The sequence below is a fragment of the Kosakonia sp. H02 genome, assembly GCA_030704225.1.
GTDB lineage: Bacteria > Pseudomonadota > Gammaproteobacteria > Enterobacterales > Enterobacteriaceae > Kosakonia.
Window position 1 is genome coordinate 2,590,171 of the sequence record CP131915.1, and the last position, 57,671, is coordinate 2,647,841.

Below are 57,671 nucleotides of genomic sequence, written 5' to 3' on the forward strand. Positions count from 1 at the left end.
CATCGACAAGCTGATGGCGCAGCGTGAAGCTGACGCGAAGAAAGCCCGCCAGGTGAAAAAGAAGCAGGCTTATAAACCAGATGAAAACGCAACATTTTCATGGTCGAGTAACACGCAGACGCGCGGGCGGCGTTAATTAACGCCCTTTCTTTTTCCTTCCCGGTTGGGCAAAGCGTTTACCTGCGGGCTTTGCCCGGCTTTTCTCTTCCGGCTTCGCCACTTTTACCCCTGGCTTCTTCGCCGCTTGTGGTTTGGCTTTGGCTTTCGGTTTAGCTTCTGATGATGAATTTTCAATCAGTTTAAACAGCGCAATCAGTTCATCGTCGGTAAGATCCCGCCATTCACCGGGCGGTAAACCAGTCAGGCTGATATTCATAATGCGCGTGCGCTCGAGCTTAGTGACGTCATAACCAAAGTGTTCGCACATACGGCGGATTTGACGGTTAAGCCCCTGCACAAGGGTAATGCGGAAGGTAAACGGCGCTTCTTTCTTGACCTTGCACTTTTTGGTCACCGTACCGAGAATCAGCACGCCCGCGCCCATTCCGCGCACGAATTCGTCCGTCACCGGTTTATTGACCGTGACCAGATACTCTTTTTCGTGATCGTTCCCCGCACGCAGGATTTTATTCACTAAGTCGCCGTGATTAGTGAGAAAAATCAGCCCCTGTGAATCTTTGTCCAGCCGCCCGATCGGGAAAATACGGCTGCTGTGATTGACGAAATCAACAATATTGTCTTTTTCACCGTCTTCGGTCGTACTCACAATGCCAACGGGTTTATTCAGCGCGATAAACACCAGATCTTCTTCGTTTCGCGGTTCGATAAGTTGACCGTTTACTTTCACAACATCCCCGGCAACAACCTGATCGCCAATACCGGCGCGTTTGCCATTAATAAAGACATTGCCCTGTTCGATGTAACGGTCAGCCTCGCGGCGTGAGCAGATTCCGCTTTCGCTAATATATTTGTTTAAACGTGTTGATTGGGTTGGCAGCATAAATTCTCCTGTAAAAGCGGAATATACTTGGCTTGTGGAGAAGAGAAAAATGGATTTTTGCATCGCATAAAGAGAAATGTGCGCTAACTCGATGAAAAGCTTGCTAACGGGGCAACAGAACGAATAAGCATGCGAGCCTGTTTCCATTCAGGCAGATTGCCCCCTCCTCTCTCTGCTCTCATATGTAATGCTTCCTTGCTTGAAACTCACACAAGTAGTTTATAAACTACAAGGAAAGTTATGAGAGAACTATTACAGACTGATGTGTTTAGACGCTGGGAGACAAAACTCACTGACTCAAAATTGAGATCAATTATTGCAGCGCGCCTTTTTCGGCTGGCAAATGGGCTGGGAGGAGACGTTAAACCCGTAGGTGAAGGGGTAAGCGAACTGCGTATACATTATGGTGCGGGTTACCGTATCTATTTCCACCAGCACGGTAACGCCCTCATCGTGCTGTTGTGCGGAGGTGACAAAAGCACGCAACAAAAAGACATATTCTATGCCAAGTGGTTGGCAAAACTCCCTGAAAATCAAAAGGCAAACCGCTATGAGTAAATTAACACCCTATGATCCTGCTGTGGCTCTGATAAATGATGAGGCAATCTCGGTTTTTATGGCGGACGCGCTGGAAACGGGCGATGCGGCTTACATAGCCAGGGCATTAGGCGTAGTGGCGCGAGCAAAAGGTATGGCGCAAGTTGCTACAGAAACCGGATTATCTCGCGAACAGCTGTATCGCTCTTTCAGTGAAAAAGGTAACCCAACGCTGAAAACAACCCTGGCCGTAATGAAAGCTCTGGGTATTGGCCTGACGGTAAAACGTTAACCACCGTGCCCGCAGGCACGGCGGGGATGACTATGTGTTGCGGGCTTCATCTTCGTCCGGCTGTTCCAGCACGCTGTACGCCACAGAACAGAAGAGCGAGTTAAGGCGTTTCATATCGCCCAGTAAACCGAGGTGCAGCGAGCTGGTTTCAATACTTTGCACGTTTTGTTGATGCAGCCTGTCAACATGCGCATGCGCGTAGCGGCGGTTCATTATGCGAAAACGATGCTTGCTGCGACGCAGACGGCGAGCGCTAGTGACATCGCCGGAAAAGAAGACCGACATGGCCAGTTTTAAATTGCTGAGCAGCTGTTCATGCAGCGCATCCAGCTCTTTCAGCCCCTCGACAGAGAAAGCGCGCCGCGCCGCCAGCGACTTGTCGGCGATCTCGCTGCCCATCCGCTCGATGATATCGGACGCCTGCTCAAGGTTGAGGGACATTTCGATAATCTCCGCCCAGCGTTTGGACTCCTCTTCCGCCAGTTCGTCTTTAGGCATCCGCGCGAGATAGAGTTTGATTGCCGTATAGAGCACGTTGATGTCATCAGCCTGTTTGCGTAGCTCTTTTTCCTGACGCGGCTCGCCGTGCATAACTTTATGCAGCCCTTCGAGCATCAGCTCCATCGCATCACCTATGCGCAACGTTTCCCGCGCGGCATTTGCCAGCGCCAGCGTCGGTGTATCAAGTGCGGAACTGTCGAGATGCTTCGGTTTAAGACGCGTGTCCAGCTCCGGTACTTCGCGAATAATGCGCTTACAGAACTTCGCCATCGAGCCGGCAAACGGCACCATCATCAGGCAGCGGATCAGGTTGTAAAAGACGTGAAAATAGATAACCAACTCCGCTTCCGGCAGCGGTAATTTCTGCATTGCGCTCGCCAGAACGTGGACAAACGGCAGGATAATCAGGCTGCCCACCAGCTTAAACAGTAAGCTGCCGAGTGCCACGCGGCGGGCGGCAGCATTTGCGCCGCTGTTATTGAGCATTGCCAACAGGCCCGAACCGAGGTTGGCGCCAATCACCAGACACAGCGCCACCGGGAACGAGATAATGCCCGCCGTGGTCAAGGTTGCCGTCAACAATACGGCCGCCAGGCTGGAATAACTGATAATGGCGAATACCGCGCCAATTAACGCATCCAGCATAATATCGCCGGTCAGCGAGGCAAAAATAACCTGTACGCCATTCGCCTGGGTGATGGGCGTCACCGCCTGCACTATCAACTCCAGCGCCAGCAGAATCAGCCCGAGACCGATGCTCACACGCCCAAGCTGGCCTTCACGGGTTTGCTTGCGCCCGAGGAAGAAAATCACACCAACAAAAATCAGCAGCGGCGAAAGCCAGGAGAGATCGAAGGTCAACACGCGCGCCATTAACGCGGTCCCCACATCGGCACCCAGCACAATCACCAGCGCTGGCGTCAGCGCCACCAGATCCTGAGCGACAAACGAGGTGACCAGCATGGTAGTGGCATTACTGCTTTGCACCAGCGCGGTCACACCAATGCCCGCGCAGAAGGCGAGCGGTTTTTTTTCAACACTCCGACTCAGGACAGTGCGTAAGCGCGCGCCAAAGACGCGCATAACGCCAGTACGCACAATGTGCGTTCCCCACACCAGCAAAGCCACGGCAGAAAGAAGATGAAGCAAAGTCAGCACAGAATCAGTTCCTCCTTATCGTTATGCGTTGTCCGTTATCTATTGCGATAACATCAACATTATTAAGCAAGTATAAGGCGTTAAACCGGAGAGGGGCGCAGGACGTATGTTAAGCGCCCTGCGAGTTGTAAGAAAAAATGACGGTTTTGTGACAGATCAGCGATTTAATGATGCGCAGTGATGGCGGCATCGGTATGGGGATTGCCGTTGCATTTCGCCCACACCACCGAGGCGATTTTTAACGCTTCTGACAGTATAAACAGCACGATGGCTCCCCACGCCGAGCTAAAGCCAGTGAAATGCATCATCAGCGGGATCAACGCGACAGAGCATTTCAGGGAAAACAGACGGGCAATTTCCTGCACAATAAAAAATGCAGTATTAATTTTCTTTTTCGCAATAAACGACCACGCAGAGAAAATCAACGACACAATTAACGCGATATTGATAAAAAACATTATTTGAATTAAGCCACCCGCAAAGCCGCTTACGCCTAACTGTGGGTAATGAGTATAGAAATTACTTATATCAGAATAAAAAGGGACGCCGCCGTTTTGCAGGGAAAAGAAAACATAACCCGCCAACGCCAATACATCCATGAGGCCCCAAAATACGAATAGCTTATTTCTTAAATTCATAATCTTCATCCCTTACGCCTGGAATCCATTGCCATGATTTACCCGACTGCGTCCAGGCATCATCACCTTCAAGGTATTTCTGATAAACAGACCGCTTTTCACCATAGCGCCTGATCACCGAACGATTATAGAGGATTTCCCGCGTATCCGACGTCACGCTTGTCGGAATGGGTGTCCAGAGCTGAATTTTGTCCCGCGAGGTATTCATATAATCTTTACCGTCAGAACCGAATACGCGTCCCTCTTCCCCCATGTTGGTCGCCCGGTTGATAAGCATTACCGCTGCGTTTTTCGCGCCGTGGAAGTCCGTCTCGCTGGTTTTCCAGTAGCCGGGGCCATACTCCGGCGTGACCGGCACAAAGCTGCTGCGGGTCGGGGCTGGCCGCCCATGCATCGCCACGCTGTCCTTAAACCCGTTCAATATGGTTCTGATAAAAACGGCGTTAAATGACAGGCCCTGTACGCAAAACAGCTCTGCGCTCTCGGAAATAAAGAATGGGTAATAGAAGCGATTGCGGGTGCTGACATTCGGGCGAACCACCACCACGATGCCTTTATCGACCAGGCTATCAATATATTTTTCTTTTTGATGGCCCAGCGGATCGTGCGGTAAACCATATTTAAAACCGTGGTGCTGCTTAATGCTGTAGCCATCAATACTGCCCAACACATTATTCGGGCTGCTTTCGATGAAATACTCTTTTCTGATTATGTTTTTGGCGATATCTGGAGCCAGAATATTTTCATAATCTTTCGGCAGTAGATTTCGTTTTCTAATATCATAAATATCCATTTTATAATACCTACATTCAATAGATGACAGCTAAATGAACCGCAAAAGAGTAAGCAACCTTGCTTTCAAACTTGCCCATCATACGCATGAAGAGGAACAAGGGTCTAAGAAAACATTTTATTTTAAGAATGTTCTTAGTTTCAATTTATATTATGTTTGCTTCAAGCCTGTTTCGTGGAAATTAAATAATAAAGAAACGGGGCACATAAAATGCCCCGTGAAATTTAATCCGCATCGTAGCCTAAATTCGACGCCAGCCAGCGCTCAACTTCCGCAACCGGCATCCCTTTACGCCGGGCATAATCTTCCACCTGATCGCGCTGGATTTGCGCCACCGCGAAGTATTTGCTGTCCGGGTGGCTGAAATACCAGCCGGAAACGGACGCGCCCGGCCACATGGCGAAGGACTCCGTCAGTTTCATCCCGGTGTGTTTTTCAACATCCAGCAACTGCCAGATAGTGCCTTTTTCGGTGTGCTCCGGGCAAGCCGGGTAACCCGGTGCCGGGCGGATGCCCTGATAATTTTCACGGATCAGCTCGTCATTGCTGAGGTTTTCGTTCGGTGCATAGCCCCAGTACACTTTGCGAACCCGCTCATGCAGGTATTCCGCGAAGGCCTCTGCCAGACGGTCAGCCACCGCTTTAACCATGATTTTGTTGTAGTCATCGTGGGCTGCATCCCAGGCTTCTGCCAGCGCGTCCTCTTCGAGGCCACCGGTCACGGCGAACGCGCCAATGTAATCTGCTTTGCCGCTCAGTTTCGGCGCGACAAAATCCGCCAGGCAGTAGTTGGCAAAACCGACTTTCTCGGTCTGCTGGCGCAGATGGCAGGCCCGCGTCAGCACGTGCGTGCGGGTTTCGTCGCGATAGATTTCAATGTCATCACCGACGCGGTTCGCCGGGAACAGTCCGACCACACCGCGCGGGTTGAGCCGTTTTTCAGCGCTGAGCATATCGAGCATTTCGTTGGCGTCGGCAAACAACCGCTTCGCCTCTTCGCCCACCACTTCATCTTCCAGAATGCGGGGATATTTGCCCGCCAGCGACCAGGTCATAAAGAACGGCGTCCAGTCGATGTAATTACGCAGCGTTTCAATGCCCGCAGTGACTTCCTGTACGCCCAGGCGATGCGCAACGGGCGGCGTGTAACTTGCCCAGTCGAAGGCGAGATCGTTATCGCGCGCCGCCTGTAATGTCACCGGCGGGGTACGCGGTTTTTTACGTGCATGCTGAATGCGCACGGTTTCATACTCTTTACGGGTGCGGGCGACAAAGTCGTCATGCTGGGTAGCAGAAAGCAGCGATGACACCACGCCCACGGTGCGCGAGGCGTTTTGCACATACACCGTTGGCCCGCTGTAGTTCTGTTCGATTTTCACCGCCGTGTGCGCTTTCGAGGTGGTCGCCCCACCAATCAACAGTGGAATGGTAAAACCCTGGCGCTCCATCTCTTTCGCCACGTTGACCATCTCGTCCAGCGACGGCGTGATCAACCCCGACAGACCGATCAGGTCGGCATTCACTTCACGGGCAGTTTTGAGGATTTTATCGGCGGGTACCATCACGCCGAGATCGATAATCTCGTAGTTGTTGCACTGCAACACCACGCCGACGATGTTTTTGCCGATATCATGCACATCGCCTTTTACCGTGGCGATCACCATCTTGCCGTTGCTGCTGCCCTTCTCTTTACTGGCTTCGATATACGGTTCCAGGTAGGCCACGGCTTGTTTCATCACACGCGCGGATTTGACCACCTGCGGCAGGAACATTTTGCCCTCGCCAAACAGATCGCCCACCACGTTCATGCCGTCCATCAGCGGCCCTTCGATCACTTCGATCGGGCGCGCGGCCTGCTGGCGGGCTTCTTCGGTGTCCTGCTCGATAAATTCGGTAATGCCTTTCACCAGCGAATATTCGAGGCGTTTTTTAACATCCCAACTGCGCCACTCGGCTTGCTGAGCATTGGCGCCGTCGTCGGCGGCTTTGCTGCCGCGATATTTCTCCGCCAGATCCAGCATACGTTCGGTGGCGTCGTCGCGGCGATTGAGGATCACATCTTCTACTGCGTCGCGCAGCTCGGCGGGCAGATCGTCGTAAATCGCCAGTTGCCCGGCGTTGACGATGCCCATGTCCATGCCGTTGCGAATGGCGTAATAAAGGAATACGGCGTGGATCGCTTCGCGGACCGGGTCGTTACCGCGAAAAGAGAACGACACGTTCGACACGCCGCCGGAGATCAGCGCATGGGGCAACTCGCGTTTGATGTCTTCACACGCGCCGATAAAGTCCTGCGCGTAGTTATTGTGCTCGTCGATACCGGTCGCCACGGCAAAGATGTTCGGGTCGAAAATGATGTCTTCCGGCGGGAAGCCCACCTCTTCGGTCAAAATTTTATACGCGCGGCGGCAAATCTCGATTTTGCGCGCGCGGGTATCCGCCTGGCCCGCTTCGTCAAAGGCCATCACCACGACCGCAGCGCCGTAGCGGCGCACCAGCTTCGCATGGTGGATAAACGGCTCAACCCCTTCTTTCATCGAGATAGAGTTAACAATGCCTTTGCCCTGGATGCACTTCAGGCCTTTTTCGATCACGTCCCATTTTGAAGAGTCGATCATGATCGGTACGCGGGCGATATCCGGTTCACCGGCAATCAGATTGAGGAAACGCACCATCGCCGCTTCGGCGTCGAGCATCCCTTCATCCATATTGATGTCGATGATTTGCGCACCGTTTTCCACCTGCTGGCGCGCCACATCCAGCGCTTCGCTGTATTTCTCTTCTTTAATAAGACGTTTGAATTTGGCCGATCCGGTGACGTTGGTGCGTTCGCCCACGTTAACAAACAGGCTCTCACTGCCAATGTTCAGCGGCTCAAGGCCCGCCAGACGGCAGGCAACGGGAACGTCCGGCAGTTTACGCGGCGGCAAACCCGCGACCACGCGGCTCATGGCGGCGATATGCTCAGGCGTTGTACCGCAGCAGCCACCGACAATATTCAGAAAGCCCGCCTCTGCCCATTCGCGGATCTGCGTCGCCATCGTGTCGGCATCAAGATCGTATTCGCCAAAAGCGTTCGGCAGACCAGCGTTCGGGTGGGCGGTGACATAGCACTCGGCAATGCGTGACAATTCCTGCACATATTGGCGCAGCTCATCCGGCCCCAGTGCGCAGTTCAGGCCGAAGGTGAGCGCATCGGCGTGGCGCAAAGCGTTATAAAATGCTTCTGTCGTTTGCCCGGAGAGCGTGCGCCCGGAAGCGTCGGTAATGGTGCCGGAGATCATGATGGGAAGCTCAACGCCCAGCGCGTCAAACTCCTCTTTCACCGCGAAGATTGCTGCTTTGGCGTTGAGCGTATCAAACACCGTTTCGATCAGGATCAGATCTGCACCGCCTTCCACCAGCGCTTTGGTCGACTCGCGATACGCGCTAACCAGCTGATCGAAGGAGATATTACGAAACGCGGGATCGTTTACGTCCGGCGAAATAGAGGCGGTACGGTTGGTCGGGCCAAGCACACCGGCAACGTAGCGCGGTTTGTCCGGCGTTTGCGCCGTCCACTTGTCGGCACAGGCGCGCGCCAGCCTGGCGGCGGCAAAGTTGATTTCCGCCGACAGGGATTCCATCTGGTAATCCGCCATGGCGATGGTCGTGGAGTTAAAGGTGTTGGTTTCGATGATGTCCGCGCCCGCCGCAAAATAGGCGTCATGGATGGCGGAAATCACCTCCGGCTTGCTGAGAACCAGCAGGTCGTTGTTACCTTTTAGATCGCAGGGCCAGTCGGCGAAGCGCTCGCCGCGAAAATCCTGCTCACTCAGACGATAGCTCTGGATCATGGTGCCCATGCCCCCATCCAGAACCAGAATGCGTTCACTTAACTGCTGCTTCAGTTGCTCAACTTTGCTGCTCACACTTACTCCCGACGAGGCTCAAACAGGCCAAAAGGCCAGCAGGACATACTGGCATAAAGTGACAGAGCGGAAAAGCGACACGGGGTTAACATGAGAGAAGTTCAGCATCACTCATCCGATCAGTCGTCTTCAGAGTTACGTTATACTCTGGCAAAACGAAAACTATTTCCACGATACAGAAAAGGAGCCGCTATGGTCGCATCCGTTCCCGCTAAACGAGGCAGAAAAGCCACCGCGCCCGCAACGCCCGCTGGCGGGCAAGTTCAGTCGTTAACGCGTGGCCTGAAATTACTGGAATGGATCGCCGAATCACACGGCAGTGTCGCGCTGACGGAGCTGGCGCAGCAAGCGGGTTTACCTAATTCAACCACCCATCGTCTGCTAACCACCATGCAACAGTTGGGGTTCGTCCGCCAGGTGGGTGAGCTGGGTCACTGGTCGGTGGGCGCGCATGCGTTTGTCGTCGGCAGCAGTTTTCTGCAAAGCCGCAACCTGATGGCGATTGTCCACCCGATTCTGCGCAAATTGATGGAAGAGTCCGGGGAGACGGTCAACCTGGCGGTGCTCGATAAGAGCGATCATCAGGCCATTATTATCGATCAGGTGCAGTGTACCCAGTTGATGCGCATGTCCGCGCCGATTGGCGGTAAACTGCCGATGCACGCTTCCGGCGCGGGAAAAGCGTTTTTATCGCGGCTGGATGATGAACACGTTGCCAGCCTGCTGCACCGCCAGGGGCTGCATGCTTATACCCCTGCGACGCTGGTGTCGCCGCTGCATCTGAAAGAGGATCTTGCCCAGACGCGCAAGCGGGGTTATTCGTTTGATGATGAAGAGCATGCGCTGGGTCTGCGCTGTGTGGCGGCCTGCATCTTTGATGAGCACGGCGAGCCGTTCGCCGCGATCTCCATTTCCGGGCCGATTTCACGCATTACCGACGATCGCGTGACAGAACTGGGCGCCATGGTGATCCGCGCAGCGAAAGAGGTGACGCTGGCTTACGGCGGAATGCGCTAACGCGCAAAGAGTTCTCTTAATCGTTGCGAGCACTCTCGCAGGTTACGCAAGGGATCTCTCATTGTTGTCCCCCTCAGGCGGTGGCAAGTTGGCGGCACTGCCATTCCTGAGGTTCTTATGATTAAGCGTAACGCCCGTATTATTGCCGCCATGCTGTTGGGGCTGCCCATTTCTGCCCTGGCACATGTTAAATGGTTCGTGAATTATGACGCCAGTATACCGCCTGAATCCCTGACGTTTATTGCCAGTTCACTGAGTTTCTGGGCCTTGCTGGCTTTCGCGACCGTCGTGATTTTTGCCACCTCCGTGGCTGACCGCAAAATCCCTTCGCTTCCCGAGCGCCCTCGTTTTCAACCGCTGATCGCACAGGCCCATCTTTCGGTTCCTGCCATTATGCGCTGGGGGACGGGTGCGTTTTTCCTGGTGCTGGGCGTGTTTTACCCGGATGTAATCCTGACGCCTGAGCTTATCGTCGCGAATCCGTGGCTGACGTATCTTCATCTCGCCATTGCGCTAACCGCCGTGACCCGAAAAACTAGTTTTATCGCCGGGATGCTGATCCTTTTTCTCTATAGCTACGCAGTTCAGCTGTATGGCGCGTTTCATATGCTGGATTACCTGCTATTTGTTGCGATTTCCATCTACCTGATTACCCAGACTTTCTTGTCAGCGACAGACGATGGCTGGGTGCTACCTTTCCTGCGTCTGATCCTGTGTTACTCGTTTCTGTGGGGCGGCATTGAAAAGTTTATGCAGCCCAATTTGTATTATCAGTTGCTTGTCGATCATCCGTATCTGGCGATGGGACTGGACTGGGCGTTTTTTGTGCGCGGCTGCGGTTTTGTTGAGCTATGCCTGATTTGGCATATTTACAGCGGGAAACTGGCAAGCTATGCGAGCATCGTGCTTTTCGCCCTGATTGCCGTGCTGGCGTTTATTCCGTTTGGTTTAACGGATGTGGTCGGTCATTTCGCCTTTATCGTCCCGTTAGTGGCGATTTTGCTCACGCCACGAGAAACGGTGCTGTTTCGTAGCGCAACCGCCAATACCGCCGCGTTTTTAGTGATGCTGCTGACCTTGCTGCTGATGGCTTCCCTGAGCTACTCGGTGTTGCAATTTAATACGCAAATGCATTAACACCGGTTTACCCCACCTGCCGCAGCGCATCGTTGCCGAAGCGAATACTAAAACGCTGGCGCTTGCGGTAGGCGTAGACATCTTCCACATGACCCTGACGAATGCGCGCCTGCAAGCCACGCCAGTAGTCGGCGCGCAATAAATCCGCATGCATCTCTTCGAAGAGCGGACCAATGGCCGGGTCGGCGCAGAGCCAGTGGCGAAACTCCTGCGGAAAAACATCGCCCGGCGAGACGCTGTACCACGGCTCGGCGCTGAGTTCATCTTCCGGGTAACGCGGCGCGGGAATATCGCGGAAATTCACTTCAGTCATGTAGCAGATTTCGTCGTAGTCATAAAACACCACCCGCCCGTGACGCGTAACGCCGAAGTTTTTGAACAGCATGTCGCCGGGAAAAATATTGGCCGCGGCCAGTTGGCGAATCGCGTTGCCGTACTCTTCCACCGCATCGCGCAATTGCTGGCCTTTCACCTGCTCGAACCAAATATTGAGCGGTACCATCCGGCGCTCAATATAGAGATGGCTGATGGCGATACGATCGCCAAGATCGGTGATTTTGCCCGGCGCTTGCTCCAGCAGCAGCGCCATTAGCGCCGGAGCAATCTGCCGTTTTTCCAGTACGAAGTTTTCGAACTCCTGCGTGTCGGCCATACGCCCAACGCGATCGTGCTCTTTCACCAGCTGGTAGCAGGCACGGACATGCGCGGCGGTCATCTCTTTTTGCGGCGGGAATACGTCTTTGATGACCTTAAATACCCGGTCGAACCCCGGCAGCGTAAACACCAGCATCACCATGCCGCGAATGCCCGGCGCTTCAATAAATTGCTCATCGCTGTTGGCAACAAAGTTCAGATATTCGCGGTAACTCTCTGTTTTAGCGTGCTTCTGGCAACCAATCGCCATATAGAGTTCGGCGGTGGTTTTTCCCGGCAGGATTTCGCGCAGCCACTCAACGGTGGCAGCGGGCAATGGCGCATAAACCATAAAATAGGAACGGGCGAAACCAAATACGATGCTGGCTTCCGCATGGGTGGTCAGGCAGGTATCGACAAACAGTTCACCCTCATCCGTGCGGTGGATCGGCAGCAGAAAAGGCAGCGTTGCCACTGGCGTGATGAGCTTACCCACCAGCCAGGCGGCTTTATTGCGATAAAACAGTTCATTCGCCACTTGCAGATGAGACTGGCTGAGGATCTCTGCGCCAAAAGCATCGAGTAAATGCGCGGTGATATAGCTGACATCCCGCGCTTTATCCTGCCACGGCAGACGCAGGGGCAAATCGGACAAGACTTTAGCAAGCAGCGTTTCCCAGCCGCGCTCCGGCCAGAAGGCTTTCGACAGCGGGCGCGGAATGGTGCGAAAACGCCGTTCGGGCTGGGAGCTGAAGATAAAGAGCCGCTCGGGCGTCAGTGAGCGGTGATCGAACAGGCGACAATAGACAGAGTTAAAGAAGCTTTCGGCAATTTCAAAACGTGGGTAATCAGGCAGCAACTGCGTGTAGTGTTCTTTCACCCGCAACAGAAACTCCGCGTCCGGGCTTTGGCTGTCGGTGATACAGCGCAGTTGCTCCACTACCAGGCCGACGTGGTGATCATAGAGATGGATACGCTGTTTCATCGCCTGCTGGACGGCATGCCAGTCGGCCTGTTCAAAGCGTTGCTGCGCGCCGGAAGTCACCTCCAGAAAGCGCCCATACTGCGCGTCGAAACCTTGCAGGATGGTTTGGGCAATTAACAACTCCAGGCCACGCGACATTCTCCCCCCCGCGGTGAAGGCCAGCCGGATAAGCGCTACGCCATCCGGCGGCTTATTCACATTCAGAACTGCGCTTCTTCCGTCGACCCTGTCAGGGCAGTTACCGACGAGACGCCGCCCTGAATAATGGTGGTCACTTTGTCGAAATAGCCCGTTCCCACTTCCTGCTGATGAGAAACAAAGGTGTAGCCCTCTTTGCCAGCGGCAAATTCCGGCATCTGCACTTTTTCCACGTAGTGCTTCATTCCTTCGCCCTGCGCATAGGCATGCGCCAGATCGAACATGTTGAACCACATACTGTGAATGCCCGCGAGGGTAATGAACTGGAATTTGTAGCCCATATCCGACAACTCTTGCTGGAAGCGAGAGATGGTGTTGTCGTCGAGGTTCTTTTTCCAGTTAAACGACGGAGAACAATTGTAGGCCAGCAGCTTGCCGGGGAATTTTGCGTGGATCGCCTCAGCAAAGCGGCGCGCCAGGTTGAGATCCGGCGTTGACGTTTCGCACCACACCAGGTCGGCATAAGGGGCGTAGGCCAACCCACGGCTGATTGCCTGTTCAACCCCGGCACGGGTGCGGTAGAAACCTTCACTGGTGCGCTCACCGGTGATAAAGGCGCTGTCATACGGGTCACAATCGGAGGTGATCAGATCGGCGGCATCGGCGTCGGTTCGTGCAATTAACAGCGTCGGCACGCCAAGCACATCGGCAGCCAGACGCGCGGCCACCAGTTTTTGCACCGCTTCCTGCGTCGGAACCAGCACTTTGCCGCCCATATGGCCGCATTTTTTCACCGAGGCGAGCTGATCTTCGAAGTGAACGGCCGCTGCACCGGCTTCAATCATCGATTTCATCAGTTCAAAGGCGTTGAGTACGCCGCCAAAACCGGCTTCCGCATCGGCAACGATCGGCAGGAAATAATCGACAAAGCGCGGATCGTTCAGCTCGATACCGGATGACCACTGGATCTGATCCGCCCGGCGGAAGGTGTTATTGATGCGCTCTACAACCGAGGGCACGGAGTTTGCCGGGTAGAGGGATTGATCCGGGTACATGCTGGCAGCAAGGTTCGCATCTGCGGCGACCTGCCAGCCGGAAAGATACACGGCTTCGATGCCGGCTTTCGCCTGCTGCAAGGCTTGCCCGCCCGTCAACGCGCCGAGGCTGTTGATATAGCCTTTTTTCGATTCGCCATGCAGCAAACGCCACATTTTGGCCGCGCCAAGCTGCGCCAGGGTGCACTCCGGGTTCACCGAGCCGCGTAATTTCACCACCTCTTCGGCACTGTACGGGCGGCGGATGCCCTCCCAGCGCGACTGAGTCCATTCCTGTTGCAGCTCTTCGATTTGTTGGGTACGGGTTTTCATGTGCAGATGCTCCATTTTGTAGGGTGAGTTAAGCCAGCAAGCGGTAGCCCGGCAGGGTCAAGAAATCAATCAATTGCTCGGAAGTGGTTATTTGCTCCATCAGCCGCGCGGCATCATCAAAACGCCCGCTGCTGTAACGGTGCTCACCCAGCTCTTCCTGAATGACCTGCATCTCTTCGGCCAGCATCTGGCGGAACAACGCCTTCGTCACCGGTTTGCCGTTGCTCAGCGTTTTTTCGTGGTGGATCCATTGCCAGATAGAGGTACGGGAAATTTCGGCGGTGGCGGCATCTTCCATCAGGCCGTAAATCGGTACGCAGCCGTTGCCGGAGATCCACGCTTCGATGTACTGCACCGCGACACGAATATTGGCGCGCATGCCCTCTTCGGTGCGTTCGCCTTCGCAAGGAGCCAGCAGATCGTCGGCGGTGATGGGCGCATCCTCTGCGCGGCTGACAAACAGTTGGTTTTTGTGTTCGCCCAGCGCCGCGTTAAACACCTCCATGACGGTATCGCCAAGGCCGGGATGCGCAATCCAGGTACCATCGTGGCCATTATTCGCCTCAAGCTGCTTGTCGGCTTTCACTTTGTTCAGCACCCAGTTATTGCGCTCGGTATCTTTGCTGGGAATAAACGCTGCCATGCCGCCCATAGCAAATGCGCCCCGGCGATGGCAGGTCTTGATCAGCAAACGGGAATAGGCGCTGAGGAAGGGTTTATCCATCGTCACGACCTGGCGGTCTGGCAGTACGCGATCCGGGTAGTTTTTCAGCGTTTTGATATAGCTGAAGATGTAATCCCAACGCCCGCAGTTCAGCCCGACAATATGATCGCGCAGCGCGTGGAGGATCTCATCCATCTGAAACACCGCTGGCAGGGTTTCAATCAACAGGGTGGCTTTAATCGTGCCGCGCGGCAGGTTAAAGCGATCTTCCGTAAAGCTAAAGACTTCACTCCACCAGGCCGCTTCTTGCCAGGATTGTGTTTTCGGCAGGTAAAAATAGGGGCCGCTACCTTTGGCGAGCAGGTTTTTATGGTTGTGGAAAAAGTAGAGGGCGAAGTCAAACAGGCTGCCGGGGATGGCTTCATCGCGCCAGGTGACATGTTTTTCTGGCAGATGTAAACCACGCACGCGGCAAATCAGTACCGCTGGATTGGGCTTTAGTTGATAGATTTTACCGGCTTCATTGCTGTAACTGATGGTGCCGTTGACCGCATCTCGCAGGTTGATCTGCCCGTCGATTACTTTGTCCCAGTTCGGTGCCAGGGAATCTTCGAAATCCGCCATAAACACTTTTACATTCGCATTCAGGGCATTAATAACCATTTTGCGTTCTACTGGCCCGGTTATCTCTACGCGGCGGTCCAGCAGATCGTTTGGAATGCCGCGGATCGTCCAGTCACTTTCACGTATGGAAGCCGTTTCCGAAATAAAATCAGGTAAGGTACCGTCATCAATTTGTTGTTGTTGGCGCTGGCGTGCCGCCAGGAGTTGATTGCGTTTTGGCGTAAAGCGCGTCACCAGCTCGCTCAGAAAGTCCACCGCAGCGGGCGTAAGGATTTGCTTCTCCTGCTCGCCATACGGCTGGGTAAAGGCCAGTTCATCGGATGTTGTCGCCTGTTGTGTCATTGCGCATTTCCTCTTTTTGCAGCGAAACCATTTCCCAATGCAAACGAAGATCGGTTGTGCAGTTTTCGTTCAGCAGGATCAATCCTGGCTAATAACCTTTCCAAAATCAAAAACAATTTCCATTTTTGACATAAATAGTTATTAACTAATTGATAACTTAGAGGTTAAATTTTTATCTGATTGAGAAGGGGTTTTCGCAAACAAAAAAGGCACCCGAAGGTTAATGCCGGTCACTAAAGGTGACCGGCATTGCTTTTTAAGGGATATTTAGCTCTCTTCTCCCTGACTTCCCTTATGAATTACGTGTTCACTCGTGAGACTTGGTATTCATTTTTTTGTCCGAGGACATCAAGAATCCAGGTCACCTGAGTGCCCACACAGATTGTCTGATAAATTGTTAAAGAGCAGTTGCGACGCGCCCTGGAGCACTGTCGCGAGGTGGCGTATATTACGCTTTCCTCTTTCAGAGTCAACCCTGAATTTCAGGATTTTTCTCTTCCGACTTAACGTCGCTGCGTGATGTTCCTCGCTAGCGCCGTGTCGATGGAGGCGCATTATAGGGGGCCAGCGAGGAATGACAAGCGGAAAAATGCATTTTTATTTCAACCGCTCATCTTTTCATCACAACGGTTATTTTTGGTGCTTTCTGATGGCCGCAGGCAGCTCCGCGAGGCTATTTATCACCCAATCGGCGCTATTTTCCGCCTCCGGAGTAACCGGTTTGCCGGTACGCACCAGCACTTTTGTACCGACCTGCGCAGCCGCAGCCGCCTGCATATCTTCGAGTTTATCGCCCACCATATAAGAAGCAGCCATATCAATGTGCAGAAAATCGCGCGCAGAAATCAGCATCCCAGGATGCGGTTTACGGCAATCGCACACCTGACGGAACTCTTCTACGCTTCCCTGCGGATGATGCGGGCAATAATAGATACCGTCTAAATCGACACCACGGTCGGCCAGCGACCAGTCCATCCATTCGGTCAGTGTTTCGAATTGCGCTTCGGTAAATTTCCCCCGCGCAATACCGGACTGATTAGTCACCAACACCAGGGCATACCCCATTTCTTTTAATTCGCGCATGGCATCAATAACGCCATCTATAAATTCGAAGTTATCGATCTCATGGACGTAGCCGTGATCGACATTAAGGGTGCCGTCACGATCGAGAAAAATAGCGGGTACTAAGGTTGCCACGGGTTTGCTCCTGAAAAAGGCCTATTCCCGTAGTATCTCATGTTTCGCTGTACAGGAAAGTGCTCATCGTTCAGCGCGACATTGATTTAGACGTCTGGATGCCTTACCATCCGCCCTGTTTACGGCTTTTTGCCGTAACCGGCAGAACAAAATGCCACGGCTCACTCTTATACGATAAAAATAATCTAATGATTAAACTTTCGAATATCACAAAAGTGTTCCAGCAGGGAAACCGCACAATACAGGCTCTGAACAACGTCAGCCTGCATGTTCCTGCTGGCCAGATTTATGGCGTTATTGGCGCATCCGGTGCCGGGAAAAGTACGCTTATCCGCTGCGTAAATCTGCTCGAACGCCCGTCTCAGGGCAGTGTTCTGGTCGACGGCCAGGATCTGACTCAACTCTCTGAAGCGGAATTGACCAAAGCACGCCGCCAAATTGGCATGATCTTCCAGCACTTCAATTTGCTCGCCTCGCGCACCGTTTTCGGCAACGTTGCGTTACCGCTGGAACTGGATAACACGCCGCGCGAAGAGATTAACCGTCGGGTCAAAGAGCTGCTCGACCTGGTCGGACTGAGTGATAAGCACGACAGCTACCCGGCCAACCTGTCTGGCGGGCAAAAACAGCGTGTTGCAATCGCACGCGCGCTGGCCAGCAATCCCAAAGTATTGCTCTGTGACGAAGCCACCAGCGCGCTTGACCCGGCAACCACGCGTTCCATTCTTGAATTATTGAAAGACATTAACCGCCGCCTGGGCCTGACCATTCTGTTGATCACCCATGAAATGGACGTGGTTAAGCGTATTTGCGATTGCGTAGCGGTGATCAGCAATGGTGAGTTAATCGAGCAGGATACCGTGAGCGAAGTTTTCTCTCATCCGAAGACGCCGCTGGCGCAGCAATTTATTCAATCCACGCTGCATCTGGATATTCCGGAAGATTACCTGCAACGTTTGCAACCTGAATCACAGGCAGACAGCGTGCCGATGCTGCGCATGGAGTTCACCGGCCAGTCGGTGGATGCCCCGCTGTTATCGGAAACCGCGCGTCGTTTCAACGTTAACAACAACATTATTAGTGCGCAGATGGATTACGCCGGCGGCGTCAAGTTCGGCATTATGCTGACGGAAATGCACGGCGCTGCGCAGGATACGCAAGCCGCTATCGCCTGGCTGCAAGAACACCATGTAAAAGTAGAGGTACTCGGTTATGTCTGAGGCAATGATTTGGCTTTTCGCCCGTAGCATCTGGGAAACCTTGTTCATGACTTTTGCCTCCGGCCTGCTCGGTTTTGCAGTCGGTCTGCCGTTTGGCGTGTTGCTGTATGTCACCCGTCCGGGCCAGATCATGCAGAACCCGGGCCTGTATCGCGTGATTTCGGCGCTGGTGAATATTTTCCGTTCCATTCCCTTCATTATTTTGCTGGTGTGGATGATTCCATTCACCCGTATTATCGTGGGTACCTCAATTGGTCTGTATGCGGTGATTGTTCCGCTGACCGTTGGTGCGGCACCGTTTATCGCCCGTATGGTAGAGAACACGCTGCTTGAGCTGCCGGCGGGTCTGATTGAAGCTTCGCGCGCGATGGGCGCAACGCCAATGCAGATCATCCGTAAAGTGCTGTTGCCGGAAGCGCTGCCGGGTTTGATCAATGCCGCGACTATTACGCTTATCACGCTGGTTGGTTACTCGGCAATGGGCGGTGCAGTGGGCGCTGGCGGTCTGGGTCAACTGGGTATTCAGTATGGCTATGTGACTTATAACCCGCTAGTCATGAATACCGTGTTGGTCTTGCTCGTGGTTTTGGTTTACTTAATTCAATTCGCTGGCGATCGTATCGTCCGGGCTGTGACGCACAAATAACGTTACACACAACATAACGACTCTGATAGTAAGGAAAAAACAGATGGCTTTTAATTTCAAGACCTTTGCGGCTGTGGGTGCTCTGCTGGGTTCTCTGGCACTGGTTGGCTGCGGCCAGGATGAAAAAGATCCAAATCACATTAAAGTCGGTGTGATCGTCGGTGCTGAACAGCAGGTGGCTGAAGTGGCACAGAAAGTGGCGAAAGAGAAATATGGCCTCGACGTTGAACTGGTGACTTTCAACGATTACGTGCTGCCGAACGAAGCGCTGAGCAAAGGCGATATCGATGCCAACGCCTTCCAGCACAAGCCGTACCTGGATCAGCAGATCAAAGATCGTGGCTTCAAACTGGTGCCGGTCGGCAACACCTTTGTTTACCCGATTGCGGGTTACTCCAAGAAAATCAAAGCGCTGTCTGAACTGCAAGACGGTTCTCAGGTCGCCGTACCGAACGATCCGACCAACCTTGGGCGTTCCCTGCTGCTGCTGCAAAAACAGGGTCTGATCACTCTGAAAGAGGGCGTTGGCCTGCTGCCGTCCGTGCTGGATATCACTGAAAACCCGAAAAACCTGAAGATTGTTGAGCTGGAAGCACCGCAGTTGCCGCGCTCTCTCGATGACGCTCAGATCGCCCTGGCGGTTATCAATACCACCTATGCCAGCCAGATTGGCCTGACGCCAGAAAAAGACGGTATCTTCGTTGAAGACAAAGACTCCCCGTACGTGAATCTGATCGTGGCGCGCGAAGATAACAAAGACGCGGAAAACGTGAAGAAATTTGTTCAGGCCTTCCACTCTGACGAAGTCAGTGAAGCGGCCAACAAAGTCTTTAACGGCGGCGCAGTGAAAGGCTGGTAATCTCTTCAGTCTGTAATATCATTCAAGGCGGGCGCAAGCCCGCCTTGTCATTTGTGCTCGCGCCTGATTCAATAAACGGCGTTGAGAAAATTACTTTGAGGATACATTATGCGTGCTTTACCGATCTGTTTATTAGCACTCATGCTAAGCGGCTGTTCCTTGCTAAGCAGATCTCCTGTCGAACCAGTGAAAAGTAGCGCATCTGCGCCTAAAGCAGAGCCGGAAAAACCGAAAGTCACGCGCCAGGCCCCGGTTCGCATCATCACCAACGCAGAAGAATTAGTCGGTAAGCCTTTCCGCGATTTGGGCGAAGTGACTGGCGAATCCTGCCAGGCCAGCAATCAAGATTCCCCACCGAATATCCCAACCGCCCGCAAACGCATGCAAATTAACGCATCGAAAAAAGCCAAAGCGAATGCCGTTTTGCTGCACAGTTGTGAAGTTACCAGCGGTACGCCAGGTTGCTACCGTCAGGCTCTCTGCGTCGGTTCTGCACTGAATATTTCGGCTAAATGAGTACATTTGCTTTCGGGCAAATAGGTGTCATTCGCTCACCTTATAAAGAGAAGTTTGCCGTTCCGCGCCAGCCAGGGCTGGTGAAACACGGTGGCGGTGAACTTCACTTGCTTGCGCCTTACAATCAGCCTGACGCGGTGCGCGGCCTGGAAGCATTCAGCCATTTGTGGGTGCTTTTTGTTTTTCATCAAACGATGGAAGGCGGTTGGCGTCCTACCGTGCGCCCACCGCGTCTGGGGGGAAATGCCAGAATGGGCGTCTTTGCGACGCGCTCAACGTTTCGCCCCAATCCCATCGGCATGTCGTTGGTCGAACTGAAAGGTATTCGCTGCCATAAAGATCAGGTGATACTGCAATTAGGCAGCCTCGATCTGGTTGATGGCACACCGGTTGTCGACATTAAACCCTATCTGCCTTTCGCTGAAGCGCTGCCTGATGCACAAGCCAGCTACGCGCAACATGCGCCGATTGCTGACGTGCCGGTGGTTTTCACCCCGGATGTTGAAGCGCAACTTGCCGGGCTGGAAAAACGTTATCCGCACTTCAAAGCCTTTTTGCAGGAAGTCCTGGCGCAAGATCCGCGCCCAGCCTATCGCAAAGAAGAGGAGCAGGGAAAAACCTACGCCGTCTGGCTGCTGGATTTTAATGTGCGCTGGCGCGTAACCGGGGAGGGATTCGAAGTGTTTGCCCTCGAAGCACGCTAATTTTATCCCCCTCTCTTTTGGCATCTCTGCCAGGCTGATAAACTAAGCCACTTTTTTGTGTCAGGCCTGCCTCAGGCCTGCTCCAATTGTCCAAATGGAACCGTAACAACATGCGTACTAGCCAATACTTGCTCTCCACTCTGAAGGAGACGCCTGCCGACGCCGAAGTCATCAGCCACCAGATGATGCTGCGCGCCGGGATGATCCGCAAACTGGCCTCCGGGTTGTACACCTGGCTGCCGACCGGTTTGCGCGTCCTGAAAAAAGTCGAAAATATCGTGCGTGAAGAGATGAATAACGCCGGTGCGATTGAGGTGTCCATGCCAGTAGTGCAGCCCGCTGACCTGTGGCAGGAAAGCGGCCGCTGGGAGCAATATGGCCCGGAGCTGCTGCGTTTTGTTGATCGCGGCGATCGTCCGTTCGTTCTCGGTCCGACCCATGAAGAAGTGATCACCGATCTTATCCGTAACGAGCTGAACTCTTACAAACAGTTGCCGCTGAACTTCTTCCAGATCCAGACCAAGTTCCGCGATGAAGTGCGCCCGCGTTTTGGCGTGATGCGCTCGCGCGAGTTCCTGATGAAAGATGCTTACTCTTTCCATACGTCTCAGGAATCATTGCAAGAAACCTATGATGCGATGTACGCCGCCTACAGCAAAATCTTCAGCCGTATGGGTCTGGATTTCCGCGCAGTGCAGGCAGATACCGGCTCGATTGGTGGTAGCGCCTCCCATGAATTCCAGGTTCTGGCACAGAGCGGCGAAGATGATGTGATCTTCTCTGACTCCTCCGATTTCGCCGCTAACATTGAGTTTGCCGAAGCGCTGGCACCGAAAGAACCTCGCGCTGCGGCCACACAGGAAATGACGCTGGTTGATACGCCGAATGCGAAAACCATCGCCGAGCTGGTTGAGCAATTCAACCTGCCGATTGAAAAAACCGTGAAAACGCTGCTGGTGAAAGCAGTTGAAGAGAGCAGCTACCCGCTGGTTGCGCTGCTGGTTCGCGGCGATCACGAGCTGAACGAAGTGAAAGCGGAAAAACTGCCGCAGGTTGCCAGCCCGTTAACCTTCGCTACCGAAGCCGAAATCCGCGCGGTGGTAAATGCAGGTCCGGGTTCGCTGGGGCCGGTGAATATGCCAGTTCCGGTGGTGATCGACCGTACTGTGGCAGCGATGAGCGATTTCTCCGCCGGTGCCAACATTGATGGCAAACACTACTTTGGCATCAACTGGGATCGCGATGTGGCAACGCCGGAAGTGGCGGATATCCGTAACGTCGTTGCAGGCGATCCGAGCCCGGACGGCAACGGCACGCTGCTTATCAAACGCGGTATCGAAGTCGGTCATATCTTCCAGTTGGGCACCAAATACTCTCAGGCGCTGAATGCCGCCGTGCAGGGTGAAGATGGCCGCAATCAGATCCTGACCATGGGTTGCTACGGTATCGGTGTCACGCGCGTTGTCGCAGCGGCCATTGAGCAAAATAACGACGAGCGCGGGATCATCTGGCCAGAGGCTATCGCGCCATTCCAGGTTGCACTGCTGCCGATGAACATGCACAAGTCCTATCGCGTACAGGAACTGGCGGAAAAACTTTACGCCGAACTGCGCGCGCAAGGCATCGAAGTGCTGATGGATGATCGTAAAGAGCGTCCGGGCGTGATGTTTGCTGATATGGAACTGATTGGCATCCCGCATACCGTGGTAATTGGCGATCGCAACCTCGACAACGACGATATCGAATACAAATACCGTCGTAACGGCGAGAAGCAGATGATCAAAACCGGGGACATCCTTGATTACCTGGTGAAAGCCATCAAAGGCTAAGCTGAGCAAATGAAAAAGCCCCGATAATCGGGGTTTTTTCATGGCGCTAGCGCTTAATCATCACACTCTTTGTCCGCGCTGAACGTGCCTTTATTGTTCGTTACCAGCACTTTTTGCGCCGCGCCGGTGTCCGGGTTTGGCTCTAAAGCAAAGTGCCCTTCCACCACCAGCAGGATCGGTTTCGTTTCGGTGCCGCGCGCTGCCGCGTAATCGCGCTCAAGCTGTGCATTGCTGGCCACCGCCACCTGTTTCCCCGTCGCGCAATCGGTAAAGACGGCGGCATCTGCACTGTAGATATACATCCCACGCATTGCCATTGGCGTTGCCGGTAGCGCCGCGTTCACCGGTTGTAGCGTGTAGTTCAGTTGCGAATCGATAGGGTTACCTTCCTGATCCAGCATCTCCAGCGCGTCGCCTTTTGCACGGAAATAGAGTTTATCGCCGTGGGTATCCGTCAGAATTAATTTATCTGCCGTACGCGCCCAGTTGCCGTAAGAGCCGAACACCGACGGCGCTTTCCCGCCCTGGTAGCGCTGGTTCATCACCCAGCTTCCGTCTTTTCCCAGAAATAGCGAGGTTTCAATCCCTTCACAATCAGCGCAGGGCAACACACCGCGCCAGCTTTGCTGCATCGGTTTCAACTCTTCAACCTGCGTTGGCTGCACCGTTTCAACGTCACCACGGTTATTACAACCGAAGAGGGCAAAGAGCGTACACCCTGCCGCGACGGCTAAAATCGCTTTATTCACACTCAGTTCCTTATGCTCGTTCTGTTAATGTTCATCCGCCATCGTGGCGACGAACTTTCCCGCGTAGCGCTTTTACCGACGACTTTTGTGCCTTTCCCGTTAACCGACGCTCTTTCGAGGCACGGGTCGGGCGGGTCGCCCGGCGGCTTTTTTGCACTACAGTTAATTCCTTAATAAGCGCGACCAGGCGCGCGATCGCCGCTTCACGGTTCATCTCCTGGCTGCGGTACTCTTGCGCTTTGATAACGACCCAGCCTTCCTGGGTTATCAAATGGTGCGACGCTTCCAGCAGGCGCGCCTTGTAATACTCTGGCAGGCTTGAGGCGCGAATGTCAAAACGCAGATGAATGGCTGTTGAGCTTTTATTTACATGCTGCCCACCCGCACCCTGCGCCCGCACGGCGGTTATCTCCAGCTCTTCGTCAGGAAGGGATACCGAGCGGGAAATCTCAATCATTGCGGTTGCTGCCAGGTTTCAAAATGGAACTCCAGGTTTTGGTTCGCATCCGAGAGCCAGATCGCGCCATCCTGCAAGGTCGCCTGTAGGGTCATGGTGCGATCGCTGGCGAAGGCACTGAGCGCCGCCAGTTGCGCATCGTCCAGATACCAGATGTTCAGGTTGCCAAACGCAGCGCAACGCGTCTGGTTTTGCTGCCACCAGATTTGTGCTGCCCGTGAATTATAGGTGAACAGCGCCACCTCTTTTGCCTGCGTGCAGGCCTTCTTCAACCGTTTTTCATCTGGCAAGCCCAGTTCGATCCACAGATCAATGCCGAGATAATCATTGCGCAGCCAGGCTTCCGGTTCGTCGTCAGCGCTCAGCCCGCGGGTGAATTGCAAACGCTCGTCGGCGTATTTAATCCATGCCAGCAAGCGCAACATCATGCGCTCCTGCGTCTCGGAAGGATGACGGGCCAGCGTCAGGGTGGCATCTAAAAACTGATTACGATCCAGGTCGGCCACGTTGACCGTCGCCTTATAAATTGTCGCTTTTAATGCCATTACACCCTCCTCATAAAATGGCCGCTATTGTAGCGAATATAAGCATAAAGCGCTGTTATCTCTTGCCGGAAGGGTTATTCATCGCGCTGATAATGGCTAACGAGCTGTGGTATAGTCATCTTGCTAAACAGAGTGTAACTTCGTAGGCTTAGTGTTATCTCACAGTAAAGTCAGGTTACTGGCAGGAGGTGATGTGAATAATTATTGTGAGTTAGTACGCAGACGGTATGCGGAAATCGCCAGCGGAGATTTAGGGTATATCCCGGATGCGCTGGGGTGCGTGTTGAAAGTGCTTAATGAAATGGCGTCGGATGACACCCTTTCAGAGTCGGTCAGGGAAAAGGCGGCCTTTGCTGCCGCGAACTTACTGGTGAGCGATTATGTCAATGAATGATGCCTATCAACCCATCAATTGTGATGACTATGACAATCTTGAACTCGCCTGCCAGCATCATCTTTTATTGAAGCTGGAACTGAAAGACGGCGAGGTGCTCAGCGCCAAGGCTAATGATTTAGTCTCACGTAAAAATGTGGAGTATCTGGTGGTAGACGCAGCAGGGGAAACCCGCGAACTGCGTCTCGACAAAATCGCCAGCTTCAGCCATCCCGAAATCGGCACCGTTGTGGTGAGCGAGTCCTGAACACATTGCGGGCAGCATCGCTGCCCGTTATCTTTGCCACTCCAGCCGAACCCCTGTTTGCCCTTCGCTTTTCGCCCCGTCTTTCGTGACAAATACGCCCGCTGCGGCAATCAACGTTTCACCATAAAACAGCAGCGGCGTGGCATCGCGCAGCCAGGGAGCAACGCCAAGCTCCTGCCAGATCTTTTTCAACTTGCGCCCACCGTTGCGCCCAACAATATGCAACAGACCGGGAGCCTGAAAGCGCACGGAAACCACTTCATCTTTATTGGGTGCACGCAATTCACCGCCCGTTAATAGTGAAAGATGACCTAACCCCTCCGGCAAGCGCAGCGTGTGAAAAGGCGCGGGCCAGGCAATCTGCACCTCGCGCGGGTGAGCTGTGGTTTTAAGCCACCACAAACACGCCTTGTAGCGACGCACTTCATATGCACCGAGACGCAGGCACGGCGCAGCATCTTCCCGCGCCAGTGCGACTTCATGCCAGATACGCTCCAGCATCGCGCGGGATGGCATCGCGGCGTTATGTTGCGCCAGCCAGCGGCGCAACATTGCGCGACGCCGGGCATCGCTCACCTCTGCCAGGGCGGCAATGTTTAACGCGCCGTCGGGGGTGGTCGCCGCCAGAAGCTCTTGCGCCAGAAGTTCATCCAGCAACTGCTCCTGCTCGCCGCACAGCGCCGCGCTGCGTGCTACCGCGTCGGCAAAGTGCGGCCAGCGGGCGTTCAGCAATGGCAAAACGTGTAAGCGTAAAAAATTTCTGTCGAAGCGGGCATCGGCATTGCTTTCATCGTCGATCCAGGAGAGATGGTGATCGGTCGCCCACTGATGCAGCGCCTCACGCGTTTGATTCAGCAGCGGGCGAACAAGCTGCGTTTCGCCAAACGGCAAGCTCTGCGGCATCGCGGCAAGCCCGGCCGGGCCGCTGCCGCGTTTAAGCGCCAGTAAAAAGGTTTCACACTGATCGTCAAGATGGTGAGCGGTTACCAGCACTTCGCCGGGCAACAGCGCCTCGCGAAACGCCTGATAACGCGCTTTACGCGCCTGTGCCTCAATGCCGTCGCCCTCATCACTCAACGTGACACGAACCACGGAAAGCGGAATTTGCCAGCGCTCGCAAAGGGACTGGCAATGCGCCGCCCACGTATCGGCATGCTGGCTAAGGCCATGATGGACATGAATCGCGCGCAGATGAACGTCGGGCCACTGCTCACGCCAGAGCAGTAATTGATGCAGTAAAACGGTGGAATCGAGCCCGCCACTAAACGCCACCAGAAACTGGCGCGAGGTCGTTGGCAACGGCATAAAAAGTGGCGTGGTCATAGCGCTTATAAAAACGGAAGTAATGCCCGGCACGTTACCGGGCATTCGCAGAGGAGGCAAGTATTACTGCTGGTAAAGCTCCAGCGGCAGACCGTCAGGATCGGTAAAGAAGGTGAAACGCTTATCGGTACAAGGGTCGATGCGGATCGCTTCACACTTCACGCCGTGCGCTTCAAGATGCGCCACCGCCTGGTCAATATCGTCGACGCTAAAGGCCAGATGGCGCAACCCGCAGGCTTCCGGGCGGCTCGGGCGAGCAGGCGGGAACGGGAAAGAAAACAGTTCAATCACATACTGCCCGTTAAGCGCCAGGTCTCCTTTCCAGGAGTCGCGCGCAAAGCGATAGACCTCGCTTTGCAGCGTAAACCCAAGGATATCGCAGTAGAAGGCTTTGCTCTTTGCGTAATCCGTAGCAATGATGGCAATGTGATGAACCTGTTTTAAACCCAGCATAATCTCTCCTTTTCGTGATGCCAGAACGTTACTCCCCCCGGCCAGCACCCGCAATAGCTCAGGACGCTTTTAGGACTCGTACGTGGTAAACGCCCTCTTCATCTCGTTTTGCCCCGTGAATGTCCGTTTCAAACCCCGGATAGTGGCGACCAATTGCGCAGAGCATCAGCAAGAAATCGAGCACCGCCCGGCTTTTCTCGGTGATCATCTCGCCGGGCATCACCAGCGGAACCCCCGGCGGATAAGGCAGGATCATGTTCGCTGAAATGCGCCCGATTAGCTCTTCCAGCGCTACCGTTTCCACTTCGCCCTGAATCTGGCGCTGCCAGGCTTGATGCGGCGTCAGCTTCATTTCCGGCAGCACATCGAACGCTTGCAGCATCAAACGCGGCAGGTCGTGCTGGCGGATAAGCTTATGGATCCCCTGCGCCAGATCCTGAATGCGCATATTGCGGTAGAAATCAGGATCTTCCGCGTAGAGATCCGGCAACATGTTCCGCACTCGCAGGTTTAGATCATAGGCGCGCTTAAATTCCATTAATCCGCGCAACAGCCCCATGGCCCGGGTTTTATCGATGCCAATACTGAACAAGAACAGTAAGTTATAGGGGCCGGTTTTCTCCACCACTACGCCGCGCTCGTCGAGGAATTTCGCCACCAGCGCCGCCGGAATGCCCTCTTCGCCCATATTGCCGACTTCATCCATGCCCGGCGTCAGGATGGTGACTTTGACCGGATCGAGGAACATATGGTCGTCATCGGCTTCGCGGAAACCGTGCCAGCCCTCACCGGACGCCACCGGCCAACACTCGGCTTCATCAATCTCTTCCGGCTGCCAGATATCAAAAAACCAGCCGTCGGCTTCTTCTTTCAGGCGCTGCACCTCTTTGCGAAAGTGCAACGCGCGCTCGACCGAACGGTTAATCAGCCGCCTGCCAGGATTGCCGCGCAGCATGGCCGCCGCCGTTTCGATAGAGGCCACCAGCGGATAACTCGGCGAGGTGGTGGTGTGCATCATAAACGCCTCGTTAAAGGCATCTTCGTCATATTCACCTTTGATATGAATAAGTGAAGCCTGGGAAAAAGCGGCCAGCATTTTGTGTGTCGACTGGGTCTCGTAAAACACTTTCCCCGCGACGCGATCGCCGCTCATGCCGCTTTTCCCGGCATAGATTGGATGGAAATTGGTGTACGGCACCCAGGCAGAATCGAAGTGGATCGACGGCACATCCAGCGTCTTTTTGATCCAGTCCGTGTTATACAGCAGCCCATCGTAAGTCGAGTTGGTGATCACTGCATGGACTGGCCAGGTTGCACCGGTTGTCGCAACGATTTTCTGTTCAATACTGTCGTTCGTAAATTCACGGCGCGGAATACCGCCCAAAATCCCCAGCGCATTGCGCCCCGGTTTCAGCCACAGCGGAATGACATCGCTCATCATCAACAGATGGGCGAGGGATTTATGACAGTTACGATCGATAAGTAACGTACTGCCCGCCGGGGCGGCATACATGCCGACGATCTTATTGGACGTGGACGTGCCGTTGGTCACCATATAGCTCTGCTCGGCACCAAATGTGCGGGCGATATACTCTTCGGCTTCCAGGTGCGGGCCGGTATGATCGAGCAACGATCCCAGTTCGGTCACCGAGATCGAGACATCCGCTTTTAAGGTATTTCCGCCGAAGAAGTCGTAAAACAGGCAGCCCACCGGGCTTTTCTGATACGCCGTTCCCGCCATATGCCCCGGCGTGCAAAAGGTGTATTTCCCCTCTTTCACATAGGTAAACAGCGCCCGGGTAAACGGCGGCGTGATGTTTTCCAGATACTCTTTGGTGTATTGCGCGATACGCGTCGCGATGCCGTCGGCCACGCTCAGGGCATATTCGAAAAACCACAGCGCCATGCGCATGTCCTGGGCGCTGACGTCCAGCGTAGAGTGGGTATTGATGAAGGCGTACAGCGGAAGATATTCGTTAAGCTGGTTGATCTCGCTGCACAAATCGAGATTGTACTCATCCCAGTCAAAGATCACGCCGCAGATGCGCGGGTTGTGTTCGATAAATTTCAGTAAGTCGGTGCTGTTTCTGGGCCAGATAATTTGAAACCCCTGCGCCTGTAGCGCCTGCTCCAGCTCCTTGATTGGCTCATCTTTGTAGAAAACGCCATGTGGTCCCATGATGGCAATAATATTCACAGCTACCTCCGTTAAAAACCTTTATTAATCATAGTTGAGGTAAACGGCAGGTATAAAAAAAGCCGCACAGCGGTGCGGCTTTTCAGAGTGGGATGAGAGTCAGGCGTAGCCGTAGCTCATCAGACGCTGGTAACGGCGGTTGCGCAAATCTTCTTTGCTCAGCACATCCAGATCCGCCAGATCGGCTAACAGCTGCGCTTTCAGTGAAGCGGCTATCGCTTCCGGGTTACGGTGAGCGCCACCCAGCGGCTCCTGAATAATGGAGTCGATAAGCTTCAGCTCTTTCAGGCGCGGCGCGATGATGCCCATTGCGTCTGCTGCCAGCGGCGCTTTGTCGGCGCTTTTCCACAGAATCGACGCACACCCTTCCGGGGAGATAACGGAATAGGTGCTGTATTGCAGCATATTCACTTTGTCGCCCACGCCAATTGCCAGCGCGCCGCCGGAACCGCCTTCGCCAATCACGGTGCAAATTACCGGCACGTTCAGGCGGGACATTTCACGCAGGTTACGGGCGATCGCTTCAGACTGACCACGCTCTTCTGCACCGACGCCAGGGTACGCGCCCGGGGTGTCAATAAAGGTGATGATCGGCATGTTAAAGCGTTCTGCCATTTCCATCAGGCGCAGCGCTTTGCGATAGCCTTCCGGTGCGGGCATACCGAAGTTACGGCGGATTTTTTCTTTCGTTTCGCGGCCTTTCTGATGACCAATAATCATCACCGGGCGACCTTCAAGACGCGCGATACCGCCAACAATGGCTTTATCGTCTGCATAAGCGCGGTCGCCAGCCAGTTCGTCAAATTCGTCGAAAGCCAGGCGGACATAATCCAGGGTGTATGGACGCAGCGGATGGCGAGCCAATTGTGCAACCTGCCATGCGCCAAGATCGGCGAAAATCTTGCGTGTCAGTTCAACGCTTTTTTCACGCAGACGATGAACTTCTTCGTCGATGTTAATATCCAGTTTGTCATCCTGACGGCCAACGGCGGTCAGAGAATCGATTTTCGCTTCCAGCTCAGCAATCGGCTGTTCGAAATCAAGGAAATTCAGACTCATAGTATTCCTGTATTAGTCAAACTCCAGTTCCACCTGCTCCGAACCAATGAGGCCACGCAAATCGTTGAGTAAACGATCGCTCGGAGAGACACGCCAGGTTGCGCCGAAGCGTAACCGTGCGCGCGCATCCGCCCTCTGATAGTAGAGATGTACTGGAATGGTTCCCGAACGGTGGGGTTCCAGAGACTGACGGAGTCGGTTTAAAAGCTGGTCATCAATTTGCCTGTCCGTCAGCGAGATAGCAAGCCCACGGGCGTATTTTTCCCGGGCTTCGTCAATGTCCATGACTTCGCGGGCGGTCATTTTAAGCCCCCCGCTGAAGTCATCAAAGCTGACCTGTCCGCTGACGATAAGTATGCGGTCTTTTTCCAGCAACTGCTGGTATTTATCCAGCGCGTCAGTGAACAACATCACTTCCAGCCGCCCGGAACGGTCATCCAACGTACAGATGCCGATACGATTGCCACGCTTGGTGACCATAACCCGCGCAGCAATAACGAGCCCCGCCGCCGTGGTGATTTTCCCACGTTCGGTCGGATGCATGTCTTTCAGCCTGTAGCCTCCGACATAGCGCTCAATCTCTTTTAAATACTGGTTAATCGGGTGGCCCGTCAGGTACAAACCTAACGTTTCCCGCTCACCATCAAGCTGTACCTGTTCCGGCCACGGCTGGCAACTGGCGTAGGACTGTTCGATTTGCTCCGGCTCTTCCGCCAGCACACCGAACATATCGGCCTGGCCGATCGCTTCCGCTTTGGCGTGCTGATCGGCGGCTTTCAGCGCATCGCCGAGCGAGTTCATCAGCGCGGCGCGATGCGGCCCAAGGCGATCAAACGCCCCGGACATAATCAGTTTTTCCAGCACCCGGCGATTGAGCTTTTTGATATCAGTGCGCGCGCAGAGATCAAATAGCTCGCGGAAGTAGCCACCGTTGTTACGCGCTTCAATGATCGCTTCAATCGGCCCTTCGCCCACACCTTTGATCGCGCCGATACCGTAAACAATTTCCCCGTCATCATTAACATGGAAATGGTACAACCCGGAGTTGATATCCGGCGGCAGGATCTTAAGCCCCATGCGCCAGCACTCGTCTACCAGGCCGACGACTTTCTCGGTGTTGTCCATATCGGCAGTCATTACCGCTGCCATAAACTCGGCCGGATAGTGCGCTTTTAGCCACAGCGTCTGGTATGAAACCAAAGCATAGGCGGCGGAGTGCGATTTGTTAAACCCGTACCCGGCGAATTTTTCCACCAGGTCGAAGATTTTCATCGCCAGTTCGCCGTCGATGCCGTTTTTCTTCGCGCCGTCTTCAAAGCTGGAACGCTGTTTGGCCATCTCTTCTGGCTTTTTCTTACCCATGGCACGACGCAGCATATCCGCGCCGCCGAGGGTATAGCCAGAAAGCACCTGCGCAATCTGCATGACCTGTTCCTGATACAGGATAATGCCGTAGGTCGGCTCCAGTACCGGTTTCAGGCTTTCATGTTGCCATTGCACATCCGGATAAGAGATCTCTTCGCGCCCGTGTTTACGGTCGATAAAGTTATCCACCATGCCGGATTGCAGCGGCCCGGGACGGAACAGCGCCACCAGGGCTATCATATCTTCGAAGCAGTCCGGTTGCAGACGCTTGATCAAGTCTTTCATGCCGCGCGATTCAAGCTGGAACACCGCGGTGGTTTCCGAGCGTTGCAGCATGTCGAAGCTTTTCTTGTCATCCAGCGGGATGGCGGCGATATCCAAAGGCGGCTCGCCGTGTTTTTCGCGACGGGCGTTGATCATCTCCAGCGCCCAGTTGATGATGGTCAGCGTGCGCAGGCCGAGGAAGTCGAACTTCACCAGACCCGCATATTCCACGTCGTTTTTATCAAACTGGGTGACCGGATGCTGCCCGGCTTCATCGCAATAAAGCGGCGCAAAATCGGTAATTTTGGTCGGCGCGATCACCACACCACCGGCGTGTTTACCGGCGTTTCGCGTTACCCCTTCCAGTTTTCGCGCCATATCAATCAGCGCCTTAACTTCTTCGTCCGCTTCGTAGATTTCCGGCAGTTGCGGCTCAGCTTCAAACGCTTTTGCCAGCGTCATGCCCGGATCCGGCGGCACCAGTTTGGAAATACGGTCAACAAACCCGTACGGATGGCCCAGCACGCGACCTACATCACGAATAACCGCTTTCGCCGCCATCGTACCGAAGGTGATTATCTGCGAAACCGCGTCACGACCGTACATATCCGCGACGTGTTCGATAACCTGGTCGCGCTTCTCCATGCAGAAGTCGACGTCGAAGTCAGGCATTGAGACACGTTCCGGGTTCAGGAAACGTTCGAACAGCAGGTCAAACTCCAGCGGATCGAGGTCGGTAATTTTCAGTGCATACGCCACAAGCGATCCCGCACCGGAGCCACGGCCAGGCCCGACCGGCACACCGTTGTCTTTCGACCACTGGATAAACTCCATCACGATAAGGAAGTAGCCAGGGAACCCCATCTGGTTGATAACCTGCAACTCAATATCGAGACGCTCATCGTAAGGCGGGCGTTTTTCGGCGCGCACGGCCGGATCGGGAAAGAGAAACTCCAGACGCTCTTCCAGGCCCTCTTTTGATTTGGCAACGAGGAAGTCTTCGGTGGTCATTTCCCCGGTCGGGAACTGCGGCAGAAAGTACTCGCCCAAACGCACGGTAACGTTGCAACGTTTAGCAATTTCGACGGTGTTTTCCAGCGCTTCCGGAATGTCGGCAAAGAGTTCGCACATCTCCTCTTCGCTGCGCATATATTGCTGCGCCGAGTAGTTGCGTGGGCGTTTGGGATCGTCCAGGGTGAAACCGTCGTGGATCGCCACGCGAATTTCGTGGGCGTCGAAATCTCCCGCCTCAAGAAAACGCACGTCGTTAGTGGCGACAACGGGCAGGCCATGTTCTTCCGCCAGCGCAACCGCCGCGTGCAAATAGGATTCTTCGTCTGCGCGGCCGGTACGGATCAATTCCAGAAAGTAGCGATCGTGAAAATGTTCTTTATAGAAATCGAGGCACTGCTCGACCAGGGCGCTGTTGCCACGCAGCAGACTTTTACCCACGTCGCCCATCCGCGCGCCAGAAAGTAGGATCAGCCCTTCGTTGAGCTCGACCAGCCAGTCGCGGTCGATCCACGGGCCTGCCGCGCCATAGCCGCGCTGATAGGCGCGGGAAATCAGCAGCGTCAGGTTCTGGTAGCCGGTATTGTTGGCGGCGAGCACGGTCAGCTGCGTTAGCTCATCACCGATCAGATCGCTTTGCACATGAAAATCAGCCCCGACGATCGGTTTGATCCCGGCACCGTGTGCCGTTCCGTAAAACTTCACCAGACCACACAGGTTGAGGAAATCGGTGATCGCCAGCGCGGGCGAGCCAAGTGCGGCCGCCTTCTTCACCAGCGGCCCGGTTTTCGCCAGCCCGTCAATCATGGAATAGTCGCTATGCACCCGCAGGTGTACGAAACGTGGTTCAGCCATTTTTAAATTCCAGCCTGGTTATTTCACGTTCTTAAGGGTCAGGAGACAAGGCCCAACGCGCGTTTCACCGGCGCGAAACTGCGTCGGTGATGCTCCGTTGCGCCGTGTTCCGTCAGCTTTTCCAGATGGAAAGCAGTGGGGTAGCCTTTATGCTGCGCAAAGCCATATTGCGGAAAGACGACATCAAGTGCGGCCATTTCTGCGTCTCGCGTTACTTTTGCGAGGATCGACGCTGCGCTAATTTCCGCCACCCGGCTATCGCCTTTAACTACCGCCATCGAAGGCATCGCAAGCGTCGGGCAACGATTACCGTCAATCAGCACGTATTCCGGCGTGATGGGCAAGCCGGCGATGGCGCGCTGCATCGCCAGCATGGTGGCGTGCAGAATGTTCAGCTCATCAATTTCGTGCGGCTCTGCGCGGCCCAGGCTCCAGGCCAGCGCTTTCTCTTTGATCTCGTCGTAGAGCGATAAACGGCGTTTTTCGGATAATTTTTTTGAATCATTCAGGCCGAAAATAGGACGCTCGGGATCGAGGATCACCGCGGCCGTCACAACTGCGCCCACCAACGGGCCGCGCCCTACTTCATCCACACCCGCAACCAGGTGCGTGTGCGGATAAACAAACTCGATCATCTTGCTAACTCCAGTACCGCTTCAGCTGCCTGTTCATCGGCGTTGCAGCGAATCTGCTGATGCAGCTCACGGAAAATGTCATGCATCTGGTGACTGGTTTTGCCATTGGCCAACAGCGGATCTAACGCGGCGGCCAGCGCTTGCGGCTGGCATTCATCCTGCAACAGTTCTTTCACCAGCTCACGCCCGGCCAGCAGGTTTGGCAGCGAAACATATGGCGTTTTCACCAGCCGTTTTGCCAGCCAGAAGGTGAACGGCTTCATGCGATAGCCAACCACCATCGGGCATTTCGCCAGCATACACTCCAGCGCGGCGGTGCCCGATGCCAGCAGCGCGGCGTCAGCGGCGTACATCGCTTCGCGCGCCTGACCATCAAGCATATGCACCGGCAATTCTGGCGCGACATCTGCTTTAATGCGCTCAAACTGCTCGCGACGTTTCGTATTGACCAGCGGCACAACCACTTCCAGATCCGGATAACGCTCACGCAGCAACTGTGCGGTGCGCAGAAAATCCGCGCTGAGCATTTCCACTTCCGCGCCACGGCTTCCCGGCAGCAGCGCCAGGCAGTGCACATCCCGGCGGATACCAAGGTGATCGCGGGCGGCGCCTTTATCGGGATCCAACGGCATGGCATCTGCCATGGTATGGCCGATAAACCGGCACGGTACGTTAAATTTATCGTAAAACGCTTTTTCGAAAGGCAGAAACGCCAGCACCAGATCGGTGGCTCTGCCAATTTTGAAAACGCGTTTTTGTCGCCACGCCCAGACGGACGGGCTGACGTAGTGAATGGTTTTGATACCCTGCTTTTTCAGATTGCCTTCAAGGGTAATGTTGAAATCCGGCGCGTCGATACCGACAAACACATCCGGTTTCAGTTCGCTGAAGCGACGGGTCAAATCCGCACGAATATGCAGCAAGCGACGTAAACGGCCCAGCACCTCAACAATGCCCATCACCGCCAGCTCTTCCATTTCATACCAGGCTTCACACCCTTCCGCCTGCATACGTGGCCCAGCCACACCCACAAAACGGGCATTGGGCACACGCGCTCTCAGTGCCCGGATAAGACCTGCACCAAGAATATCGCCGGAGGTTTCTCCGGCGACGAGGGCTATCGTAAGAGGACGATGGTCGACCATTAACGAATCAGGCCACGCGTTGAGCGTTCAAAGAACTGCATAAACGCATCAACTTCCGGGTGCTTCGCGGCAAGCTCAGCGATTTCCGGTTTTGCCTCTTCCAGCGTTTTACCGCTGCGGTACAGGAGTTTGTACGCATTACGGATAGCCACTAACGCTTCTCTGCTAAACCCGCGACGTTTCAGGCCTTCGATGTTCACACCGAACGGTGTGGCATGGTTGCCCTGAGCGATAACGTACGGCGGAACGTCCTGCACGACGCCCGAGCAGCCACCAATCATCGTGTGCTCGCCAATAATGCAGAACTGATGGATGGCAGTCATGCCGCCAACAATAGCAAAGTCACCGATGGAGACATGCCCTGCCAGTGTCGCGTTGTTCGCGAGGATACAGCGATTACCCACTATACAGTCGTGCGCGACATGCGCATTAACCATCAGTAAGTTATCGTTGCCCACCTTCGTCAGTCCAGCGTCCTGTACTGTGCCACGGTGAATGGTGACGCTTTCGCGAATGCGGTTGCGATCGCCAATTTCCACACGGGTCGGTTCACCAGCATATTTCAGATCCTGGTTAACTTCGCCGATGGAGGCGAACTGATAAATCACATTATCGCGACCAATTTTTGTGTGGCCGTTAACGACAACGTGAGATTTCAGGACGGTACCTTCACCAATTTCAACGTGAGGTCCCACAATACAAAACGGGCCAATATGAGCGTTAGCGCCAATAATGGCGCCGTCTTCAACAATGGCGGTTGGATGAATAAAGGCGGTATTATCAATCACGTATCAGGCCTCCCGGCTACGTGCACACATCATAGTAGCTTCACAAACAACTTTACCGTCTACCAGCGCAACACCTTTGAAACGGGTGAGGCCGCGGCGGGTTTTCTCGAAGGTGACTTCCATGATCATTTGATCGCCTGGTACCACAGGACGCTTAAAGCGCGCTTCGTCGATACCGGCGAAGTAGTACAACTCACCCGGCTCCAGTTTGCCAACGCTTTTAAACGCCAGAATACCGGTTGCCTGCGCCATTGCTTCGAGGATCAGCACGCCCGGGAAAATCGGTTTGCCAGGGAAATGCCCCTGGAAAAACGGTTCGTTTACCGAAACATTTTTGACTGCGCGCAGAAAACGACCCTCTTCAAAATCCAGCACACGGTCTACCAGTAAAAACGGGAAACGGTGCGGCAGAAGCTCCAGGATCTCTTCAATGTGCAGAGTATGAGTGTCAGTAGTCAAAATACTCTTCCTGTCTAAATATACTAAAAAGCAATAATAACACGGCCCGCGGCAATCTTAAGAATGCCCACAGGCCGGGAAGTATATACACTTTGTTCTTCGAGTTGCAGAGGCGTTATGTCGCTTTTTCTGTCGCCCGAATGCTTTTGTGTACAAGCGTTAGTTGGATGAATTATTCGTCTTGCTGATTAACCTTGCGCTCGACAGCTTTCAAACGCTTGCTCATATCATCGATATTCATCACCAGAGCGGCGGTTTTACGCCACACTTTGTTCGGCTGTAACGGGATGCCAGAGGAATAAATCCCAGGTTCAGTGATAGGACGCATTACCATCCCCATGCCCGTTACGGTAACCTTGTCGCAAATTTCCATATGGCCATTGATTACGCTGGCACCACCAATCATGCAATAGCGGCCAATTTTCAAACTGCCCGCCATGATGACACCACCCGCAACTGCGGTATTGTCGCCAATCACAACGTTATGTGCAATCTGGCACTGGTTATCGATAATGACGCCGTTGCCGATAACAGTGTCGTCGAGCGCGCCGCGGTCAATTGTTGTACACGCGCCGATTTCGACGTTGTTACCGATAATCACGCGACCAAGTTGCGGGATTTTAACCCAATTGCCGCGATCGTTGGCATAACCAAAGCCATCAGAACCAATAACCGTACCTGATTGAATCAGGCAATTTTCACCGATCTCAATCTCATGGTAAATGGATACATTGGCCCACAGACGCGAACCTGCGCCTATTTTCGTATTTTTCCCCACGAAGCAACCCGCGCCGATAACGACGTTATCGCCAAGAGTAACGCCGGATTCAATCACGGCATTCGCGCCAATTGCCACATTGCTACCCAGCGCCGCCGTCGGGTCAATCACCGCTCCGGGAGCGATGTTTTGCGCCGGCTGCGGCGTGGTATCAAGAATTTGTGCCATCCGCGCGTAGGTCAGGTACGGGTTTTTCACGACCAGCGCAGCGCTTTTGGCAAAAGGAAGGTCGTCCTGCGTCATGACAACGGCAGAGGCCTGACATGCGGTCAGGTGTTCACGGTATTTGGGATTTACCATGAAAGTGATGTGGCCTGCTTCGGCAGATTGCATGGACGCAACGCCGGTGATGACGATATCGCCATCACCGTGTAATTCTGCATCCAACTGTTGAGCTAAATCAGCCAGTCGAATAGAAGGCATTACTTATTTAACCTGTTTCAGTACATCAGCAGTGATGTCTTTTACATCGTTGCTGTTGTAAATAACGGCGTTGGAAGGAATAACCAGATCAACACCCTGATCGGCCGCAACTTTTTTCACTGCGGACTGGATGCGAGTTACCAGTTTGCCGCGCTCTTCGTTAGAACGACGCGCCTGATCCTGTTCGAAAGCCTGCGCTTTTTGGGCGAATGCCTGACGACCGGAAGAAATATCTTTCTCCAGCTTGCTGCGTTCGCTCGCCTTCATCGTAGAACCGTCACGCTGCAAACGCTGTGCTTTTGCTTGCAGGTCGGATTCCATGCTTTGCAGTTCGTTAGCACGGCCGCCGAATTCGTTTTTCATGGTCTGAGAAACGCCGGAAGTCTGCGCGACCTGCTGTAACAGGCTACCCATATCAACAATTGCAATTTTGTCAGCTGCCTGAGCCGACGCTGCCATTGCCAGACTAAAACCCGCAGCTAATAACAACTTTTTCACAATTTACTCCTTACCATCCCGTTTGTACCCGGAGGTACAGCTCTTTGCGTGGCTGGGCCTTTTGTTCAAAGCCGCAGCCATCACTACACTGCTACGCATTCCGTTGCCGTGCGGCGTTACCAGGTTTTACCAATGTTAAACTGGAACTGTTCCGCTTTGTCTCCATCGTACTTTTTAAACGGCTGGGCGTAGGAGAATACCAACGGCCCCAATGGGGACATCCATTGTAGTGCGATACCAGCAGACATACGGATATTGCTCGGATCGCTGTAATCCGGAATACCCAGCGCTTTCATCTGCGCGGTATTATCCCAGTTTGTATCCCAAACGCTACCTGCATCCCAGAAGAACGAGGTGCGTACAGAGTTAGCATATTTTTCGCTGATAAACGGTGTTGGGGTAATCAGCTCCACGCTGGCAACACCCATTGCGTTACCGCCCACCGCATCGTCAGACTTACAATATTGCGCGGTGGTTGAATTGCAGTTATCCAACCCGCTGCCGCCGTAGTAAACCGCTTTCGGACCAATGTTATTGGACTGGAAGCCACGAACAGTGCTTGAACCACCTGCGTAAAAGTTCTCATAGAACGGCAGCTCTTTACCACCTAAACCATCGCCATATCCCCAACGTGTACGGCCCAGAACCACCCATTTGTGATCGTCGTCAACCGGGAAGTAGGACGCGGTATCGACAGTGACTTTGTAGAATTCGTTATCGGAGCCCGGGATCGTCACTTTACCGTTCAGGTTGACACGCGAACCTTTCGTCGGGAAGTAACCACGGTCAAGGTTGTTGTAGGTCCAACCGAAGTTGAAGGTGAAATCGTCCGCAGAGTAGCCGTTGTCATCACTCGTGGTGCTGGCATTCTGCCCCACGGAGTCCAGATAACGCCACATCGCAACCTGCGGTTCCATGCTCGACAAGCTGTTATGTACATAGCCTAAACCGGTACGCAGCGTGTTGTACTCGTTAATCGGGAAGCCGAGCGTGCCATCAACACCGTAACTTTTGTTGGTGTATGAGGAGAGATCCGCATCATCCGCTTTAAAGTCGTTATAGAAGATACGACCACCGAGGCTTACACCATCAACGGTGAAGTACGGGTTTGTGACGGAGAGCTCAGAATAGGTCTGGTAATCATTTTTGGTGCCGCTGATACCGACAGAGTAACCGGTGCCTAACCAGTTATCCTGCTGTACGCCAACCTGGAAACTGACGCCACTTTCAGTACCGTAACCGACACCGAAGTTGAAGCTACCGGTATTGCGCTCTTTAACCTTGTAAACAACATCAACCTGATCCGGGCTGCCCGGCACACGCTGGGTTTCAGTATCGACAGTTTCGAAATACCCCAGACGGTTCAGACGCTCTTTGCCCTGATCGACCAGATCGCTGCCCAGCCATGCCCCTTCCATCTGACGCATTTCACGACGCAGTACGGTATCTTTAGAGGTGTCGTTGCCTTCGAAACGGATCTTACGCACGTAGAAGCGGTTGCCCGCATCAACGTTGATATGCAGCTTAACGGTTTTATCGGCGTCGTTGATTTCAGGCTGAGACTGAACACGCGGATACGCATAGCCATAGCGACCAAGAAGCTTTTTAATGTCATCTTCCATTTTGGTCACTTTGGTGCCGTTATACAGCTCGCCCGGCTCGATTTTAGTCAGGCTTTCAATTTCGGCAGAGTGCCCTGCCAGATTACCGCTAACCTGCACACCGGAAAGCTTGTACTGATCGCCTTCGGTCACGTTGACGGTAATGTAAATGCCTTTTTTATCCGGCGTCAGGCTAACCTGAGTTGAATCAATGTTAAAACGCGCGTAACCGCGATCCAGATAGTAGCTACGCAGGGTTTCGAGGTCGCCTGCCAGCTTCTGTTTCTGATATTTGCGATCGCCGACGACGTTCCACCACGGCACTTCATCACGTAACTGGAAGTTGGAGATCAGCTGTTCAGTCGAGAATGCGTGGTTACCCACGATATTGATCTGCTGGATCTGGGCGGAAACGCCTTCCTGAAAGACCAGTTTCAAGTCAACACGGTTACGCGGCAGCGGAGTGACGACAGCTTTTACGCTGGCGCTGTATTTACCGACGCTGTAGTAGAAGTCTTCCAGTCCTTTTTCGATATCGGACAGAGTGGTGCGATCCAGAGATTCACCAACACGCACGCCAGAAGCCTCAAGGTTCTGTTTCAGCATGTCATCTTTCACCGACTTGTTGCCGGAAAAGGTGATGCTGGCGATTGTCGGGCGTTCTTTCACCTGGACGAGAAGGGTGTCACCATCACGCAGGACACGTACATCCTCGAAGTTGCCGGTGGCAAACAACGCGCGAATGGTGTTACTGATGTCTTCATCATTCACCGTATCGCCAGGACGTACTGGCATACTGAGGAGGGCCGCACCAACGGCGACACGCTGTAGGCCTTCGAAATGAATGTCCTTCACGACGAACCCTTCAGCACCGTATACGGTGGCGCTGCTAAACAGCAGCGACGCTATGAGCAACTTTTTCATCGCCATCGTTATTATGCGTTCTTCCTAACAAACTCTCTTACAAGCGAGAGAAATCATTGAAAAGTGCAAGCCCCATTAACAGCACCAGCAATATAGAGCCAATGCGATAACTAAAGTCTTGAACTCGCTCGGATACCGGTCCGCCTTTCAGCTTCTCGATCGCTAAAAACAGCAGATGCCCGCCATCAAGAACGGGTAATGGGAACAAGTTGATGATGCCTAAGTTCACGCTTATCAAAGCGAGGAACATCAGGTAGTAAATCAACCCGAACTCTGCTGACATCCCAGCCCCCTGAGCAATCGAGATCGGCCCACTGAGGTTGTTCAGTTTTACATCACCGGTGATCAATTTCCCCAACATACTGACCGTCAGCTTCATCAACTGCCAGGTTTTACCCGTAGCTTCTGCGATGGCGCTAAAAGGCCCGTACTGGCGTACTGTCTTGTATTCATCTGGCAGCGGGATAATTTTAGGCACCACGCCCGCAAAACCCTCTGCCTTGTTACCGGGTTTTGAATCCGGTATCAGTGTCAAAGATAAGGGAACCCCTTGTCTTTCCACTTCCAACGCTAATGATGTACCTGGGTTATCCCGTACCAGCGTAACGAATGTCATCCACTGCGTTAACTGCTGACCATCGACTTTAACGATCCTGTCGCCAGCTTGCAAACCTGCTTTACTGGCTGCGGACCCCGCCTGAACCTCTGCAAGCACTGGTTCAAGCTGCGCCGCGCGAGGGCGAATGCCCAATGACATTACCGGATCATCCTTGTCAGGCGCAAAAGCCCAATGACGCAGGTCCAGCACTTTTTCCTGACGATTGTTACTGCCAAACGGCGCAACGCTGACAGTCGTCTGGCTATCGCCGATTTTTGATACCAACTGCAAGCGCACAGCATCCCAATCAGGCGTTTCGATACCGTCAACGGCTTTAAGTTCCGTGCCAGGTGCAATTTGCGCGTTTGCAGCGATGGAGTTGGGCGTTATTTCACCAACAACCGGGCGAACGCCAGGGACACCGATGATAAACACCAGCCAGTAAGCAAAGATGGCAAAGATGAAGTTGGCGATGGGACCCGCCGCGATAACGGCAGCGCGCTGGCCGACCGTTTTATTATTGAAAGCGTAGTGACGCATTTCCGGTGTAACCGGCTCAACGCGTTCATCCAGCATTTTTACGTAACCGCCCAGCGGGATAAGGGCGATAACAAATTCAGTGTCGTGTTTGTCTGTACGACGCCAGAGCGCTTTACCAAATCCGATGGAAAAGCGCTCAACACGGATACCGCAGCGGCGAGCAACCCAGAAATGGCCAAATTCATGCACCGTGATCAACACACCAAGCGCAATGATGAACGCCGCCAGATTCCAGAGAATGCTCAGCATAAAACCTTCCGTCAAATCGTCCTGAAAACCAGCAATAACAGGCAGGCAAATACAGGAACTGCCGCTGTCAGGCTGTCAATGCGATCCAGTATACCGCCATGACCCGGAATAAGATGACCACTATCTTTAATTCCGGCTTCACGTTTGAACATACTTTCTGTTAAATCACCCAGCACCGACGCCAGTGCCGCGACAACAGAACAAATCAGCAGGGTGGACGGCGCAACCTCAAGGTTCGCCCAAGTGCCGTATCCCCAGGAGATCACGCCTGCGGTCAGCAAACCACCCAGAAAACCCTGCCAGGTTTTCCCCGGCGACACCTTAGGTGCCAGCTTATGTTTGCCAAACAGTTTGCCAAACATGTAAGCGCCTGAATCCGCACCCCAGACAAGGATCATGACGTAAAGTAACCACAGCGCGCCGCTGTAAGGGTTAACGTCGTAATGCCAGACGCGCAGCGCCAGCATACCCCAGAAAAAAGGGATGATGGTCAGAATACCAAAAACCAGGCGCAGAACTTTTGAGTTACGCCACAGCGCCGCAGAGGCCGGATAGCCCAGCACCAGCACCAGCGCGACAAGCCACCAGGCCAGCGAAGCCCAGAGTGATATCTCGACCAGAGGCTGGTGCGCATTGTGATGATATTCCGGTAGCGTGAACAGCATCAGCGCTAACAAAAGCCCACAAAGTACCGCCAGCCAGACCCGTTGTGTCCGGGATGTAAAACCGCTCAGTTGCCCCCATTCCCATGCGGCGAGCATGCAAACGGCAAGCGTAATAATCGCAAACCCCACCGGCGGCAGCAAAAAAAGCACTGCAATAACAATGGGAATTAATACAAAAGCAGAAATCAGGCGATACTTCAGCAAAAGCAACCCCCATCAGGCTTTGTCGCCACCTGGCTCGGTACCGCCGAAACGACGCTCTCGATTAGCAAAGGCATTCAGCGCACCTTCAAAGTCTTGTTCATCAAAATCGGGCCAAAGAACATCAGTAAAGTAAAGTTCGGCATAGGCAATTTGCCAAAGTAAAAAATTACTTATGCGATGTTCCCCACCAGTCCTAATCACTAAATCAACGGGCGCCAGCTCATGCATGCAAACTTGCTTGTTCAGTGTTTCTTCATCTATTTGATCCGGGCGCAACAGCCCTTCCTGAACTTGCTCAGCTAACTGCCTGACACCCTGAACAATATCCCAGCGTCCACCGTAGTTCGCTGCGATATTCAACGTCAGCCCTGTATTCTGGGCGGTTAACGCTTCCGCTTTGCGGATTCTCTCCTGCAAACGCGCGTTAAAACGACTGGTATCGCCAATAATGCGTAAACGCACATTATGACGGTGCAGGCTCTTGACTTCGCTATCCAGCGCCCACACAAATAATTCCATCAGCGCGCTAACTTCTTGCGCCGGACGATTCCAGTTCTCGCTACTAAAAGCATAAAGCGTCAACGCATCGATACCACTGTTGGCGGCAAAAGAGACCGCGCGGCGAACAGACTTCGCTCCTGCTCTGTGCCCGAAGGCGCGGAGCTTGCCCTGCCTTTTCGCCCAGCGACCATTGCCATCCATAATTATCGCTACATGGCGGCAGCCATGCGTTGGCAAACTTTCGCTTATTGGTTGGTTAGCAGACAACATAACGCGTTTTAGTCCCTGAAAAGGATTTAGCGGTACTCAGGAATACAAAAGCCTTCACGCAAAAAAGCCGCGTAAACCACGGCTTACACAATACGCCATAATTCAAACTGGCAAATTAGTGGCGCAGACTATATCACCGAAGCCCAACGCTAACAAATAGCACCGTCACTCAAGGCCGTAATATCACTAGCTTGCGAGGCGCATCACTTGTTTTTGCGCAATTTCACGAGCCCGTGCATCCACGGCCAGTACATCGTCGATGCTCTGTGGTTCACGTAAATCCATCTGTTCAAGTACAGACAGATTTAGAGCGGCAATATCCGTGAAACGAACAGCGGATGCCAGGAAAGCCGAAACGGAAACCTCGTTAGCCGCATTCAACGCCGTTGTTGCCGCCTGCCCCTCGCTGGAAGCATCAATTGCCAGCTTCAGGCAAGGGTAACGATCGTAATCGGGAGCAGCAAAACTCAACGAACTCAGTTTGCAAAAATCGAGGGCATTGACACCAGATGGCACACGTTCTGGCCAGGCCATGGTGTGTGCGATGGGTGTACGCATATCCGGCTCACCCAGTTGTGCCAAAACACTGCCATCCTGATAACGCACCATGGAGTGGATCACCGATTGCGGATGAATCAACACTTCCATCTGGCGGGCAGAGGCATTAAACAACCAGCGCGCTTCAATGTATTCCAGACCTTTATTCATCATGGTGGCGGAATCAACGGAGATCTTACGCCCCATTGACCAGTTCGGATGGCGACATGCCTGATCTGACGTCATCAGAGCCAGATCCGCTAATGGCGTCTCCCGAAACGGGCCACCTGACCCGGTAAGCAGAATCGATGAAACGCCATTCTGCTCAAGATCAGCGTACCCCAGGTTATGCTGGATTGGTTCCGGTAAACTCTGAAAAATCGCGTTATGCTCGCTATCGACAGGCAATAGCTGCGCCCCGCTCTCTTTTACCGCTTCCATAAACAAGCGACCACAGGTCACCAGCGACTCTTTGTTCGCCAGCAAAACCGTCTTCCCCGCGCGAATGGCGGCAAGTGTCGGTAACAAACCGGCTGCGCCAACAATGGCCGCCATGACCTGATCAACCTCGCCGAGCGCGGCCATTTCGCAAGCCGCCTGCTGGCCGCTCAGCACTTCGGTGCGGCTACCATGTTCCTGCAAGGCGTGTCGCAACTGCTGCGCGCTGGCGGCATCGTCCATCACCGCAAATCGCGGTGAAAACTCCAGGCACTGCTCGACCATGCGGGCAACATTTTTCCCGGCCACCAGCGCCGTAACGGTAAAACGATCGGGGTTTTGACGAACCACAGCAAGCGTGCTGCAACCTATAGAACCTGTTGAGCCCAGAAGAGTTAAATGCTTCATGAAACGCTCGCAACGTTACAAGTATAAAAAGCAAAACGCCGTCAGCGAAGCCACTCTCGCGGCTCTCTGGACGGCGTTTTAGTCGGTTTTTTTAGAATCAGAACTGCATCAGTTCAGCTTCTTTGTCCGCCAGCGCCGCATCCACTTTTTTAATTGCAGCGTCGGTCAGTTTCTGCACGTCATCCTGGGAACGACGGTCATCATCTTCGCTGATCTCTTTATCTTTCAGCAGCGCTTTCACTTTGTCGTTCGCGTCACGACGAACGTTACGTACGGCAACGCGCGCTTGTTCAGCTTCGCCACGTACCACTTTGATCAGATCTTTACGACGTTCTTCGGTCAGCGCCGGCAGCGGAACGCGAATATCACTTCCCGCAGAACTTGGGTTCAGACCCAGATCGGAGGTCAGAATTGCTTTTTCAACGGCCGGGCTCATAGAGCGATCGAAAACGTTGATTTTCAGCGTACGGGAGTCTTCCACGGTAACGCTGGCCAGCTGACGCAGCGGCGTCGGCGTACCGTAATATTCCACAACGATGCCATCAAGCAGGCTCGGGGAAGCGCGACCGGTGCGCACTTTGCTGATTTGAGTTTTGAACGCTTCTACGCATTTTTCCATGCGTACTTCAGCATCTTTTCTGATATCGCTAATCACGTTACGGATCCTTGAAATCTTGTCGCAGGCAGGCTATACGGCGAGTGTGCTAAGTATAGCCTCGTTCATTTGATGGCACCGTAAAGATGCCAGACAGAACTGCTCAATAAATTAAAGCGGAATCTTACCTTTATTTATTGCTCACGGGAATTATTCCGTAATCAATGTGCCTTCTTTTTCGCCCATTACCACGCGACGCAGCGCGCCGGGTTTGTTCATATTGAACACGCGAATCGGTAATTTATGGTCGCGAGCCAGCGTAAAGGCCGCCAGATCCATCACTTTCAATTCTTTATCAAGCACTTCGCTATAAGTCAGTCGTTCACAGAGCGTGGCGGTCGGATCCAGCACCGGATCGGCGGTAAACACGCCATCCACTTTGGTCGCTTTCAGCACCACGTCGGCTTCGATTTCGATACCACGCAGGCAGGCTGCGGAATCGGTAGTAAAGAAGGGGTTACCGGTACCGGCACTGAAAATCACCACACGGTTGTTACGCAGCAGGCTGATAGCCTCTGCCCAGCTGTAGTTGTCGCAAACGCCGTTTAACGGGAATGCGGACATCAGACGCGCGTTCACATAGGCACGATGCAGAGCATCACGCATTGCCAGGCCGTTCATTACCGTTGCCAGCATACCCATGTGATCGCCCACAACACGGTTCATCCCTGCTTTCGCCAGGCCCGCCCCACGGAACAAGTTACCACCGCCAATGACCACACCAACCTGAATACCCAGTTCAACCAGCTCTTTGATTTCCTGCGCCATACGGTCAAGAATGCTTGCGTCAATACCGAAACCTTCGGATCCCTGGAGTGCTTCGCCACTCAGCTTGAGCAAAATGCGTTTGTAGATGGGTTTTGCATTGGTAGCCATGTTTCTTTCCTGAGACTGTGAACAAATGGACGGGTTTAATACTGGCGCTATGATACGTCGCCTGTCAGCGCTAACACTAGTGTATCGGCTGTTTTTCAGATGAAGGACATAAAAAGAAGCCGCCCTCAGGCGGCTCCTTTTATTGATTAAGACTGCCTGGACATGGCAGCAACTTCTGCTGCAAAGTCAGTCTCAACCTTCTCGATGCCTTCGCCCACTTCAAAGCGGATGAAGCCAGTCACGTCAGCGTTGTGCTCTTTCAGCAGCTGGCCAACAGTTTTGCTCGGATCCATAACGAAAGGCTGGCCGGTCAGAGAAACTTCGCCGGTGAATTTCTTCATGCGGCCTTCAACCATTTTCTCTGCGATTTCTTTCGGCTTGCCAGACTGCATGGCGATGTCCAGCTGAACCTGGTACTCTTTTTCTACCACTTCAGCGGACACATCTTCCGGTTTTACGAATTCCGGCTTGCTTGCAGCAACGTGCATTGCCAGCTGTTTAACCAGTTCCTGGTCAGCGCCTTTAGCCGCAACCAGAACACCGATACGCGCACCGTGCTGGTATGAACCCAGAACGTCGCCTTCCAGAGAAGCAATGCGACGGATATTGATGTTCTCACCGATTTTAGCAACCAGTGCAACGCGTTCTTCTTCGAACTGCGCTTTCAGAACTTCAACGTCAGTGATTTTGCCAGCAATAGCGGCGTCCAGAACTTTGTTAGCAAATGCCTGGAAACCAGCATCTTTCGCAACGAAGTCAGTCTGGCAGTTAACTTCCAGAATGAGGCCGTAGGTGCCATCGATCCTGGTGATGATCACGCCGTCAGCAGCAACGTTGCCTGCTTTTTTCGCCGCTTTGATCGCACCGGATTTACGCATATTTTCGATCGCCAGCTCGATGTCGCCGTTCGCTTCAGTCAGCGCTTTTTTGCAATCCATCATGCCTGCGCCAGTACGTTCGCGCAGCTCTTTTACCAGGGATGCGGTAATTTCAGCCATTCTTTAATCCTCGGGAGAGATATGACCTGCCTGGTTCCAGGAACCCAACAGGCTTGAAAGTGAAAAAGGGGGCCATAAACAGGCCCCCTAACCAAACTCGGTACTACCTGCTCAATAAGGGGCTCAAAGAGCGTGCCTTATTACTCAGCTTCTACGAAGCTTTCTTCCGCCTGAGTAGCCAGATCCGAAGAACGGCCTTCACGTACGGTAGCAGCAACGGCATTCAGGTACAGGCTAACAGCACGGATTGCGTCATCGTTACCCGGGATAACGAAGTCAACGCCGTCCGGATCGGAGTTGGTATCAACGATAGCAAATACCGGAATACCCAGGTTGTTTGCTTCTTTGATTGCGATGTGCTCGTGGTCAGCGTCGATAACGAACAGAGCGTCCGGCAGACCGCCCATGTCTTTGATACCGCCCAGGCTGTTTTCCAGCTTGTCCAGCTCACGAGTGCGCATCAGCGCTTCTTTCTTGGTCAGCTTGTCGAAGGTACCGTCCTGAGACTGAGTTTCCAGGTCTTTCAGACGTTTGATGGACTGACGAACAGTTTTCCAGTTAGTCAGCATGCCGCCCAACCAGCGATGGTTCACGAAGAACTGATCGCAGTTCTGAGCCGCTTCTTTCACCGCTTCGCTTGCAGCGCGTTTAGTACCAACGATCAGGATTTTGCCTTTGCGAGAAGCAATTTTGTTCAGCTCAGCCAGGGCTTCGTTGAACATCGGTACAGTTTTCTCAAGGTTGATGATGTGAACTTTGTTACGCGCACCGAAGATGAACGGCTTCATTTTCGGGTTCCAGTAACGGGTCTGGTGACCGAAGTGAACACCAGCCTTGAGCATGTCGCGCATGGAAACAGTTGCCATGATTAAAACCTCTATATAAAAGTTGGGGTTATGCCTCCACGTATCCCATATTACCGACCCCGAAGGGCACCCCGGAATATGTGCCGATACGTGTGTGTTATTACACAAAGTGAGATTTGTGGCTCCCATCCCAAACAGGAACGGAAGTCCGGCGCGCTTTATACCATAAAACAGTGCCGTAAACCAATAGTTGTTGACGCGGTGTGCTGTTAATGATTCTCAATTTGGCACAAAGCTTGCCCGACTGTTACCATTGACAGCACTAATCCTGGTATAGTCGAAAAATTCGACACTGATGGGCACATTCCATGGCTATCTCTATTAAAACTCCTGAAGAAATCGAAAAAATGCGCGTCGCCGGCCGTCTTGCAGCCGAAGTGCTGGAAATGATCGAACCGCATATCAAGCCGGGCGTCAGCACAGGCGAACTCGACCGCATCTGTAATGACTACATCGTTAACGAACAGCACGCGGTCTCGGCTTGCCTTGGCTATCACGGCTTCCCGAAATCCGTCTGTATCTCTATTAATGAAGTGGTCTGCCACGGCATTCCGGATGACGAAAAACGGCTGAAAGATGGCGATGTGGTAAACATTGACGTGACTGTCATTAAAGATGATTACCACGGCGACACCTCCAAAATGTTTATCGTGGGCAAACCGACCATCCTCGGTGAACGCCTGTGTCGCGTAACCCAGCAAAGCCTCTACCTTGCGCTGCGCATGGTAAAACCAGGTATTCGTCTGCGCACACTCGGTGCCGCGATCCAGAAATACGTTGAAGGCGAAGGTTTCTCCGTGGTGCGTGAATATTGCGGTCACGGTATTGGCCGTGGTTTCCACGAAGAGCCGCAGGTGCTGCACTATGATGCCGATGACGGCGGCGTGGTGCTGAAAGCCGGCATGACCTTTACTGTCGAGCCGATGGTAAACGCCGGTGATTACCGCATTCGCACAATGAAAGATGGCTGGACGGTGAAAACCAAAGACCGCAGCCTGTCGGCGCAATATGAGCACACCATTGTGGTCACTGAAACCGGCTGTGAAATACTGACGCTGCGTAAAGATGATACCATTGAGGCCGTGCTGACCGCCGCCTGATCGTCGCGTCATGCACGCTTATAAACGGTCCGCCTGTCGGGCCGTTTTTTTATGCCCGACACATTCAGGTCATATATATAAACGACTTTTCATTTCTGATTATCTCTTTTACTTTGTTTTGCAGTGGATCCGCACGCCTAAAGGGTGGCTAATAATGAGCAATATCTCTTCAGAACAATTTGTCAGTAGCGTACAACCCACCCTTCCCGGTCAGCCTGAGTACCCTGGGGTTTGGCCGACAGACAACCTCAATTGCGCAAGTATAAAAGCGCGTATTGACGCTTTTCAGCAATGGCTGGGCCATGTGTTTGATGCCGGTATTTCTGCCGAACAATTAATTGAAGCGCGCACCGAATTTATCGATCAGCTGTTGCAGCGTTTATGGCTGGAGTATGGTTTTGGCGACGTCGGTGATACCGCGCTGGTCGCGGTCGGCGGCTATGGTCGTGGTGAGCTGCATCCGCTATCCGATATTGATTTGCTGATCCTCAGCCGTAAGAAACTGCCTGATGAGCAGGCGCAGAAAATCGGTGAACTACTCACCTTATTGTGGGATGTGAAACTGGAAGTCGGCCACAGCGTGCGCACGCTCGATGAGTGCCTGCAAGAAGGTTTGTCGGATCTGACCGTCGCCACCAACCTTATCGAATCGCGTTTGCTGGTTGGCGATGTCGCGTTGTTCCTTGAACTGCAAAAGCATATTTTCAGCGACGATTTCTGGCCTTCTGAAACCTTTTTCCCGGCTAAAGTGGCGGAGCAAAACGAGCGCCATCAGCGCTATCACGGCACCAGTTATAACCTTGAACCGGATATTAAAAGCAGCCCCGGCGGTCTGCGCGATATCCATACTTTGCAGTGGGTTGCCCGCCGCCATTTTGGCGCGACATCGCTGGACGAGATGGTCGGTTTTGGTTTTCTCACCGAAGCCGAGCGCAATGAGTTAAACGAGTGTCTGCATCTGCTGTGGCGTATTCGTTTCGCCCTGCACCTGGAAGTGACGCGCTACGATAACCGGCTGCTTTTTGACCGCCAGTTAAGCGTCGCCCAGCGTCTGAACTATGTCGGCGAAGGCAACCAGCCGGTTGAACATATGATGAAAGATTTCTTTCGCGTGACGCGCCGCGTAACGGAACTGAATCAGATGCTGCTCCAGCTGTTCGATGAAGCGATCCTCGCGCTCACTACCGACGAGAAACCGCGCCCGATTGATGATGAGTTCCAGCTGCGCGGCACCCTTATCGACCTGCGTGATGAAACGCTGTTTATCCGCGAGCCGCAGGCGATTTTACGCATGTTCTATATTATGGTGCGCAACAGCACCATTACCGGCATTTACTCCACCACGCTGCGCCACCTGCGCCACGCGCGCCGCCATCTGACACAGCCGCTTTGCTATATTGCTGAAGCACGTTCAATTTTCCTCACCATGTTGCGCCACCCCGGCGCGGTCAGCCGTGGTTTGCTGCCAATGCACCGCCACAGCGTGCTGTGGGCCTACATGCCGCAGTGGTCGCATATTGTCGGGCAGATGCAGTTCGATCTGTTCCATGCGTATACCGTTGATGAACACACCATTCGCGTGTTGCTGAAGCTGGAAAGTTTCGCCAAAGAAGAGACGCGCAATAAGCATCCGCTCTGTGTCGAACTGTGGCCGCGCCTGACGCACCCGGAGCTGATTTTGATTGCGGCGCTGTTCCACGATATCGCCAAAGGCCGTGGCGGCGATCACTCGGTACTGGGCGCACAAGATGTGCTGAAATTCGCCGAACTTCACGGGCTGAACTCCCGCGAAACCCAGCTTGTCGCCTGGTTGGTGCGCCATCACCTGTTGATGTCGGTCACCGCCCAGCGCCGCGATATTCAGGATCCTGAAGTGATCAAGCAGTTCGCCGAAGAGGTACAAACCGAGAACCGCCTGCGTTTTCTGGTTTGCCTGACGGTCGCGGACATCTGTGCCACCAACGAAACGCTGTGGAATAGCTGGAAACAAAGCCTGTTGCGCGAACTCTATTTCGCCACCGAGAAACAGCTGCGCCGGGGAATGCAGAACACGCCGGATATGCGCGAGCGAGTGCGTCATCATCAGTTGCAGGCGCTGGCACTACTGCGCATGGATAATATTGATGAAGAGCGGCTGCATCAGATTTGGGCGCGCTGTCGCGCCAATTACTTTGTCCGCCACAGCCCAAACCAGCTGGCGTGGCATGCCCGGCATCTGCTGCAACACGATCTCAGTAAGCCAATGATTTTACTCAGCCCGCAGGCCACGCGCGGCGGCACGGAGATCTTTATCTGGAGCCCGGACAGGCCTTACTTGTTTGCCGCCGTTTGTGCCGAACTCGACCGGCGTAATCTCAGCGTGCACGATGCGCAGATTTTTACCACTCGTGACGGCATGGCGATGGATACCTTTATTGTGCTGGAGCCGGATGGCAGCCCGCTCTCTGCCGATCGCCACGATGCGATCTGTTTCGGGCTGGAACAGGCGATCACTCAGCACACCTGGCAGCCACCGCAGCCGCGCCGTCAACCGGCCAAGTTGCGCCATTTTACCGTCGATACGGAAGTGAACTTCCTGCCGACACATACCGACAGAAAATCGTTCCTCGAATTGATTGCCCTTGACCAGCCAGGCCTGCTGGCGCGGGTCGGCCAGGTTTTTGCCGACCTTGGAATTTCGCTGCATGGGGCACGAATTACAACCATTGGTGAGCGAGTAGAAGATTTATTCATAATCGCGACTGCCGACCGGCGTGGCCTTAATAATGTGCTGCAAAAGGAGGTGCAACAACGGTTGACAGAGGCCCTCAATCCAAACGATAAAGGGTGATTCTTTTTTTACACAAGATGGAAAGAGTTAAACAATGCAGCAGTTACAGAACGTTATTGAAGCCGCTTTCGAGCGCCGCGCAGAGATCACCCCGGCAAATGCAGATACCGTAACCCGTGAAGCAGTAAATCAGGTTATCGCCCTGCTTGATTCAGGCGCACTGCGTGTCGCAGAAAAAATTGACGGCCAGTGGGTCACCCACCAGTGGCTGAAGAAAGCGGTTCTGCTCTCTTTCCGCATTAACGATAACCACGTTATCGACGGTGCGGAAAGCCGCTACTTCGATAAAGTGCCAATGAAGTTCGCCGACTACGACGAAGCGCGTTTCCAGAAAGAAGGCTTCCGCGTGGTACCGCCGGCAGCGGTGCGCCAGGGCGCATTTATCGCGCGCAACACTGTACTGATGCCCTCTTACGTGAATATCGGTGCTTACGTTGATGAAGGTTCGATGGTCGATACCTGGGCGACGGTCGGTTCCTGTGCGCAGATTGGTAAAAACGTTCATCTTTCCGGCGGCGTAGGTATTGGTGGTGTACTGGAACCATTACAGGCAAATCCGACTATTATTGAAGATAACTGTTTCATCGGTGCACGTTCTGAAGTGGTTGAAGGCGTGATCGTTGAAGAGGGTTCTGTGATTTCGATGGGCGTGTATATCGGCCAGAGCACCCGCATTTACGATCGCGAAACCGGTGAAGTGCATTACGGTCGCGTACCGGCAGGCTCGGTGGTGGTTTCCGGCAACCTGCCGTCAAAAGACGGTAAATACAGCCTGTACTGTGCCGTTATCGTGAAAAAAGTGGATGCGAAAACGCGCGGAAAAGTAGGCATCAACGAGCTGCTGCGTACCATCGACTAAGCCTTTTCCCTCTCCCTGTTTGGGAGAGGGTGATATATCCCGCCTTTTTTGCATCTGGCAGTGGCGAAAATAGATTTTTTCGTTAATTATTCATAGGTTATGTTGAGCTTAAGGGTACCGCTATGTACGATAATCTGAAAAGTTTAGGCATTACCAATCCCGATGAAATCGATCGCTATAGCCTCCGCCAGGAAGCCAATAACGATATCCTGAAAATCTATTTTCATAAGGATAAAGGCGAGTTTTTTGCCAAGAGCGTCAAATTCAAATACCCGCGTCAGCGTAAAACCGTTGTCGCCGACGGCATTGGGCAAGGGTATAAAGAAGTGCAGGAGATCAGCCCTAATCTGCGCTACGTGATTGATGAGCTTGACCAAATCTGTCAGCGCGATCGCACTGAAGTTGATCTGAAACGTAAGATCCTTGACGATCTGCGCCATCTTGAAAGCGTGGTGACCAACAAGATCAGCGAAATCGAATCCGATCTTGAGAAACTGACGCGCGGAAAATAATCGTGTTATGCCTGATGGCGCTTCGCAGATTCGTGGGCCGGATAAGCGAAGCCGCCAACCCGGCAAAAGCGCATTAAATCAATGCTGTTCATCCAACTGTAGCGCCACATACAGCAGCAGCCTGTCGTCGAAATTCCCCAAATCCAGCCCCGTCAATTCCGAGATCCGGTTCAGGCGATACTCCAGCGTATTACGGTGAATAAACAGCGCTTTTGACGTTGCCAGCGGTTGCACATTATGGCGAAACCAGGCCGCCAGAGTTCGGCGCAACAGACCGTTATTATCCATCGCTTTCAGGCGCGACAACGGGCGAGCTAACTCATTAGCCTGCCAGCCACCGCGCAGGCTGTCGAGCAACACCGGCAACATTAAATCCTGATAAAAATAGCTACGGCTTTCCGGCATACGCTGCTTACCCACCATCATGGTGGTGCGTGCCGTACGGTAGGAACGCGCAATACTGCCCGGGCCGGTAAAATAGTTGCCCAGCGCCACGCGAAAACGCAGTTGACCATTCTCTTTCATGCGGGTGATCAGTTGCTCCACGCGCTTACGATGATCTTCTGCATCCCAGCGGCCAAACTGATTAAGAGCAGGTTTTAGCACCACCATCTCGGTCAGCGAGACAATAGCAATCAGGTTATTACGCTCTGGCGTGGTCAGGGCGTTTTGCAACTGCTGCAACTCAGCCATTGCGCTATCCACACCCAACTGACCGCTGTCCACTTCCACCACCGCGACCACGCGCGGCTGGTTTAAATCGATCCCCAAACGCTGCGCCCATTCGGTCAGCGCGGGCGTATGCTCTTCGGCCTGAATCAGGTTCATTACCAGCTCTTCACGCAGACGGCTGTCCTGTGCCAGTAAATGCATCAGGCGGGACTGTTCGAGCATCATTTCGGCGGTCATGCAAACCAGTTCGCCATATTTGCGCAATGTTTCCGGTTCACCCGTCAGGCCAATAACGCCAACAATTTCCCCTTCCAGACGCAGTGGCAGGTTGATCCCCTGGCGCACGCCGTGCAGATGACGCGCCACCGCATCATCGATATCGACCACGCGTCCCTGGGAAAGTACCAGCAGCGCACCTTCGTGCAATTCCCCAATTCGTTCGCGATCGCCGCTGCCAATGATGCGGCCACGTGCATCCATCACGTTAATGTTTGTATCGATAATGCGCATCGTGCGCGCCACGATATCCTGTGCCATTTTGGTATCAAGATGCCAGCCAGCCATGTAACCCTCCCCTGTGCAGAGCCCAAGCATATGGGAGAAAGTTCTTACACGCATTGTGCGGATGCACAAAGCCGCGGCGAGAAGTATGAAGTTGTGGGAAGCCTCACAAAATGCGGGAGAACCCTCTTCCCTGCACCGGGAAGAGGGATTCGCGGGTAATTACTGCATCAGCAAGTAGATTGACGTGTCGCCACGCTGAATGTTCAACGCTAGCACCGAAGGTTTGCTGTCGAGGATTTTGCGCAGTTCAGCAATGTTTTTCACCGGCTGCTGGTTAGCACCGACAATCACATCACCTTTTTTCAGGCCAATTTGCGCCGCCGGGGTATTCGGTTTCACCGCGTTAACCACCACGCCGCCCTCTTTGCCTTTGTTACTCATTTCAGCCCCTTCGATACCGCTGAAAATGGTGCTGGATTCTACCTGGTTCTGGCTGCTTTGTTGCAACTCCAGGGTGATATTCACCGGTTTGCCATCGCGCAGCATACCCAGCGCGACTTTGCTGCCGATCGGCATTGAACCGACTTCTGCGCGCAGCGCCGCAAAACTGCTAACCGGTTTACCGTTCAGCGAGGTAATCACGTCACCCGCTTTCACACCGGCTTTCGCCGCAGCGGAATTTGGCATCACCTGGCTAACGAATGCGCCGCGCTGAGCATCCACTTTCATCGCTTTTGCCAGCTCAGAGTTCAGCTCGGTCCCCATAATACCCAGTTCACCGCGGCGCACCTGGCCGTACTGCACCATCTGCCCAGTGAGGTTTTTCACCATATTACTTGGGATAGCGAAACCGATACCGATGTTGCCGCCGTCCGGCGCGAGAATGGCGGTGTTGATACCAATCAGTTCACCGTTCAGGTTCACCAGTGCACCGCCGGAGTTACCGCGGTTGATTGCGGCATCGGTCTGGATAAAGTTTTCATAGTTTTCGGCGTTCAGACCGCTACGGCCCAACGCAGAGACAATCCCGGAGGTCACGGTTTCACCCAGGCCAAACGGGTTACCGATAGCGACCGTGTAATCGCCCACGCGCAATGCATCGGAATCTGCAAGCTTAATGGCGGTCAGGTTTTTCGGATCCTGAATTTGAATCAGTGCGATATCGGAGCGCGGATCTTTACCCACCACTTTGGCGTCAAATTTACGCCCGTCGCTCAGTTGCACTTTGATGGTACTGGCGTTATCAACCACGTGGTTGTTGGTGACAACATAGCCTTTCGCGGCATCAATAATCACCCCGGAACCCAGCGCCATAAATTTCTGCTGCTGGCCGCCGCCCTGCCCGTCCATGCCGCCGCCCTGACAGAAAGGTGAGCTCTGGAACGGCGAACCGTCCTGGCAGAACGGTGAATTATCACCAAAGAACTGCTGGAAGTTGCGCGGCATGCGCGGCGTATTAACGGTGGTGCTGCCTTCAACGTTGATGCTGACGACCGACGGCATCACTTTTTCCAGCATCGGCGCGAGGCTAGGCATTTGCTGCGATGTTGTGGCGGTAGAAGATGCCGTTTCCGCTGCGGATGCAGACAGAGGAGACAGCGCTAAACTTAAACTCAAAGCCAGTGCACTCATTGCTAACGTGGTTTTTTTCATCTCTCTCAATCTCATTACTGATTAACGCGAACTGCTGTGTATGTGTCACTCAGAGTCGATTTATAGCGTGAAGTTCCGGCGTTAAGCTTCTGGAAAAAGTAAAAATTTATTGTCGTTCTTTACAATTGAACGGCATTATTCCACCGCCATCAAACGACGGTATTCATCCCATGAATATAAATCCGTCATCCCGCTAATATAGTCCTGAATTAATCGACAACGGTGATAATACTCCAGCACCGGGTACTCTGCCGCGTCGGGCGATAATTTACTGACCGCTTCGACATAGGCCAGCCGGTGGCGCGTCGACAGTTTCTGAAACAGGCGCGATTCAATTGGAAGACGTCGCAGCCGCTCTTTTTCCACCAGCTCGGTAAAATCCGCCAGCGTTAATTGCAACAACGGGCGGTAAATGTCCAGCAACCCGCTGATAACGCGATAGCCCTGTAATTCCAGTTGCTCAACGTCGGGGTGGCTGAACACCTCTTTTATGGCGACGTTTTTATATAATTCAAGGAGCTGGCTAAAGCTGCTGTCATCTTCCAGCAGCGCATGGTTGAATTCGCCGTTGAAAATCTGCGGCAGATTATCGATAAAGCGTTGTGCCGCGTAGGGCACCAGTTTATTCAGCGTATTGACGCGTAAATACATAAAGAACTGATCTTCAGCACTGCGGCTCATCGAATTAGCGCGCGATTTTTCCCACGCATTTTCGACCACCTGCGCAAATAAAGACCCTTTTTCGTGCGCGCCCCAGGCATCGTAAAGATGCTGATAAAGTTGCTCTGCCGAGAAAATACGTTTTTCTACCGCATCTTCCAGATCGGCAACGCAATAAGAGATATCGTCCGCGGCTTC

At 53.6% G+C, this 57,671-nt stretch carries 52 protein-coding genes (2 of these 52 only partly in view); 17 read left to right on the top strand and 35 right to left on the bottom strand.

Translation table 11 applies throughout. The annotated features are described in order from the left end of the window. Nucleotides 1–136 carry the final stretch of a DUF3811 domain-containing protein gene (locus Q5705_12200; GenBank protein WLI75360.1) on the top strand. 137 nt of this gene lie to the left of the window's left edge, so the window shows 136 of its 273 coding nt (coding positions 138–273); the start codon falls outside the window, past its left edge; the stop codon is at nucleotides 134–136. On the opposite strand, the gene rluF is transcribed toward Q5705_12200, so the two are convergent. Continuing rightward, a complete protein-coding gene (gene rluF / locus Q5705_12205) occupies nucleotides 137–1,000 on the bottom strand; it encodes a 23S rRNA pseudouridine(2604) synthase RluF (GenBank protein ID WLI75361.1) in 864 nt (287 codons plus the stop codon). It lies immediately after the preceding gene. Between the two features lie 240 nt (nucleotides 1,001–1,240). Here rluF and Q5705_12210 point away from each other — a divergent pair, with 240 nt between their 5' ends. After that, nucleotides 1,241–1,558 (top strand): type II toxin-antitoxin system RelE/ParE family toxin, encoded by a 318-nt coding sequence (locus Q5705_12210; GenBank protein ID WLI75362.1) that lies wholly within the window; start codon nucleotides 1,241–1,243, stop codon nucleotides 1,556–1,558. Continuing rightward, nucleotides 1,551–1,829, top strand: a complete 279-nt coding sequence (locus Q5705_12215) for a putative addiction module antidote protein (GenBank protein WLI75363.1) — start codon at nucleotides 1,551–1,553, stop codon at nucleotides 1,827–1,829. The genes Q5705_12210 and Q5705_12215 overlap by 8 nt, the downstream gene beginning before the upstream one ends. 30 nt (nucleotides 1,830–1,859) lie before the next feature. On the opposite strand, the gene Q5705_12220 is transcribed toward Q5705_12215, so the two are convergent. From Q5705_12220 to metH, 4 genes are all read right to left on the bottom strand, one after another. Beyond that, nucleotides 1,860–3,488 (bottom strand): Na/Pi cotransporter family protein, encoded by a 1,629-nt coding sequence (locus Q5705_12220; GenBank protein ID WLI75364.1) that lies wholly within the window; start codon nucleotides 3,486–3,488, stop codon nucleotides 1,860–1,862. Between the two features lie 164 nt (nucleotides 3,489–3,652). Next, entirely contained in the window at nucleotides 3,653–4,135 is a 483-nt protein-coding gene (locus tag Q5705_12225; GenBank protein WLI75365.1) for a hypothetical protein, read from the bottom strand. Further along, nucleotides 4,110–4,919, bottom strand: a complete 810-nt coding sequence (locus tag Q5705_12230) for a hypothetical protein (GenBank protein WLI75366.1) — start codon at nucleotides 4,917–4,919, stop codon at nucleotides 4,110–4,112. The genes Q5705_12225 and Q5705_12230 overlap by 26 nt, the downstream gene beginning before the upstream one ends. 224 nt (nucleotides 4,920–5,143) lie before the next feature. After that, nucleotides 5,144–8,830 (bottom strand): methionine synthase, encoded by a 3,687-nt coding sequence (gene metH / locus Q5705_12235; protein ID WLI75367.1) that lies wholly within the window; start codon nucleotides 8,828–8,830, stop codon nucleotides 5,144–5,146. Nucleotides 8,831–9,022: 192 nt separating this feature from the next. Here metH and iclR point away from each other — a divergent pair, with 192 nt between their 5' ends. Both iclR and Q5705_12245 read left to right on the top strand, forming a co-directional pair. Continuing rightward, nucleotides 9,023–9,847, top strand: coding sequence for a glyoxylate bypass operon transcriptional repressor IclR (gene iclR, locus Q5705_12240; protein WLI75368.1), 825 nt, complete (start codon nucleotides 9,023–9,025; stop codon nucleotides 9,845–9,847). A gap of 117 nt (nucleotides 9,848–9,964) precedes the next feature. Then, entirely contained in the window at nucleotides 9,965–10,984 is a 1,020-nt protein-coding gene (locus Q5705_12245) for a hypothetical protein (protein WLI75369.1), read from the top strand. Nucleotides 10,985–10,991: 7 nt separating this feature from the next. Here the strand turns inward: Q5705_12245 and aceK are convergent, their stop codons facing one another. The 4 genes from aceK to gmhB form a co-directional block, all read right to left on the bottom strand. Continuing rightward, on the bottom strand, nucleotides 10,992–12,740 hold the full coding sequence (aceK, locus tag Q5705_12250) for a bifunctional isocitrate dehydrogenase kinase/phosphatase (GenBank protein WLI75370.1): 1,749 nt from the start codon (nucleotides 12,738–12,740) through the stop codon (nucleotides 10,992–10,994). 62 nt (nucleotides 12,741–12,802) lie between these two features. After that, on the bottom strand, nucleotides 12,803–14,107 hold the full coding sequence (gene aceA, locus Q5705_12255; GenBank protein ID WLI75371.1) for an isocitrate lyase: 1,305 nt from the start codon (nucleotides 14,105–14,107) through the stop codon (nucleotides 12,803–12,805). A gap of 28 nt (nucleotides 14,108–14,135) precedes the next feature. Continuing rightward, nucleotides 14,136–15,737, bottom strand: a complete 1,602-nt coding sequence (gene aceB / locus Q5705_12260) for a malate synthase A (protein ID WLI75372.1) — start codon at nucleotides 15,735–15,737, stop codon at nucleotides 14,136–14,138. A 630-nt stretch (nucleotides 15,738–16,367) separates the two neighbouring features. Next, the gene (gene gmhB, locus Q5705_12265; protein ID WLI75373.1) at nucleotides 16,368–16,934 is read right to left on the bottom strand and encodes a D-glycero-beta-D-manno-heptose 1,7-bisphosphate 7-phosphatase; all 567 of its coding nucleotides are present in this window, start codon (nucleotides 16,932–16,934) and stop codon (nucleotides 16,368–16,370) included. A 188-nt stretch (nucleotides 16,935–17,122) separates the two neighbouring features. Between gmhB and metN the strand changes: the two genes are divergently transcribed. From metN to proS, 6 genes are all read left to right on the top strand, one after another. Further along, nucleotides 17,123–18,154, top strand: coding sequence for a methionine ABC transporter ATP-binding protein MetN (gene metN / locus Q5705_12270; protein ID WLI75374.1), 1,032 nt, complete (start codon nucleotides 17,123–17,125; stop codon nucleotides 18,152–18,154). Then, nucleotides 18,147–18,800: a methionine ABC transporter permease MetI gene (locus Q5705_12275; protein ID WLI75375.1), complete on the top strand. Its 654-nt coding sequence runs from the start codon at nucleotides 18,147–18,149 to the stop codon at nucleotides 18,798–18,800. The genes metN and Q5705_12275 overlap by 8 nt, the downstream gene beginning before the upstream one ends. A 43-nt stretch (nucleotides 18,801–18,843) precedes the next feature. Further along, nucleotides 18,844–19,659 carry a MetQ/NlpA family lipoprotein gene (locus tag Q5705_12280; protein ID WLI75376.1) on the top strand — a complete coding sequence of 272 codons (816 nt, stop codon included), beginning with the start codon at nucleotides 18,844–18,846 and terminating at the stop codon, nucleotides 19,657–19,659. Between the two features lie 108 nt (nucleotides 19,660–19,767). Next, nucleotides 19,768–20,175, top strand: coding sequence for an Rcs stress response system protein RcsF (rcsF, locus tag Q5705_12285; GenBank protein ID WLI75377.1), 408 nt, complete (start codon nucleotides 19,768–19,770; stop codon nucleotides 20,173–20,175). Then, nucleotides 20,172–20,879: a tRNA (N6-threonylcarbamoyladenosine(37)-N6)-methyltransferase TrmO gene (gene tsaA, locus Q5705_12290; protein WLI75378.1), complete on the top strand. Its 708-nt coding sequence runs from the start codon at nucleotides 20,172–20,174 to the stop codon at nucleotides 20,877–20,879. The genes rcsF and tsaA overlap by 4 nt, the downstream gene beginning before the upstream one ends. A gap of 110 nt (nucleotides 20,880–20,989) precedes the next feature. Continuing rightward, nucleotides 20,990–22,708 (top strand): proline--tRNA ligase, encoded by a 1,719-nt coding sequence (gene proS, locus Q5705_12295; GenBank protein WLI75379.1) that lies wholly within the window; start codon nucleotides 20,990–20,992, stop codon nucleotides 22,706–22,708. A gap of 53 nt (nucleotides 22,709–22,761) precedes the next feature. Here the strand turns inward: proS and nlpE are convergent, their stop codons facing one another. From nlpE to Q5705_12310, 3 genes are read right to left on the bottom strand one after another with little or no spacing between them, the layout of a single operon-like run. Next, on the bottom strand, nucleotides 22,762–23,457 hold the full coding sequence (gene nlpE / locus Q5705_12300; protein WLI75380.1) for an envelope stress response activation lipoprotein NlpE: 696 nt from the start codon (nucleotides 23,455–23,457) through the stop codon (nucleotides 22,762–22,764). A 31-nt stretch (nucleotides 23,458–23,488) separates the two neighbouring features. After that, nucleotides 23,489–23,914, bottom strand: a complete 426-nt coding sequence (gene arfB / locus Q5705_12305; GenBank protein WLI75381.1) for an alternative ribosome rescue aminoacyl-tRNA hydrolase ArfB — start codon at nucleotides 23,912–23,914, stop codon at nucleotides 23,489–23,491. Beyond that, nucleotides 23,911–24,459: a YaeQ family protein gene (locus Q5705_12310; GenBank protein ID WLI75382.1), complete on the bottom strand. Its 549-nt coding sequence runs from the start codon at nucleotides 24,457–24,459 to the stop codon at nucleotides 23,911–23,913. The genes arfB and Q5705_12310 overlap by 4 nt, the downstream gene beginning before the upstream one ends. 193 nt (nucleotides 24,460–24,652) lie before the next feature. Here Q5705_12310 and Q5705_12315 point away from each other — a divergent pair, with 193 nt between their 5' ends. Beyond that, on the top strand, nucleotides 24,653–24,853 hold the full coding sequence (locus Q5705_12315) for a YaeP family protein (protein ID WLI75383.1): 201 nt from the start codon (nucleotides 24,653–24,655) through the stop codon (nucleotides 24,851–24,853). Then, nucleotides 24,840–25,100 carry a Rho-binding antiterminator gene (gene rof / locus Q5705_12320; protein WLI75384.1) on the top strand — a complete coding sequence of 87 codons (261 nt, stop codon included), beginning with the start codon at nucleotides 24,840–24,842 and terminating at the stop codon, nucleotides 25,098–25,100. The genes Q5705_12315 and rof overlap by 14 nt, the downstream gene beginning before the upstream one ends. 27 nt (nucleotides 25,101–25,127) lie before the next feature. Here the strand turns inward: rof and tilS are convergent, their stop codons facing one another. The 20 genes from tilS to rpsB all read right to left on the bottom strand — a co-directional run bounded on the left by tilS (nucleotide 25,128) and on the right by rpsB (nucleotide 48,683). Next, the gene (gene tilS / locus Q5705_12325) at nucleotides 25,128–26,423 is read right to left on the bottom strand and encodes a tRNA lysidine(34) synthetase TilS (protein ID WLI75385.1); all 1,296 of its coding nucleotides are present in this window, start codon (nucleotides 26,421–26,423) and stop codon (nucleotides 25,128–25,130) included. A gap of 63 nt (nucleotides 26,424–26,486) precedes the next feature. Then, entirely contained in the window at nucleotides 26,487–26,876 is a 390-nt protein-coding gene (locus tag Q5705_12330; protein ID WLI75386.1) for a VOC family protein, read from the bottom strand. A 58-nt stretch (nucleotides 26,877–26,934) separates the two neighbouring features. Continuing rightward, nucleotides 26,935–29,073 carry a lysine decarboxylase LdcC gene (locus Q5705_12335; GenBank protein WLI75387.1) on the bottom strand — a complete coding sequence of 713 codons (2,139 nt, stop codon included), beginning with the start codon at nucleotides 29,071–29,073 and terminating at the stop codon, nucleotides 26,935–26,937. A gap of 99 nt (nucleotides 29,074–29,172) precedes the next feature. Then, nucleotides 29,173–30,132, bottom strand: coding sequence for an acetyl-CoA carboxylase carboxyl transferase subunit alpha (accA, locus tag Q5705_12340; GenBank protein WLI75388.1), 960 nt, complete (start codon nucleotides 30,130–30,132; stop codon nucleotides 29,173–29,175). 12 nt (nucleotides 30,133–30,144) lie between these two features. Then, nucleotides 30,145–33,627 (bottom strand): DNA polymerase III subunit alpha, encoded by a 3,483-nt coding sequence (gene dnaE, locus Q5705_12345; GenBank protein WLI75389.1) that lies wholly within the window; start codon nucleotides 33,625–33,627, stop codon nucleotides 30,145–30,147. A gap of 38 nt (nucleotides 33,628–33,665) precedes the next feature. Beyond that, nucleotides 33,666–34,262 (bottom strand): ribonuclease HII, encoded by a 597-nt coding sequence (rnhB, locus tag Q5705_12350; protein ID WLI75390.1) that lies wholly within the window; start codon nucleotides 34,260–34,262, stop codon nucleotides 33,666–33,668. Continuing rightward, nucleotides 34,259–35,407, bottom strand: a complete 1,149-nt coding sequence (gene lpxB / locus Q5705_12355; GenBank protein ID WLI75391.1) for a lipid-A-disaccharide synthase — start codon at nucleotides 35,405–35,407, stop codon at nucleotides 34,259–34,261. The genes rnhB and lpxB overlap by 4 nt, the downstream gene beginning before the upstream one ends. Beyond that, the gene (lpxA, locus tag Q5705_12360) at nucleotides 35,407–36,195 is read right to left on the bottom strand and encodes an acyl-ACP--UDP-N-acetylglucosamine O-acyltransferase (GenBank protein WLI75392.1); all 789 of its coding nucleotides are present in this window, start codon (nucleotides 36,193–36,195) and stop codon (nucleotides 35,407–35,409) included. The genes lpxB and lpxA overlap by 1 nt, the downstream gene beginning before the upstream one ends. Before the next feature lie 3 nt (nucleotides 36,196–36,198). After that, nucleotides 36,199–36,654: a 3-hydroxyacyl-ACP dehydratase FabZ gene (gene fabZ / locus Q5705_12365; protein ID WLI75393.1), complete on the bottom strand. Its 456-nt coding sequence runs from the start codon at nucleotides 36,652–36,654 to the stop codon at nucleotides 36,199–36,201. 172 nt (nucleotides 36,655–36,826) lie between these two features. Beyond that, on the bottom strand, nucleotides 36,827–37,855 hold the full coding sequence (gene lpxD, locus Q5705_12370; GenBank protein ID WLI75394.1) for a UDP-3-O-(3-hydroxymyristoyl)glucosamine N-acyltransferase: 1,029 nt from the start codon (nucleotides 37,853–37,855) through the stop codon (nucleotides 36,827–36,829). A gap of 3 nt (nucleotides 37,856–37,858) precedes the next feature. Next, a complete protein-coding gene (skp, locus tag Q5705_12375) occupies nucleotides 37,859–38,353 on the bottom strand; it encodes a molecular chaperone Skp (GenBank protein WLI75395.1) in 495 nt (164 codons plus the stop codon). Between the two features lie 116 nt (nucleotides 38,354–38,469). Next, on the bottom strand, nucleotides 38,470–40,884 hold the full coding sequence (gene bamA / locus Q5705_12380; GenBank protein ID WLI75396.1) for an outer membrane protein assembly factor BamA: 2,415 nt from the start codon (nucleotides 40,882–40,884) through the stop codon (nucleotides 38,470–38,472). A gap of 31 nt (nucleotides 40,885–40,915) precedes the next feature. Beyond that, nucleotides 40,916–42,265, bottom strand: a complete 1,350-nt coding sequence (rseP, locus tag Q5705_12385) for a sigma E protease regulator RseP (GenBank protein ID WLI75397.1) — start codon at nucleotides 42,263–42,265, stop codon at nucleotides 40,916–40,918. Between the two features lie 11 nt (nucleotides 42,266–42,276). Beyond that, nucleotides 42,277–43,134 (bottom strand): phosphatidate cytidylyltransferase, encoded by an 858-nt coding sequence (gene cdsA, locus Q5705_12390; GenBank protein ID WLI75398.1) that lies wholly within the window; start codon nucleotides 43,132–43,134, stop codon nucleotides 42,277–42,279. 12 nt (nucleotides 43,135–43,146) lie between these two features. After that, the gene (ispU, locus tag Q5705_12395) at nucleotides 43,147–43,905 is read right to left on the bottom strand and encodes a (2E,6E)-farnesyl-diphosphate-specific ditrans,polycis-undecaprenyl-diphosphate synthase (protein ID WLI75399.1); all 759 of its coding nucleotides are present in this window, start codon (nucleotides 43,903–43,905) and stop codon (nucleotides 43,147–43,149) included. A 186-nt stretch (nucleotides 43,906–44,091) separates the two neighbouring features. Beyond that, nucleotides 44,092–45,288 carry a 1-deoxy-D-xylulose-5-phosphate reductoisomerase gene (gene ispC, locus Q5705_12400; GenBank protein ID WLI75400.1) on the bottom strand — a complete coding sequence of 399 codons (1,197 nt, stop codon included), beginning with the start codon at nucleotides 45,286–45,288 and terminating at the stop codon, nucleotides 44,092–44,094. A gap of 97 nt (nucleotides 45,289–45,385) precedes the next feature. Next, nucleotides 45,386–45,943, bottom strand: coding sequence for a ribosome recycling factor (gene frr, locus Q5705_12405; GenBank protein WLI75401.1), 558 nt, complete (start codon nucleotides 45,941–45,943; stop codon nucleotides 45,386–45,388). Between the two features lie 150 nt (nucleotides 45,944–46,093). Further along, nucleotides 46,094–46,819, bottom strand: a complete 726-nt coding sequence (gene pyrH / locus Q5705_12410) for a UMP kinase (protein WLI75402.1) — start codon at nucleotides 46,817–46,819, stop codon at nucleotides 46,094–46,096. A 146-nt stretch (nucleotides 46,820–46,965) separates the two neighbouring features. Then, complete coding sequence (tsf, locus tag Q5705_12415; GenBank protein ID WLI75403.1) at nucleotides 46,966–47,817, bottom strand: translation elongation factor Ts; 852 nt, start codon at nucleotides 47,815–47,817, stop codon at nucleotides 46,966–46,968. Nucleotides 47,818–47,957: 140 nt separating this feature from the next. Then, nucleotides 47,958–48,683 (bottom strand): 30S ribosomal protein S2, encoded by a 726-nt coding sequence (gene rpsB / locus Q5705_12420; protein WLI75404.1) that lies wholly within the window; start codon nucleotides 48,681–48,683, stop codon nucleotides 47,958–47,960. A gap of 308 nt (nucleotides 48,684–48,991) precedes the next feature. Here rpsB and map point away from each other — a divergent pair, with 308 nt between their 5' ends. The 4 genes from map to Q5705_12440 all read left to right on the top strand — a co-directional run bounded on the left by map (nucleotide 48,992) and on the right by Q5705_12440 (nucleotide 53,984). Continuing rightward, nucleotides 48,992–49,783 carry a type I methionyl aminopeptidase gene (gene map, locus Q5705_12425; protein WLI75405.1) on the top strand — a complete coding sequence of 264 codons (792 nt, stop codon included), beginning with the start codon at nucleotides 48,992–48,994 and terminating at the stop codon, nucleotides 49,781–49,783. A 154-nt stretch (nucleotides 49,784–49,937) separates the two neighbouring features. Then, nucleotides 49,938–52,613 (top strand): bifunctional uridylyltransferase/uridylyl-removing protein GlnD, encoded by a 2,676-nt coding sequence (glnD, locus tag Q5705_12430; GenBank protein WLI75406.1) that lies wholly within the window; start codon nucleotides 49,938–49,940, stop codon nucleotides 52,611–52,613. Nucleotides 52,614–52,647: 34 nt separating this feature from the next. Then, nucleotides 52,648–53,472, top strand: coding sequence for a 2,3,4,5-tetrahydropyridine-2,6-dicarboxylate N-succinyltransferase (dapD, locus tag Q5705_12435; protein ID WLI75407.1), 825 nt, complete (start codon nucleotides 52,648–52,650; stop codon nucleotides 53,470–53,472). Nucleotides 53,473–53,594: 122 nt separating this feature from the next. Further along, nucleotides 53,595–53,984, top strand: a complete 390-nt coding sequence (locus tag Q5705_12440; protein ID WLI75408.1) for a DUF3461 family protein — start codon at nucleotides 53,595–53,597, stop codon at nucleotides 53,982–53,984. Between the two features lie 78 nt (nucleotides 53,985–54,062). Here the strand turns inward: Q5705_12440 and cdaR are convergent, their stop codons facing one another. From cdaR to dgt, 3 genes are all read right to left on the bottom strand, one after another. Continuing rightward, nucleotides 54,063–55,220 carry a DNA-binding transcriptional regulator CdaR gene (gene cdaR / locus Q5705_12445; GenBank protein ID WLI75409.1) on the bottom strand — a complete coding sequence of 386 codons (1,158 nt, stop codon included), beginning with the start codon at nucleotides 55,218–55,220 and terminating at the stop codon, nucleotides 54,063–54,065. A 159-nt stretch (nucleotides 55,221–55,379) separates the two neighbouring features. After that, nucleotides 55,380–56,813 carry a serine endoprotease DegP gene (degP, locus tag Q5705_12450; protein ID WLI75410.1) on the bottom strand — a complete coding sequence of 478 codons (1,434 nt, stop codon included), beginning with the start codon at nucleotides 56,811–56,813 and terminating at the stop codon, nucleotides 55,380–55,382. Nucleotides 56,814–56,948: 135 nt separating this feature from the next. After that, nucleotides 56,949–57,671, bottom strand: the 3' end of a protein-coding gene (dgt, locus tag Q5705_12455; GenBank protein WLI75411.1) for a dGTPase. The gene runs 792 nt beyond the window's last position; 723 of the gene's 1,515 nt are visible here — the last part of the coding sequence; its start codon lies beyond the right edge, outside the window — the gene reads right to left on this strand; it ends in the stop codon at nucleotides 56,949–56,951.

Bases quoted from the DNA above. Each gene is read 5' to 3' on its own strand.
- lpxD (WLI75394.1), bottom strand. From the start codon at position 37,855: ATGCCTTCTATTCGACTGGCTGATTTAGCTCAACAGTTGGATGCAGAA.
- rof (WLI75384.1), top strand. From the start codon at position 24,840: ATGTCAATGAATGATGCCTATCAACCCATCAATTGTGATGACTATGAC.
- bamA (WLI75396.1), bottom strand. From the start codon at position 40,884: ATGGCGATGAAAAAGTTGCTCATAGCGTCGCTGCTGTTTAGCAGCGCC.
- aceB (WLI75372.1), bottom strand. From the start codon at position 15,737: ATGACACAACAGGCGACAACATCCGATGAACTGGCCTTTACCCAGCCG.
- cdaR (WLI75409.1), bottom strand. From the start codon at position 55,220: ATGGCTGGCTGGCATCTTGATACCAAAATGGCACAGGATATCGTGGCG.
- metN (WLI75374.1), top strand. From the start codon at position 17,123: ATGATTAAACTTTCGAATATCACAAAAGTGTTCCAGCAGGGAAACCGC.
- Q5705_12310 (WLI75382.1), bottom strand. From the start codon at position 24,459: ATGGCATTAAAAGCGACAATTTATAAGGCGACGGTCAACGTGGCCGAC.
- glnD (WLI75406.1), top strand. From the start codon at position 49,938: ATGAGCAATATCTCTTCAGAACAATTTGTCAGTAGCGTACAACCCACC.
- Q5705_12245 (WLI75369.1), top strand. From the start codon at position 9,965: ATGATTAAGCGTAACGCCCGTATTATTGCCGCCATGCTGTTGGGGCTG.
- aceA (WLI75371.1), bottom strand. From the start codon at position 14,107: ATGAAAACCCGTACCCAACAAATCGAAGAGCTGCAACAGGAATGGACT.
- tilS (WLI75385.1), bottom strand. From the start codon at position 26,423: ATGACCACGCCACTTTTTATGCCGTTGCCAACGACCTCGCGCCAGTTT.
- ispU (WLI75399.1), bottom strand. From the start codon at position 43,905: ATGTTGTCTGCTAACCAACCAATAAGCGAAAGTTTGCCAACGCATGGC.
- tsf (WLI75403.1), bottom strand. From the start codon at position 47,817: ATGGCTGAAATTACCGCATCCCTGGTAAAAGAGCTGCGCGAACGTACT.
- Q5705_12225 (WLI75365.1), bottom strand. From the start codon at position 4,135: ATGAAGATTATGAATTTAAGAAATAAGCTATTCGTATTTTGGGGCCTC.
- pyrH (WLI75402.1), bottom strand. From the start codon at position 46,819: ATGGCTACCAATGCAAAACCCATCTACAAACGCATTTTGCTCAAGCTG.
- Q5705_12275 (WLI75375.1), top strand. From the start codon at position 18,147: ATGTCTGAGGCAATGATTTGGCTTTTCGCCCGTAGCATCTGGGAAACC.
- rnhB (WLI75390.1), bottom strand. From the start codon at position 34,262: ATGATCGAGTTTGTTTATCCGCACACGCACCTGGTTGCGGGTGTGGAT.
- degP (WLI75410.1), bottom strand. From the start codon at position 56,813: ATGAAAAAAACCACGTTAGCAATGAGTGCACTGGCTTTGAGTTTAAGT.
- dapD (WLI75407.1), top strand. From the start codon at position 52,648: ATGCAGCAGTTACAGAACGTTATTGAAGCCGCTTTCGAGCGCCGCGCA.
- accA (WLI75388.1), bottom strand. From the start codon at position 30,132: ATGAGTCTGAATTTCCTTGATTTCGAACAGCCGATTGCTGAGCTGGAA.
- rseP (WLI75397.1), bottom strand. From the start codon at position 42,265: ATGCTGAGCATTCTCTGGAATCTGGCGGCGTTCATCATTGCGCTTGGT.
- rpsB (WLI75404.1), bottom strand. From the start codon at position 48,683: ATGGCAACTGTTTCCATGCGCGACATGCTCAAGGCTGGTGTTCACTTC.
- arfB (WLI75381.1), bottom strand. From the start codon at position 23,914: ATGATTGAGATTTCCCGCTCGGTATCCCTTCCTGACGAAGAGCTGGAG.
- dnaE (WLI75389.1), bottom strand. From the start codon at position 33,627: ATGGCTGAACCACGTTTCGTACACCTGCGGGTGCATAGCGACTATTCC.
- lpxB (WLI75391.1), bottom strand. From the start codon at position 35,407: ATGGTCGACCATCGTCCTCTTACGATAGCCCTCGTCGCCGGAGAAACC.
- iclR (WLI75368.1), top strand. From the start codon at position 9,023: ATGGTCGCATCCGTTCCCGCTAAACGAGGCAGAAAAGCCACCGCGCCC.
- tsaA (WLI75378.1), top strand. From the start codon at position 20,172: ATGAGTACATTTGCTTTCGGGCAAATAGGTGTCATTCGCTCACCTTAT.
- Q5705_12280 (WLI75376.1), top strand. From the start codon at position 18,844: ATGGCTTTTAATTTCAAGACCTTTGCGGCTGTGGGTGCTCTGCTGGGT.
- Q5705_12230 (WLI75366.1), bottom strand. From the start codon at position 4,919: ATGGATATTTATGATATTAGAAAACGAAATCTACTGCCGAAAGATTAT.
- Q5705_12440 (WLI75408.1), top strand. From the start codon at position 53,595: ATGTACGATAATCTGAAAAGTTTAGGCATTACCAATCCCGATGAAATC.
- ispC (WLI75400.1), bottom strand. From the start codon at position 45,288: ATGAAGCATTTAACTCTTCTGGGCTCAACAGGTTCTATAGGTTGCAGC.
- rcsF (WLI75377.1), top strand. From the start codon at position 19,768: ATGCGTGCTTTACCGATCTGTTTATTAGCACTCATGCTAAGCGGCTGT.
- Q5705_12215 (WLI75363.1), top strand. From the start codon at position 1,551: ATGAGTAAATTAACACCCTATGATCCTGCTGTGGCTCTGATAAATGAT.
- map (WLI75405.1), top strand. From the start codon at position 48,992: ATGGCTATCTCTATTAAAACTCCTGAAGAAATCGAAAAAATGCGCGTC.
- rluF (WLI75361.1), bottom strand. From the start codon at position 1,000: ATGCTGCCAACCCAATCAACACGTTTAAACAAATATATTAGCGAAAGC.
- Q5705_12210 (WLI75362.1), top strand. From the start codon at position 1,241: ATGAGAGAACTATTACAGACTGATGTGTTTAGACGCTGGGAGACAAAA.
- Q5705_12330 (WLI75386.1), bottom strand. From the start codon at position 26,876: ATGCTGGGTTTAAAACAGGTTCATCACATTGCCATCATTGCTACGGAT.
- proS (WLI75379.1), top strand. From the start codon at position 20,990: ATGCGTACTAGCCAATACTTGCTCTCCACTCTGAAGGAGACGCCTGCC.
- aceK (WLI75370.1), bottom strand. From the start codon at position 12,740: ATGTCGCGTGGCCTGGAGTTGTTAATTGCCCAAACCATCCTGCAAGGT.